Source organism: Halorubrum sp. F4 (assembly GCF_027257195.1).
Classification (GTDB): domain Archaea; phylum Halobacteriota; class Halobacteria; order Halobacteriales; family Haloferacaceae; genus Halorubrum.
Genome location: NZ_JAPDFS010000003.1, coordinates 1 through 57,671, shown reverse-complemented (window position 1 = coordinate 57,671; position 57,671 = coordinate 1). Strand labels below are relative to the sequence as shown.

General features: G+C 67.7%; 47 protein-coding genes, 1 tRNA gene and 1 pseudogene (1 of these 49 running past the window's edge). 22 read left to right on the top strand and 27 right to left on the bottom strand.

The annotated features are described in order from the left end of the window. A protein-coding gene (locus OKW78_RS08600) for a S9 family peptidase (RefSeq protein WP_281194785.1) crosses the window boundary here: on the bottom strand, positions 1 to 1,266 show its 5' portion. Its footprint begins 579 nt before the window's first position; the window shows 1,266 of its 1,845 coding nt (coding positions 1-1,266); it begins with the start codon at positions 1,264 to 1,266; the stop codon falls past the left edge of the window. A gap of 120 nt (positions 1,267 to 1,386) precedes the next feature. Here OKW78_RS08600 and OKW78_RS08595 point away from each other — a divergent pair, with 120 nt between their 5' ends. Then, complete coding sequence (locus tag OKW78_RS08595; protein ID WP_281194784.1) at positions 1,387 to 2,433, top strand: glycosyltransferase family 4 protein; 1,047 nt, start codon at positions 1,387 to 1,389, stop codon at positions 2,431 to 2,433. A 59-nt stretch (positions 2,434 to 2,492) separates the two neighbouring features. On the opposite strand, the gene OKW78_RS08590 is transcribed toward OKW78_RS08595, so the two are convergent. From OKW78_RS08590 to OKW78_RS08560, 7 genes are all read right to left on the bottom strand, one after another. Next, complete coding sequence (locus OKW78_RS08590; protein WP_281194783.1) at positions 2,493 to 3,140, bottom strand: halocyanin domain-containing protein; 648 nt, start codon at positions 3,138 to 3,140, stop codon at positions 2,493 to 2,495. Positions 3,141 to 3,245: 105 nt separating this feature from the next. After that, the gene (gene ppsA, locus OKW78_RS08585) at positions 3,246 to 5,591 is read right to left on the bottom strand and encodes a phosphoenolpyruvate synthase (RefSeq protein ID WP_281194782.1); all 2,346 of its coding nucleotides are present in this window, start codon (positions 5,589 to 5,591) and stop codon (positions 3,246 to 3,248) included. Positions 5,592 to 5,863: 272 nt separating this feature from the next. Beyond that, positions 5,864 to 6,493, bottom strand: a complete 630-nt coding sequence (locus OKW78_RS08580; protein ID WP_281194781.1) for a hypothetical protein — start codon at positions 6,491 to 6,493, stop codon at positions 5,864 to 5,866. A gap of 118 nt (positions 6,494 to 6,611) precedes the next feature. Then, entirely contained in the window at positions 6,612 to 7,259 is a 648-nt protein-coding gene (locus OKW78_RS08575) for a hypothetical protein (protein ID WP_281194780.1), read from the bottom strand. Continuing rightward, positions 7,256 to 8,023 carry a P-loop NTPase gene (locus OKW78_RS08570; protein WP_281194779.1) on the bottom strand — a complete coding sequence of 256 codons (768 nt, stop codon included), beginning with the start codon at positions 8,021 to 8,023 and terminating at the stop codon, positions 7,256 to 7,258. The genes OKW78_RS08575 and OKW78_RS08570 overlap by 4 nt, the downstream gene beginning before the upstream one ends. Before the next feature lie 74 nt (positions 8,024 to 8,097). Next, complete coding sequence (locus tag OKW78_RS08565) at positions 8,098 to 8,514, bottom strand: transcriptional regulator (RefSeq protein WP_122105254.1); 417 nt, start codon at positions 8,512 to 8,514, stop codon at positions 8,098 to 8,100. A 34-nt stretch (positions 8,515 to 8,548) separates the two neighbouring features. Then, positions 8,549 to 8,866, bottom strand: coding sequence for a DUF6516 family protein (locus OKW78_RS08560; protein ID WP_122105253.1), 318 nt, complete (start codon positions 8,864 to 8,866; stop codon positions 8,549 to 8,551). A gap of 191 nt (positions 8,867 to 9,057) precedes the next feature. Here OKW78_RS08560 and OKW78_RS08555 point away from each other — a divergent pair, with 191 nt between their 5' ends. Continuing rightward, positions 9,058 to 10,359: a rhodanese-like domain-containing protein gene (locus tag OKW78_RS08555; protein ID WP_281194778.1), complete on the top strand. Its 1,302-nt coding sequence runs from the start codon at positions 9,058 to 9,060 to the stop codon at positions 10,357 to 10,359. 28 nt (positions 10,360 to 10,387) lie between these two features. Here OKW78_RS08555 and OKW78_RS08550 read toward each other — a convergent pair whose 3' ends face one another. Continuing rightward, entirely contained in the window at positions 10,388 to 11,125 is a 738-nt protein-coding gene (locus OKW78_RS08550; protein WP_281194777.1) for a DUF2103 domain-containing protein, read from the bottom strand. A gap of 123 nt (positions 11,126 to 11,248) precedes the next feature. On the opposite strand from OKW78_RS08550, the gene OKW78_RS08545 reads away from it, so the two are divergent. Continuing rightward, positions 11,249 to 11,977 (top strand): hypothetical protein, encoded by a 729-nt coding sequence (locus OKW78_RS08545; protein ID WP_281194776.1) that lies wholly within the window; start codon positions 11,249 to 11,251, stop codon positions 11,975 to 11,977. After that, the gene (locus OKW78_RS08540) at positions 11,974 to 12,618 is read left to right on the top strand and encodes a hypothetical protein (RefSeq protein WP_281194775.1); all 645 of its coding nucleotides are present in this window, start codon (positions 11,974 to 11,976) and stop codon (positions 12,616 to 12,618) included. The genes OKW78_RS08545 and OKW78_RS08540 overlap by 4 nt, the downstream gene beginning before the upstream one ends. 30 nt (positions 12,619 to 12,648) lie before the next feature. Here OKW78_RS08540 and OKW78_RS08535 read toward each other — a convergent pair whose 3' ends face one another. Beyond that, the gene (locus OKW78_RS08535) at positions 12,649 to 13,743 is read right to left on the bottom strand and encodes a TRC40/GET3/ArsA family transport-energizing ATPase (protein ID WP_281194774.1); all 1,095 of its coding nucleotides are present in this window, start codon (positions 13,741 to 13,743) and stop codon (positions 12,649 to 12,651) included. A 78-nt stretch (positions 13,744 to 13,821) separates the two neighbouring features. Then, positions 13,822 to 14,118, bottom strand: coding sequence for a hypothetical protein (locus OKW78_RS08530; RefSeq protein ID WP_281194773.1), 297 nt, complete (start codon positions 14,116 to 14,118; stop codon positions 13,822 to 13,824). A gap of 143 nt (positions 14,119 to 14,261) precedes the next feature. Here OKW78_RS08530 and OKW78_RS08525 point away from each other — a divergent pair, with 143 nt between their 5' ends. Next, the gene (locus OKW78_RS08525) at positions 14,262 to 15,026 is read left to right on the top strand and encodes a PHP-associated domain-containing protein (protein ID WP_369335035.1); all 765 of its coding nucleotides are present in this window, start codon (positions 14,262 to 14,264) and stop codon (positions 15,024 to 15,026) included. Between the two features lie 25 nt (positions 15,027 to 15,051). Here the strand turns inward: OKW78_RS08525 and OKW78_RS08520 are convergent, their stop codons facing one another. After that, a complete protein-coding gene (locus OKW78_RS08520; RefSeq protein WP_281194772.1) occupies positions 15,052 to 15,543 on the bottom strand; it encodes a metal-dependent hydrolase in 492 nt (163 codons plus the stop codon). A gap of 238 nt (positions 15,544 to 15,781) precedes the next feature. Here OKW78_RS08520 and OKW78_RS08515 point away from each other — a divergent pair, with 238 nt between their 5' ends. Continuing rightward, positions 15,782 to 16,888 (top strand): pyridoxal phosphate-dependent aminotransferase, encoded by a 1,107-nt coding sequence (locus OKW78_RS08515; RefSeq protein WP_281194771.1) that lies wholly within the window; start codon positions 15,782 to 15,784, stop codon positions 16,886 to 16,888. 34 nt (positions 16,889 to 16,922) lie between these two features. Here OKW78_RS08515 and OKW78_RS08510 read toward each other — a convergent pair whose 3' ends face one another. The 3 genes from OKW78_RS08510 to OKW78_RS08500 form a co-directional block, all read right to left on the bottom strand. Continuing rightward, positions 16,923 to 18,002: a HAMP domain-containing sensor histidine kinase gene (locus OKW78_RS08510; protein WP_281194770.1), complete on the bottom strand. Its 1,080-nt coding sequence runs from the start codon at positions 18,000 to 18,002 to the stop codon at positions 16,923 to 16,925. Positions 18,003 to 18,078: 76 nt separating this feature from the next. Further along, positions 18,079 to 19,632, bottom strand: coding sequence for a lipopolysaccharide biosynthesis protein (locus OKW78_RS08505; protein WP_281194769.1), 1,554 nt, complete (start codon positions 19,630 to 19,632; stop codon positions 18,079 to 18,081). An 84-nt stretch (positions 19,633 to 19,716) separates the two neighbouring features. Beyond that, the gene (locus OKW78_RS08500; RefSeq protein ID WP_281194768.1) at positions 19,717 to 20,361 is read right to left on the bottom strand and encodes an FAD-dependent oxidoreductase; all 645 of its coding nucleotides are present in this window, start codon (positions 20,359 to 20,361) and stop codon (positions 19,717 to 19,719) included. A 282-nt stretch (positions 20,362 to 20,643) separates the two neighbouring features. Here OKW78_RS08500 and OKW78_RS08495 point away from each other — a divergent pair, with 282 nt between their 5' ends. The 3 genes from OKW78_RS08495 (at position 20,644) to OKW78_RS08485 (ending at position 24,679) form a co-directional block, all read left to right on the top strand. Beyond that, positions 20,644 to 22,407 (top strand): 2-oxoacid:acceptor oxidoreductase subunit alpha, encoded by a 1,764-nt coding sequence (locus tag OKW78_RS08495; RefSeq protein ID WP_281194767.1) that lies wholly within the window; start codon positions 20,644 to 20,646, stop codon positions 22,405 to 22,407. Continuing rightward, positions 22,404 to 23,267, top strand: a complete 864-nt coding sequence (locus OKW78_RS08490; RefSeq protein WP_281194766.1) for a 2-oxoacid:ferredoxin oxidoreductase subunit beta — start codon at positions 22,404 to 22,406, stop codon at positions 23,265 to 23,267. The genes OKW78_RS08495 and OKW78_RS08490 overlap by 4 nt, the downstream gene beginning before the upstream one ends. Positions 23,268 to 23,422: 155 nt before the next feature. Beyond that, positions 23,423 to 24,679 (top strand): digeranylgeranylglycerophospholipid reductase, encoded by a 1,257-nt coding sequence (locus tag OKW78_RS08485; protein WP_281194765.1) that lies wholly within the window; start codon positions 23,423 to 23,425, stop codon positions 24,677 to 24,679. 108 nt (positions 24,680 to 24,787) lie between these two features. Here OKW78_RS08485 and citZ read toward each other — a convergent pair whose 3' ends face one another. From citZ to OKW78_RS08440, 9 genes are all read right to left on the bottom strand, one after another. Further along, complete coding sequence (citZ, locus tag OKW78_RS08480; RefSeq protein WP_281194764.1) at positions 24,788 to 25,921, bottom strand: citrate synthase; 1,134 nt, start codon at positions 25,919 to 25,921, stop codon at positions 24,788 to 24,790. Positions 25,922 to 26,020: 99 nt separating this feature from the next. Next, positions 26,021 to 27,934 carry a PINc/VapC family ATPase gene (locus OKW78_RS08475; RefSeq protein ID WP_281194763.1) on the bottom strand — a complete coding sequence of 638 codons (1,914 nt, stop codon included), beginning with the start codon at positions 27,932 to 27,934 and terminating at the stop codon, positions 26,021 to 26,023. Between the two features lie 177 nt (positions 27,935 to 28,111). Then, positions 28,112 to 28,630, bottom strand: coding sequence for a DUF2062 domain-containing protein (locus OKW78_RS08470; protein WP_281194762.1), 519 nt, complete (start codon positions 28,628 to 28,630; stop codon positions 28,112 to 28,114). Positions 28,631 to 28,733: 103 nt separating this feature from the next. Beyond that, positions 28,734 to 29,447: a type 1 glutamine amidotransferase gene (locus tag OKW78_RS08465; protein ID WP_281194761.1), complete on the bottom strand. Its 714-nt coding sequence runs from the start codon at positions 29,445 to 29,447 to the stop codon at positions 28,734 to 28,736. Between the two features lie 100 nt (positions 29,448 to 29,547). Next, positions 29,548 to 30,348: an alpha/beta fold hydrolase gene (locus OKW78_RS08460; protein WP_281194760.1), complete on the bottom strand. Its 801-nt coding sequence runs from the start codon at positions 30,346 to 30,348 to the stop codon at positions 29,548 to 29,550. A gap of 9 nt (positions 30,349 to 30,357) precedes the next feature. Further along, positions 30,358 to 33,135, bottom strand: a complete 2,778-nt coding sequence (alaS, locus tag OKW78_RS08455) for an alanine--tRNA ligase (protein ID WP_281194759.1) — start codon at positions 33,133 to 33,135, stop codon at positions 30,358 to 30,360. 112 nt (positions 33,136 to 33,247) lie between these two features. Beyond that, positions 33,248 to 35,776 (bottom strand): cation-translocating P-type ATPase, encoded by a 2,529-nt coding sequence (locus OKW78_RS08450; protein WP_281194758.1) that lies wholly within the window; start codon positions 35,774 to 35,776, stop codon positions 33,248 to 33,250. 1 nt (position 35,777) lies between these two features. Continuing rightward, positions 35,778 to 36,725, bottom strand: a complete 948-nt coding sequence (locus OKW78_RS08445) for a sulfite exporter TauE/SafE family protein (RefSeq protein ID WP_281194757.1) — start codon at positions 36,723 to 36,725, stop codon at positions 35,778 to 35,780. A gap of 117 nt (positions 36,726 to 36,842) precedes the next feature. Continuing rightward, positions 36,843 to 37,256 carry a plastocyanin/azurin family copper-binding protein gene (locus OKW78_RS08440; RefSeq protein WP_281194756.1) on the bottom strand — a complete coding sequence of 138 codons (414 nt, stop codon included), beginning with the start codon at positions 37,254 to 37,256 and terminating at the stop codon, positions 36,843 to 36,845. A gap of 268 nt (positions 37,257 to 37,524) precedes the next feature. On the opposite strand from OKW78_RS08440, the gene OKW78_RS08435 reads away from it, so the two are divergent. Then, the gene (locus OKW78_RS08435) at positions 37,525 to 38,322 is read left to right on the top strand and encodes a bacteriorhodopsin (RefSeq protein ID WP_281195203.1); all 798 of its coding nucleotides are present in this window, start codon (positions 37,525 to 37,527) and stop codon (positions 38,320 to 38,322) included. Positions 38,323 to 38,478: 156 nt separating this feature from the next. On the opposite strand, the gene aglF is transcribed toward OKW78_RS08435, so the two are convergent. Further along, a complete protein-coding gene (gene aglF, locus OKW78_RS08430) occupies positions 38,479 to 39,264 on the bottom strand; it encodes a UTP--glucose-1-phosphate uridylyltransferase AglF (protein WP_281194755.1) in 786 nt (261 codons plus the stop codon). 290 nt (positions 39,265 to 39,554) lie between these two features. Here aglF and OKW78_RS08425 point away from each other — a divergent pair, with 290 nt between their 5' ends. The 12 genes from OKW78_RS08425 to OKW78_RS08370 all read left to right on the top strand — a co-directional run bounded on the left by OKW78_RS08425 (position 39,555) and on the right by OKW78_RS08370 (position 55,094). Continuing rightward, positions 39,555 to 40,655: a DUF4330 family protein gene (locus OKW78_RS08425; protein WP_281194754.1), complete on the top strand. Its 1,101-nt coding sequence runs from the start codon at positions 39,555 to 39,557 to the stop codon at positions 40,653 to 40,655. Between the two features lie 70 nt (positions 40,656 to 40,725). Beyond that, on the top strand, positions 40,726 to 41,487 hold the full coding sequence (locus OKW78_RS08420) for a hypothetical protein (RefSeq protein ID WP_281194753.1): 762 nt from the start codon (positions 40,726 to 40,728) through the stop codon (positions 41,485 to 41,487). Between the two features lie 74 nt (positions 41,488 to 41,561). Continuing rightward, positions 41,562 to 42,389, top strand: coding sequence for an undecaprenyl-diphosphate phosphatase (locus tag OKW78_RS08415; protein WP_281194752.1), 828 nt, complete (start codon positions 41,562 to 41,564; stop codon positions 42,387 to 42,389). A gap of 237 nt (positions 42,390 to 42,626) precedes the next feature. After that, the gene (locus OKW78_RS08410; protein WP_281194751.1) at positions 42,627 to 46,316 is read left to right on the top strand and encodes a hypothetical protein; all 3,690 of its coding nucleotides are present in this window, start codon (positions 42,627 to 42,629) and stop codon (positions 46,314 to 46,316) included. Positions 46,317 to 46,422: 106 nt separating this feature from the next. After that, positions 46,423 to 46,590 carry an HEWD family protein gene (locus OKW78_RS08405; protein ID WP_281194750.1) on the top strand — a complete coding sequence of 56 codons (168 nt, stop codon included), beginning with the start codon at positions 46,423 to 46,425 and terminating at the stop codon, positions 46,588 to 46,590. Positions 46,591 to 46,815: 225 nt separating this feature from the next. Further along, the gene (gltB, locus tag OKW78_RS08400; RefSeq protein WP_281194749.1) at positions 46,816 to 51,456 is read left to right on the top strand and encodes a glutamate synthase large subunit; all 4,641 of its coding nucleotides are present in this window, start codon (positions 46,816 to 46,818) and stop codon (positions 51,454 to 51,456) included. A gap of 71 nt (positions 51,457 to 51,527) precedes the next feature. Then, a complete protein-coding gene (locus tag OKW78_RS08395) occupies positions 51,528 to 52,055 on the top strand; it encodes an SRPBCC family protein (protein ID WP_281194748.1) in 528 nt (175 codons plus the stop codon). 65 nt (positions 52,056 to 52,120) lie between these two features. Continuing rightward, positions 52,121 to 52,192: transfer RNA gene (locus tag OKW78_RS08390), tRNA-Ala, on the top strand. 401 nt (positions 52,193 to 52,593) lie between these two features. Then, positions 52,594 to 52,725 carry a hypothetical protein gene (locus tag OKW78_RS08385; RefSeq protein ID WP_281194747.1) on the top strand — a complete coding sequence of 44 codons (132 nt, stop codon included), beginning with the start codon at positions 52,594 to 52,596 and terminating at the stop codon, positions 52,723 to 52,725. Next, entirely contained in the window at positions 52,718 to 52,945 is a 228-nt protein-coding gene (locus OKW78_RS08380) for a hypothetical protein (protein WP_281194746.1), read from the top strand. Before OKW78_RS08385 ends, OKW78_RS08380 begins: the two co-directional genes overlap by 8 nt. After that, positions 52,942 to 53,427 carry a hypothetical protein gene (locus OKW78_RS08375; protein ID WP_281194745.1) on the top strand — a complete coding sequence of 162 codons (486 nt, stop codon included), beginning with the start codon at positions 52,942 to 52,944 and terminating at the stop codon, positions 53,425 to 53,427. Before OKW78_RS08380 ends, OKW78_RS08375 begins: the two co-directional genes overlap by 4 nt. Then, positions 53,424 to 55,094 (top strand): winged helix-turn-helix domain-containing protein, encoded by a 1,671-nt coding sequence (locus OKW78_RS08370; RefSeq protein WP_281194744.1) that lies wholly within the window; start codon positions 53,424 to 53,426, stop codon positions 55,092 to 55,094. Before OKW78_RS08375 ends, OKW78_RS08370 begins: the two co-directional genes overlap by 4 nt. A 461-nt stretch (positions 55,095 to 55,555) precedes the next feature. Here the strand turns inward: OKW78_RS08370 and OKW78_RS08365 are convergent, their stop codons facing one another. Then, a complete protein-coding gene (locus tag OKW78_RS08365) occupies positions 55,556 to 55,876 on the bottom strand; it encodes a hypothetical protein (RefSeq protein WP_281194743.1) in 321 nt (106 codons plus the stop codon). Positions 55,877 to 55,880: 4 nt separating this feature from the next. Beyond that, positions 55,881 to 57,671, bottom strand: a pseudogene (locus OKW78_RS08360) (hypothetical protein); the annotation flags it as partial.

The window sequence follows — 57,671 nt, the reverse complement described above, 5'->3', positions numbered from 1 at the left end:
GACCGTGTACCCGCCGTTCAGGAGGTACTGCTTGACCGCCTCGAAGGATGGCCGACGCTGTGACTCCGGTCCGCCGTGAATGTCGACCACGACGGGATACCCCGACTCGGGCGCGTCCGTCTCGGGCACCGAGAAGAACGCGGGGATCTCCCGCTCATCGAAGGTCGGATAGTGGACGAGTTCGGGCTCGACGAACGTGTCTCGAGGGATCCCGGCGGTGGAGGCGTTCGTCCAGCGTTCGGTCTCGCCGGTGGTCGTCTCGACGACGTGGACGTTCGCGTTGTCGGTGCTGCCCGTGGCGGTGATCGCGAACCGGTCGCCGTCGGGACCGAAGCTCACGCCGCCGGCGACGCCCCTCGGCAGATCGGGCTCGGGGAACTCGTCGATCCGGTCGGGCGCGACCAGTTCGCCGACGGTTATCTCCGTGTAACCGTCGACGTTCCGCGAGTACACGATCCGACGGGACTCCTCGTGGATCGCGACGCCGTCGACGTTCCAGCCACCCTCGTCGGGGTCGGCGTCCGGTGCCGTCCTCCCGCGTTCCTCGCCGTCGACGACGCCGAAATCGCCGGTCTCGAGGTCGAGCCGCTCGAGACGAAGCGTGTCGGTCTCGCGGTCGGTGACGAGGTAGATCGCCTCGCCGTCCGGTCCCCATTCGGGGCTTCCGTACCGAACGTCCCCCTCGTGGGGCGTGTGGTGTGTCAACTCGCCCGACTCGACGTGGAGGGTGTACAGGTCGTGGTCGAACGAGGAGTGCGCCTCGTGGACGATCAGCCGGTCGTCGGCGGGCGACCAGCCGGCCACGGAGAGCCAGCCGTCGCCCTCGTGGACGAGCTCCGCGTCGTCGCCGACGCCGTCGCGGTTCTGAACGTAGACATCGAAGACCGCCTCCTCGCGGCGGTTCGACGCGAACGCGAACCGCTCGCCGTCGCTCGTCCAGCCGCCCCACCGGTGTTTCGCTCCCGGACGCTCCGTGAGATCAGTTATCTCTCCGGACCCGAAGTCGAGCCGGTACAGCTGTGCGCGCTCGTTTCCGCCCTCGTCCATGCCGAAGACGGCCTCCGACCGCTCCGGCGACCCGTCGACGAACGTGACGCGCTCCTCGAAGAACGTGCGTTGCTCGGGCCACGAGAGCGGGGCGTCGACCGACCACACCTGCGAGGTTCCGGTGGTGTCGAGCAGAAACGAGAGTCGGCCGTCGGGACCCAGGTCCGCGCCGCCCGCCCCCCGCACGTTGAGGTAGCGCTCGACGTCGTATCGGTGCATACGTCCCGTTCCGTCGCGGGGGAGAAACCGTTTCGGGTGGATGCGACGTCTCCCGGACGCGCCGCGTCCCGCCGGGCGGATCGCGGGTCTTTTTGTTCGCCCCCGTCCTCCGGTCGTCGTATGCGCGTCGCGTTCGTCTCGCTTTTCAGCCCCGAACACGGCGACACGCCGGCGCGTTCCCGGACGCACCGGACCGCCGCGGGGCTCGCCGACCGCGGCCACGACGTGACGTGGCTGTGTGCCCGCTGGTGGGGCGGCGAGGCGTCGACGTTCGAGACCAACGACGTCACGTACCGGTCCGTCGTCGTCGACCCCTCACCGACGGCGTTCGCGGCGCGGGTTCCGGCGGCCGTCCGCCGGCTCGACCCGGACGTCGTCCACGCGGTCAACAGTCCGCCGACGCCGGCGCTCGCGGCGACCCTCGCCGGTCGGATCGGCGGTCCGCCCGTGCTCGTCGACTGGTGGCGCGATCACCCGGCTGACTCGCGGCGAGCCTACCGGCTGCTCGCGCGCGACGCGGACGCCGTCTCGACGCCCTCGCGCACGACGAAGACGCGGATCCGCGAACACGGCGCGGACGGCTCGGCGGTTCGAGTGATCCCCGAGAGCGTCGATCTCGACCTCGTCCACGAGACGGAGTCGGACGACCGCTTCGACGCGGTCTACTCGCGGCGGCTCGACCGCCACGCCAACGTCGAGACGTTCCTGTTGGCGTTGGCCGAGCTCCGCGGGCGCGACTGGAACGCGGCCGTGATCGGCGACGGTCCCGAGCGCGCCCGGATCGAATCAACCGCCGAGGACCTCCGGATCGACGACCGGGTAACGTTTCTCGGGGACCTACCGCTCGACGAGCGCGTCTCGGTGTTCAAAGGCACTCACGTCTTCGCGCAGACGGCGAGCTGGGAGACGTTCGCGACGGAGCTGCTGTGGGCGTTGGCCTGTGGCTGCGTCGGGCTCGTCGAGTACCAGGCCGACTCGAGCGCCCACGAACTGGTCGAGGGTCGCGAGCGCGGACGACTCGTCACGAGCCCCGCGGAGCTGGCCGACGCGATGGCCGCCGTCGGCGATCTCGAGCGGCGAACGAGCGATCCCGCGTTCGAGACGTACGGCCGCGACGCGATCCTCGACCGATACGTCGACGTCTACCGCGAGCTCGGCGCGACTTGAGGTTGCACCTACACGGCCGAAGACCGGTGACGGGAGAAGGGAGCGCGCGGAGTCGCGGTTCAGGCCTCGTCGGGGGCGATCGTTCCGCCGTACTTCATGAAGACGAACGCGAGCCCCAGGGTGCTCACCATGGCGATGAACGTGGCGATGGTGAGCGCACGGGCGCTTTCGGGGACGAACACTGCGCTACTCTCTCCCCCGCCGGTGTCCACCGTCGGAACGTCCTCGCCGACGGCGAGTCCGGCGTGCATGCCGACCGACGTGTGGGGGACGCAGTGGTAGTGGGTGATGCCGGCGTCCTCCTCGCTCGTTTCGTACTCGTAGGTGTAGCCCTCCTCGTCGACCGGGTCGCCGCTATCGAGGCTGGCCGGGCCGCCGTCATCGACGGTCTGGACGTTGTGTGCGCCGCCGTTGCCGGTCCACTCCCAGGTGATGGTCGTTCCCGGGTCGACCCACAGTTGCGTCGGGTCGAACGCGAGTCCCTGGTCACCGGCACCCACGGAGACCGTCACCTCGCTCTCGCCGCGGGCGTCCTGGTAGGACCCCACGTTCCCGTTCGTGGCGCTCGGCCAGTCCGGCTCCTCGCTCCCGCCTCCGTCCTCCTGTCCCGCGGCGGTGCCCGTCGCGGCCGTGGCCCCGCCGACGGCGGCGGCCGTGCCGCCGGCGGTCCGCATGAACGTGCGCCGAGAGACGTCGTCCGTGCTCATGGATCCGGGTTCGTCGCCGCCGATAGTGAATATGTTGGTTCCGCTCGCTCGGAACCGGTGACCGCCGCCGCTTCCGGTCGGTCCGCCAGTCGCTTCCGGCCGACCTCAGCGAACCGAATCGAGCAGCAACCGCTGTTCGACCCGTTTGACCTCGTGTTGGACGTCTCGGACCGCGTCGATGTTCGCGGAGATGGAGGAGACGCCCTCCTCGACGAGGAAATCGACCATCTCGGACTTCGAACCGGCCTGTCCGCAGATGCTGGTGTCGACGCCGAGTTCGCGACACCGCTCGATCGTATCGCCGATGAGCCGGAGAACGGCGGGGTGGAGCTCGTCGAAGCGGTCGGCGACGTGCTCGTTGTTGCGGTCGACCGCGAGCGTGTACTGGGTCAGGTCGTTGGTGCCGAAGGAGGCGAAATCGATCCCCGCCTCGGCGAGCTCGTCGATCTGGAGCGCGCTCGCCGGCGTCTCGATCATCACGCCCCACCGGTGTGTCTCCGGATCGATCCCCGCATCGCGCATGTGGCGTTTCACGCCCTCGAGGTCGGCGGCGTCGTTGACGAGGGGGAACATCACCTCGAGGTTGTCGTATCCCATGTCGATGAGCCGCGCGAACGCGGCGAGCTCCTGGCGGAACGGCTCGGGCTTGTCGAGGCTCCGACGGACGCCCCGCCAGCCCAACATCGGGTTGTGCTCGTTCGGCTCGCCGTCGCCACCCTCGAGATCGCGGAACTCGTCGGTCGGCGCGTCGATCGTTCGAACCCGAACCGGTCGCGGATAGAACTCGTCCGCGACCCGCCGGACGCCCTCGATGAGCTCGTCCTGATACGCTCGCTTGCCGTGGTCGGCGATGTACTTCTCCGGCGTCTTCCCGAGCGACAGCACCATGTGCTCGATCCGGAGCAGGCCGACGCCGTCCGCGCCGGTCGCGGCCGCCCGCTCGCCGGCCTCCGGGATCGAGACGTTCACCTTCACCTCCGTCGCGGTCATCGGCTTGACGGGCGTTTCCGGCCGTGCGGCCTCGACCGGCTCGAACTCCTCGCCGGACTCGGCCGCCTCGTCGGCTCCGGCGCGGACGGTTCCCTTGTCGCCGTCGAGGGTCACGCCCCCGCCCTCTTCCAGCACGCGAGTCCCGTTACCCGTGCCGACGACCGCCGGAACGCCGAGCTCCCGGGAGATGATCGCGGCGTGGCTCGTCATCCCTCCCTCGTCGGTCACGATCCCCGCGGCACGTTTCATCGCGGGCACCATGTCCGGCATCGTCATCTCGGTCACGAGCACGTCGCCCTCCTGGACCTGGTCGAGGTGGTCGAGCTTCGTCACGATCCGGACGGTACCCGACACGACGCCGGGGCTCGCGCCGAGCCCGTCGACGAGGACGTCGGCGTCGTCGTTCGCGCCGTCCTCCGCTCCGGAGCCGCTCGCGTCGCCGTTCCCGTCGGCCGCGGCCCCGCCGGTCGAGTCACCGACGCTGCCCGCGGCCGCGTCGTCACCGGCGTCCTCGCGGATCGTGGTGATCGGCCGCGACTGGAGCATGTACACCTCGCCCTCGTAGATCGCCCACTCGACGTCCTGGGGGGTGCCGTAGTGGTCCTCGACGAGTTCGCCGAGCCCGACCAGCTCCTCGATCTCCGCGTCCGAGAGGACGCGCTCGTTCCGTCGGTCCTCCCCGACCTCGAGCTGGACCGTCTCGCCCGATTCGGGGTCCTTCACCATCTCGACCTTCTTGTCGGCGATCGTGACGTTCTCCACGGTCCCGCGGCCGCGGTCGTACACGTAGTTGTCCGGAGAGACGGTGCCCGAGACGACCGCCTCGCCGAGTCCCCAGGCGGCCTCGATCGTCATCTGTGGGTCGCCGGTCGAGGGATGGCTCGTGAACAGCACGCCCGACTTCTCGGCGTCGACCATCCGCTGGACGACGACCGCGATGTCGACGTCCTCGTGGGGAAAGCCGCGCTGTTGGCGGTAGTAGATCGCCCGCTGGGTGAAAAGCGACGCCCAGCACTCCTTCACGCGCCGGAGGAGGTCGGCCTCTCGGACGTTGAGGAACGTCTCCTGCTGGCCGGCGAACGACGAGTCGGGCAGGTCCTCGGCGGTCGCCGAGGAGCGGACGGCGACGAACGCCTCCTCGCCGTCCTCGCCCATCTCGCGGTAGCTCTCCAAGATCCCCTCGCGGACCGGTTCGGGGAACGGGGTCTCCGTGATCAGCTCGCGGGCGGTCGCCTCCGCCTCCCGGAGCGCCGCGGAGTCCTCGGGGTCAACGTCGACGGCGGAGAACAGCTCCTCGTCGATCTCCGCCTCCTCGATGAACTCGCGGTAGGTCCCCGCCGTGACGACGAATCCCGGCGGGACGGGCAGCCCCGCGCCGATGAGTTCGCCCAGCGACGCTCCCTTGCCGCCGACGGTCCCGATGTCGTCGGCGTCGACGTCGTCCAGCCAGAGTACTGCCATTCGTATGTTCGGTGGATATACTACCCACCGTATGAATCTTCCGAACAAAACATCGGCGAATAAAAGATTACTCGAGACCGAGTTGTCGGCGTCGATCGACGGTGCGCTCTACCGGCAGCTCGAAGGCGAAAGAGGGCCGAGTTCGTCGCGGGATTGACGAACCGACGAACGGTCCGTACTTCCCTTCATGAGTTCGCCCGACCTATACTTACTTGCTGCTCGAACGTCGGATCCGATCACATGTTACAGATGTTGTAACACCCCGGCCGTCGTCACGTCGCCGTGAGCCGCCGTCGTTCGTCCCGAAGGATCCGCTCCCAGAGGCCGAACAGCCGACTGTCGAGCCCGTAGGCCGCGTCCACTCGAGCGACCCAGTCGTCGTCGGCGAAGAGCAGCTCCTGGAACCGCCGGATATCCGGAGAGAGGCGGTCACGGTCGCCGGCGTAGTACGACAGCGACTCCTCGCGTGCCCGTTCGACGAGGCCGTTCGGGACGTCGATCCCGTCGGCGTGCGCGGCGTGGACGAACCACTCCAAATGGAGGAGCGCGGCCGCCGCGAGGAACCGTTCGCGGAACCCGGAGACGCCGTCGAGCGCGGGGCGCCCGTCGACGACGACGTCTCGTGGCCGTGAGAACCGCGGGGCGGTCGCGGTCACGGCCGCGGCGGCGGCCACCTCGCGGGCCACTCGCCGAAGCCGCCACTCCCCGTACCTGACCGGCGCGAGGAGGCCCAGTTCGTACCAGAGCGGCATCCACTCGCAGTAGGGCTCCGAGAAGACTCCGTCCGCGAGCAGCGTCGTCGCCACCGACCGTGCCGCCGCCGGCGAGAGGTCGGTCGGGTCGGTCGCCAGCGCGGTCGCCACGCGGTCGCCGTCGATCGCGTCGGCCCCCGGAAAGCCCATTCCGTCGGCGACGTGGTACGTGTACGCGCGGCTCGCGGCGTACCAGTCGGCGAAGTCCGACGGCGTGGTCAGTCGAAGGAGACGGAATACGGTGATGGCGGACGTAGGTTCGGCGAGGTCAAAACCGCTCCGGCGTGTCGGGGTCGTCGTCGGCGAGCGTGTCGGGGTCGTCGTCGGCGAGCGTGTCGGGTTCGTCGTCAGCGAGCGCGTCGTCCAGTCCCCACTCGCTCGCGCGTTCCCTCGCCTCGCTGCGCGCCTGCTCCCGGATCGCCGCGATCCGGTCGTCGTCCGCGAGGAACGCCGCGACCGCGTCCGCCTCCTCGTCCTCCTCGTCCGCCAGACGGTCGGCCGGCGCGGCCTCGCGCGTTCGCTCGGCGAGGTCGGGGTCGTCGGCGAGCTCCGTCGCCGCCGCCGCGGGCGGGACTCGGAGCGCCTCCTCGTCGTGGGCGGCCCGGAGCGCCTCGGGTGCGACCGCGTACAGCTCCACCCGATACGGACCGGGTACGGCAAGCTCGGCGAGCGCGTCGGCACCGCCGCTGTCGGTCACGGTGTTGTACGCCAACACGGGAACGCCCGCCTCGAAGGTGAGCACGCCGCGCGCGTCGCCCGAGAGCAGCAGCGTCTCCTGGGGAACGACCGTCGCGTACCCCGTCAACGACCGCTCGAGCGCGGCGGACAGGGTGGTGCCGACGTCGGAGACGACCCGCGAGCGGAGGAGGTCACCGCGCGGGATCTCGAGGACCGGCGCGTCCGTCGATCCGCTCATGGGGTGTCGGGGACGACCGCGCTCTTGAACCGCGCCGCCACCGCGTCCTCGTCGCCGTCGCGCACTTCGAGCCGGGCGGCCGCCTCGCGGTACCGCTCCGCGGGCTCGCTGTCGGGCGCGTGTGCTAAGAGCGGCTTGCCCGCCCGCCGCGCCGCGCGGACCACGTCGCTGTCGGGCACCTCCGCGAGTACCGGCCCGCCGAAGTGTCGACCCGCCTGCTCGGCGATCGCCGCGGCGGGCTCTCTGACCTTGTTGAGCAGCACGCCGGCCGTCTCGGTGCCGTACGAGCGGGCGTACTCCTGGACCTTCAGTCCGTCCGAGAGCGCGGGAATCGTCGGCTCGACGACGACCACGACTCGGTCGGCGAGGACGACCGGCAACACCGCGGACTTCGAGCCCAGCGCGGCCGGCGAGTCCAGAAGGAGGACGTCGGTGTCGCGGGCGAGTTCCGCGACGACCTCGCGGAGCCGCGCGGGGTCGGCCGCCGAAAAGCCCTCGAGCGAGGTGCCACAGGGGACGACGGAGAGCCCGAACCGCTCGTAGGTCGCCTCCGAGACGTCGGTCGCGGTCCCCTCGACGAGCAGGTCGTGGAGGGTGACCGTCGCGTCGTCGAGCCCGGTGTGAAACAGCAGGTTCGCCATTCCGGTGTCGGCGTCGACGACGGTCACGTCGTGCTCCTCGGCGAGCGCCATCCCGAGCGCGAGCGTGCTCGTCGTCTTGCCGGTGCCGCCCTTGCCGCTGGCGACCGCGAACGCCTCGACCATGCCTCCTCCACCGTGTCGACCCGCTAAAAACTGTCTATCGGTCGGACGTGCGCGCGGGTGACGACGGACTCGGACTAGGCACTTGCGCGTGCGTCGTCGGCATCGTCCCCATCAACGAGCGGGTAGTCGACGTGTACCTCGATCCGATCGAACGGAACGAGAGGTCGTATCGCGCCGCCCGGGCCGCCCTCCTCCAGCGTGAGGATACCCAGCACTTCCAGCTGCTTGAGGTCCGAGTGGACGTCGGACACGTCGCGATCGACGAGGCGGGCCGCCTCGCGCATGCTCTCGGGACCGTTCTCCGCGATCGCCCGGACGAGTTCGAGGCGAAGCGGCGTGAGGCTGTCGATGAGGTCGTCGTACGTCCCGAATTGGAGCGTCGCCGTTCCTTCCTGGTCGTCGAGACCGTCGGCCTCGACGTCCCTGACGAACTGGAGTGCGTCCCCGCGGAGCTGTTCTCGGTCGCCGACGGTGATGTGAAGCGTGGTCATGGGTGGGTGAATCAGTGGATCGGGTGGTGGTCGGTCAGTACGGCCGGGGTGGATCGCCGCCGACGGCGTCCCAGTACTCGTCCGTACTCGCCCAGAACTCGACGAGCCGGTCCTCCATTCCCGGGAACTCGACGTCGTCGACGTCGCCGGCTGCGGTGTGATGTTCGTGGCCCTTCGTGTCCTCGTGGGAGTTGTCGTACCGGACGAGCGTGAGATCGTCGAGGGTGCCCAGGTGGAGCGTGTACTTCCAGCCCGAGGGGTACGTCTCGGTGGCGTCGGTCGGCCGAAGCACGACGTTCTCGACGAGGCCGGATTCGACGTGCGTGTACTGAAAGAACGGTTCCTGGGCCATCCCTCTCGGCGTTGGGACGGCAGCCAACACCATAAGCGTTGGGTGTGTGACCAACATCGGGACCATGGCGAAGACGTCGGGGAGTTCCGTCACGGGACCTCGGGGCATAGCACGCCTCGGGGTTTCACGACGCATCCGTTTCGCTCATCACCGGGAACAGCGCTTTTGTCCGTCCGTATCAATACTCCGTCATGGTCGAGACGATCACCGCAGACGAGTTCCGCGATATGCTCGACGCGGCACGACGCGGCGAGCGTGACTTCGTCGTCGTCGACACCAGGCCCGAGGAGAGCTACGCGGGCTGGCGGATCGCCGACTCGATCAACTACGTCTACAAGCCGTTCCACACGTTCGACCGCGACGAGTTCGAGAGGGCGACCGGGATCGGACCCACGGAGACGGTCGTGACCGTCTGCGCGAAGGGGAAGTCCTCGCACGCGCTCGCGGACGACCTCGCGGCCGCCGGCTACGACGACGTCTACGCCATCGACGACGGCATGCGCGGCTGGTCGGCCGTCTACGACCGCGTCGAGGTTCCCCTCCCCGACGCCGGCGACGACTCCCTCGACGTCGTCCAGATCCAGCGCCGCGCGAAGGGCTGTCTGGGGTACCTCGTCGTGGGCGGATACGGGGACGAGAACGAGGACGGCCCCAGAGTCGCCGTCGGTGGTTCCGATGGCTCCCGCGTCGCCATCGCCGTCGACGTCTCCCGTCACGGCGAGGAGTGGCTCGCCGCGGCCGCCGAGCACGACGCGTCCATCGCGGCCGTGCTCGACACCCACGTCCACGCCGACCACCTCTCCGGCGGCCGTGCCCTCGCGGACGAGTTGGAGGTCCCCTATCTCCTCCCGGCGACGGCCGAGGCGCGCGACGTGGCCTACGACTTCGAGCCGATCGAACGCAACGCGACCCTCGAGGTCGGCGGGATCGACGTGAAGGCGCTCGCGACGCCCGGCCACACCGACGACATGGCGAGCTACCTCGTCGGCCGGTCGGCCGTCCTCACCGGCGACACCCTCTTCACGGACAGCGTCGGGCGCACGGAGCTCCAGTTCGCGGCCGGCAGCGAGACGGAACGGGAACCCGGCGACGAGGCAACGGAACGGGAGTCCGCCGGCGCACGAACCGGCGCGGAGCGGCTCTACGACTCGCTCCACGGCACCCTGCTCGCGGAGCCCGACGACGTCGTCGTGTTGCCCGGACACTTCTCCGTCGCCGCCGACGGGACCACGGGTGGGGCGGTCCCCGGCGAGGCCGTGGCGACGACGGTCGGGGAGGCGCGAACCGGGATCGATCTGCTCGGACGGGATCGGGAGGCGTTCGTCGAGGAGATCACGGCGACGCTGCCGGAGAAGCCCCCGAACTACGAGTCGGTGATCGCGGCCAACCGCGGGGTCGAGGTGCCGGACGACGAGGTCGATGCGACCGACCTCGAACTCGGGCCGAACCGCTGTGCGGCCGAGCCCGCGCCGGAGCCCGAGGCGGACGACTGAGAGCGGGACCGACGACGGACCTGGAAGCTCACTCGTCCTGTAGATCGGCCTCCCGCAACGCCTCGTTCAGATCCTTTCGAACGCGCTCGCCGGTCTCGCGGTCCATCGCGGTCGTGACGATCCGGTTCTCCTGGACGCTGGAGCCGTCGCGGAGGAGGAGCCGGACGTTGCCGTTCGTGCCCGCGCGCGTCGCCTTCGCACGTAATCCCGTCCGCGATCCGGTGCCGCCGGCGTCGATCGGGCCGGGGACGATCTTCTTCACGTGGGGATGTTCGGCCACCGTTCGGACCGCCCGTCGACCCTTCCGGTCGCCGATGAGCGTCGAGTGGGAGCCGCCGACCTTCTCGCGCGGCGGCGTCTCGACCACCTCCAGCGCGCGGTCGCCGCGGCGGTCGAGAACCCACTCGACGACGTCGCCGTCGGCGTCCCCGTCCGGCACGCGGTAGAACTCGTGGTGGAGCTGTGCGCGCGTCTCCCGGAGGGGCTCGCGAGCGCCGGCGGCGTACACGGTCTCGGGACGCTTCCGGCGGATCTCGTCGGCGACGCGGCCGGCGAAGTTGCGGAGCTGGACGTGGCTCAGCTCCTCGTCGTCCTCCGGACGGGTCGTGATCGCCGTTCGTCCGACGACCTCGTCCTCCTCGAGCATCGCCAGCTCCGCGCGCGCGTCCGAGAACGCCACGACGACCGCGTCGCTGTTGGCGGTGTTACAGGTCAGACAGTAGTCCCCGGGCTTCTCGAGGGACGTCCCGCACCGCCGGCAGTTCATACCGACCGGTGGCGCGTGCCGGATAAAAGACCGTCCGTTCGGATACCCGTCGGGTCACGAACCGTACCGCCGTCGGCCCGAGTGGAGCAACCGATATTAGTCGATGCCGCACACAGGGGACGTATGGATGCCGACCGATCCGGATCCGACGGGACGAAGGAGGAACCGGACCAGGCGGACGTTGGACTGGACGAGACGGAGGGCGATCCGGACGACGGGTCGCCCGGCCCTATCGAGTCGCTCATCGAGGACGCGGTCGACGGGGAGTGGGCCGACCAGCTGTTCCGAAGCGGGCGAACGAACGCGCTGATCGCCTGGGCGATGGTCGCGGTGCTCGTCGGGACGTTCCTCGAGAGCCTGCTCGAGTTCGACCTCCTCTCGATGGCCCTCACGACGGCCGTCGTCGCGGTCGTCGTCGCCCCCGCGGTCGCGGCGCGCGACCCGCGGGCGATGCTCCCGTGGGAGCTGCTCGCGCTCGCGCTGTTGCCCGTGTTGGTCGGGGCGCTCCTGGGTGGTGATCTGGGCGTCTTCGCCGTCTACCTCGCGATCGCGGCGCTCGCGCTCGTCATCACTGTCGACCTCCACATGTTCACCTCGCTGCGGGTGACTCACTGGTTCGCCGTCGTCCTCGTCGTGATGACGACGCTGGCCACGGCCGCCGCCTGGTCGATCCTCCGGTGGAACCTCGACCGTCGTTACGGCACGTCGTACCTGACGACCAACGAGGCGTTGATGGTCGAGTGGATCTACGTGACGCTCGCCGGGCTCGCCGCCGGGATCCTCTTCGACGTCTACTTCCGGCGGCGCGGACGGCGACTCCGCCGCGCGCTCCGGCGGGTGGTGCGCCGATGACGCTGCTCCCTCGACCGTCGGCCCGGAACCAGAAGCGACTCTCCCGGACGATGCAGGCGGTCCTCGCCGCCATCGTCGTCTACGGGATCGTCGCCGGCGCGCCGAAGGCCATCTCCAACGGCGGGATCGCGCTGCTCATCACGTTCGTTCCGGCGGCGCTCGAACGCAACTACGAGGTCCCGCTCGACCCCTGGCTGGCGCTGTGGATCACGAGCGCCGTCTTCTTCCACGCCATCGGGTCGGCCTGGTTCTACACGCAGATCCCGTGGTGGGACCACCTCACTCACTCGCTTTCGGCGTCACTCGTCGCCGGCGTCGGCTACACGGTGTTGCGCGCCGTCGACCTCCACAGCGACGGGATCCGGATCCCCAGCCGCTTCGCGTTCGTCTTCATCCTCCTCGTCGTCCTCGCGTTCGGCGTCGTCTGGGAGCTGTTCGAGTTCGGGCTCGACGTGATCGCCGGCGCGACCGGCGTCACCATGCCGCTCGCACAACACGGTCTCGACGACACCGTCCTCGACCTGATGTACAACTCCATCGGCGCGCTGGTCGTGGCGACGTTCGGACAGGCACACCTCACCGGCGTCGCGGAGCGGATCCGCGACGGACTCCTCGCGCGGTCGGGCGGCTCCGGGGAATGAGGCGTTTCGGGGCGCCTCCACCGTCGTCGATCAGGCGAGACACGCCGCGACCACCCGCAGCGCGGCCTCGCCGCGCACCTCCTTCGCCAGAAGCGGCACCCGTTTCACGTCGCGTCCACGGAAGAGGTCGGTCGCGTCCCGGAGTGCCGCCTGCTGGACGTCCCAGCGTCGCGCACAGAACTCGCAGTGCTCGGGGTCGGGCTCGACGATCCACTCGGGGTCGACGTCGGCCACGTCGCTCACCCGCTCCATCACGCGGTTGACCACGAGCGTGTTCACCGGGATCTCGAACTCGTCGAGCCGGGCGACGAGCCGTTCGGACTCCACGACGCTCATCTCCTCGGGGATGGTGACGACGCGGAAGTCGGTCCGGTCCGGATCGCGTAACACGTTCCGGAGCCGTTCGATCCGGGCTTGAAGCTCCTCGAGGTCGGCGCTCGGATCACCTTCCTCCTCGCCCCCGCCGAACATCCCCTTTATGCCGTCCATCATGCCGGAGAACCGCTGGCGGAGCGTCATCACGCGGCCGATCATCGAGTTCATGATCTCGGGGAGCTGGAGGAGTCGGAGGGTGTGGCCGGTCGGCGCGGTGTCGACGACGACCCGGTCGAACCGCGGGTCGTCGAGGTACTCCAGTAGCTGCCGCATCGCCGCGGCCTCGTCGGCACCGGGCATCGTCCCGCCGAGCAGGGAGCCGGGCGCGTCGTCCATCCCCTCGGCAGCGTCGTCGGCCATCCCGCCCATTCCCGGCATGCCGCCCATCGCCTCGCCCATCTCGCCGAGTCCGCCGAGCGGATCGCCGTCAGCGCCGAACATCCCCTCTTCCATCGCGGCATCGGGATCGATCTCGACGGCGTAAAGCGGCACGTCCTCGTGGACCACCGCGGGTTCCGCGGGGACGTCGATCCCGAAGGTGTCCGAGAGCGAGTGGGCGGGATCCGTCGAAACGACGAGCGTCGGAACGCCGCTCGACGCCGAGGAGAGCCCGGTCGCGGCCGCCATCGTCGTCTTCCCCACGCCACCCTTCCCGCCGTACAGCACGTACTCCGGCGCGTCCACGTCCCGCGGAAGTCCGTCGTCCTCATCGCCGACGCGGTCGACGGGTTCGACGTCGATGTCGTCCATGCTCGCCACTGGCGGCGGCGGGCTTGTGTACCCGTCGGTCCGGGCCGAAAACGACGACTGTGGGGCGCGGGAAACCGTCTACACCGACCCGTCGAGTCGCTCCACGACCGTCTGGAGGTTCGCTTCGGTCTCGATCTCGCGTTTCACCTGTTCGCGCCGACGAACCGCCGCGGAGTCGGCGTCGTACGCGCGAACGTACTCCGCGCGGGTGTGCTCGTCGAACGCGTGCCGGATCGCGAAGTAGCCGTCCGGGACGATCGTGCCACACACCTTACACTCGTGGCGCTGGTGTTCTCGCGTCTGGTGGAGGACGACCGACTCCACGTCCTCGAAGACGGCGTCACACCCGTCGAAGCCGCACGCCCAGGGAACCATGTTCCACGGTTCCCGCCGAGGGGATTAACGGTTTCCCCCGAGGTCGTCGTCGGTCGTTCGTCCGTGACCGTCCACCGATCGTCCGGGACCGTCCGGCGACCGCGAACGATACCCCTTTGGGCGGCTTTCGCGTACCGCCGATCGTGAGCCGATCTCGAACGCGCGTCGACGCCCACGTCAAGGTCCTCGACGATCGCGTCGTTGCCCGTGCGAAGGAGCGTGGGATCGACGCGCTCGTGTACGCGCCTCACTTCACCCGGCTGTCGAGGGTTCGCGAGCGTGCGACCCGTTTCTCCGACGACGAACTGACCGTGATCCCCGGACGCGAGGTGTTCACCGGCGACTGGGGGAACCGTCGACATCTCCTCGTGATCGGGCTCTCCGAGCCCGTTCCCGACTACATCACGTTCGAGGGGGCGATGGCGGAGTTCGAACGCCAGGACGCCGCGGTGCTCGTTCCCCACCCCTCCTTCGCGACCATCTCGCTCACCCGACCCGAACTCGCGGCCCACGACTCCCGGATCCACGCCGTCGAGACGTACAACACGAAGCTGCTGTCCCACCAGAACGACCGCGCACACGACATCGCGAACGATCTCGACCTCCACGGGTTCGGCTCCTCGTACGCACACCTCCGACCGACGGTGGGGGAGGCGTGGACCGCGTTCGAGGGGGACCTCCCCGACGCCGAAGCGATCGTCGACGCGTTCCGCGAGGGACGCCCGCGTACGGTCGTTCACCGTGGCGGCCTCGGCCACCGGCTCCGCGGCCTCGTCGAGTTCGGCCATCTCGCCTACGAGAACACCTGGGCGAAAGCGGACCGACTCTTCCTTTCGGGGGAGGAGCCGACGCTGCCCTCCAACGTCGCCTACGAGGGCCGCTTCGACGACGTGGCGGTCTACGAGTAGCGAACCGTGAGAGGTATGGGCGGCGTCAGATCCCGATCCCGGCGGTCGCCGACGAGAGGTCCACGTCGAGCGAGACGACGTAGGTGGTGACCGCCCAGAAGGCCGCGATCTCGAGGGCGGTGATGATCACGGTCACCAGGTCGGCGTACTTGCTGCTCGTGGTGACGCCGAACGGTAACGAGAACTCCTCGTCCGAGAGCGGATGGAAGAGCGCGATCCCGCGGCGACTCCCGACCAGGTCGAGGACGTAGTGGGTCAACACGCCGACCCAGACGAAGTGGAGGTTGTCGAAGACGATCGGGTACGCGAGAACGACCGCGAGCACCGGGAGGCTGTGAAGCGTCTTCCGGTGTTTGCCGAAGGCCGTGTCGACGTCGGGGAACAGTGCCCCCAACACGATCGGAACCGTGATCTGGGCGACCTTCCGGGCGGTGTCGACGTCGACTCCCGGCTCCAGCACGAAGCCGAGTCCGACGGCGAGAAGCAGCGCGTTCAACACGTGGCCGCGTTTGTTCATGCCCCGGTCTCTTGCGGCATCGATTGAAAAGGCACGGATCGCGGGACGGGATCGTCGCCGGTCGCAGCGTTTCCGGTCGCAGTATCTCCGGTCGCGGCTGCAGTATCTCCGGTCGCGGCCGCAGTATCTCCGGTCGTGGTCGCAGTGTCTCCGGTCGCGGTCGCCGTCGTCGCCGACCGCCCGCGTCCGCGTCTGCCACCGTCGAAAGAGCCACGGGGCGGGCACTCCAGGGACCGATATGGAGTACGAGGAGCCGAAGTTCTTTCACGTGATGAAGTACGGCATCGAGGCCGACCGCGACGTCATCGACATGGTGAGCGGCAACCCCGACTGGGAGCCGCCGACGGCGCTCCGCGAGGCGCTGGGGGCGTACGCGGAGCTGCCGCCCGCCGAGTTCCAGTACCCGCCGAGCGAGGGGATCCGGGACCTCCGCGAGGCGATCGCCGCCCGACGGGGCGTCGACGTCGATCGAATAGTTCTCACGAACGGGACGGGCGAGGCCAACTACCTCGGGATGGCGCGGGCGCTCGAGCGCGACGCGGGATCGGAGGCGCTGTTGATGGACCCCGTCTACCCGTATTACCCCGGAAAGACGGAGCTTCTCGGCGGCGATCCGACGCTCGTCCCGACCGAGCGCGACGGCGGGCTCGACGTCGACGCGATCCGCGAGGCGGCGAACGAGGAGACCGCGCTCGTCGTCCTCAACACGCCGAACAACCCCACCGGGGCGGTGTACGACATCGGGAAGGTTCGGGAGGTCGTCGGGATCGCCGCCGAGGTCGACGCGCTCGTCCTTGTCGACGAGGTGTACGACCGCTTCGACCACACCGGGAGCTTCGAGTCGGCGCTCTCGCTCGAGTCCGACCGCGTGATCGTCACGAGCGGCTTCTCGAAGTCGATGGCGATCACGGGCTTTCGCGTCGGCTACGCGATCCTCCCCGACGAGCACGTCGACGCGGCGAAGACGCGACACATGCTCGTGAACGTCGCGGGCTCGCGACCCGCCCAGTACGCGGTCTCACACGCGTTGGAGGCGACGGAGCCGGCGTACTACGCGGAGGCCCGCGAGCGGCTCGCAGACCGGATCGACGCGTTCACCGAGGCGCTCGACGCGGCCGGCGCGGAGTACGCACGCCCCGACGGCGGCTTCTACGTGCTGGCGCGGTTCGACGGGTTCCCCGGCACGATGGAGAACGTGAAACGGCTGATAGACGAGGCGGGCGTCGCGGGGATGCCCGGCGACACGTTCGGGACCGCCCGCGACGACTGGATCCGGTTCGCCATGGTGACCCCGCGATCGCTGGAGGCCGCCGAACGGCTCGTCGATTACTTCTCGACGGAGTGAACCGGCGGCCGTCCCGGCGGAACGCGACCGATACTCAACCGACGACGTCGACGCCGGTGACCTCGAAGCGGGCCCCGCCCTCGCGGCTCGCCGTCGCCCGTATCTCCCAGCCGTGCACCTCCGCGATCTCCTTCGCGATGTTGAGCCCGAACCCGGTGCCGTCCGTGGCGGTGGTGTAGCCGGTCTGGAACACCCGATCACGGTCGGTCTTCGGGATCCCGGGACCGTCGTCGGCGACGTAGAACCCGGCTCCGCCGCCGCCCGCGGCTCGCGTTGCGGTGTACATCGGCTCGACGGTCCCGACGCGGACCGTCACGCCGTCCCCGCCGTGACGGACGGCGTTCGATAGCAGGTTCTCGAGGAGCTGTTTCGTCCGTCCCGGGTGTCCCCGGATCTCTCGGTCGGCGTCGAGGTCGACGACGAGCGTCGCGTCGGCCGTCTCGACGTTCGCCCAGGACTCCTCGATCGCGTCCGCGAGAGTGACCCGTTCGACCCTCGAGACGGTCCGGCCCTCGCGGGCGAGCGTCAGGAGGTCGGCGACGAGCGCCAGACTTCGATCGACCGCGTCGGCCGCCGGCTCGAGGTGCTCGCTGTCGCACTCGCCCCGGGCGAGGTCCAGTCGACCCTGCGCGACGTTTAGCGGGTTGCGGAGGTCGTGTGAGACGACCTCGACGAACCGCTCGAGCCGGTCTCGGCGACGCTCCGCCTCGCGTATCGCGCGAACGGACTCGACCGCGCTCGTGACCCGGCGCGCGAGGAGGGCGTACCCCTCGATCGAGGGGCTCGTTCGGACGTAGTCGGTCGCGCCCGCCGCGAGGGCCTCGGCGGCGGCGTCCTCGTTGCCTCCGTCGGCGTAGAGGACGAGCGGAAGCTCCGGATCGCGGGCTCGAATCCGCTCGACGAGCCGGAGACCGTCCCGTTCCGGTCGATCGAGCACGGCGACGACGCAGTCGTCGCTCCCGCTCGCGACTCGCTCGATCGCGCCGTCGACGTCCGCGATCGGATCGACCCGGAGTCGGTCGTCCTCGCGCTCGAGCGCGGCCGCGACGCTCCCGGCCGCGTCGGCGTCGGATCCGACGAGGAGGACCGACATCGGGGTCACGGTAGCTGACATGGCTCTCGCTCTCGACCGGACGTCTCGGGCGAGCGGTGTATATCTATCCCCCCGATCCGGCGGGTTCGAACCCGGCTCACCGCCGCGTCGGAAGCCCCCGATCGCGGACCGCCTCCCGGTACCGCGCGGCGAGCTCGCGGACGACGAGTCGGTCTCGGGGGTCGACGCCGATCGCGCGGAGGGCGAGGAGGTAGGCGACGATCCCGACGACCGCCCCGACCGCGACGCCGGACGCTCCGCCGACCGCGGATCGAACGGTCAACATGACGGCCGCCATGACGACCCCGGCCGAGAGCGGGACGAGGAACGTCCGGTCGAACGGCCACAACCCCTCGAACCGACGGAGCAGCAGGACTTGGAGCCCGTTCTGGACGGTGATGGCTATCGAGGTGCCGAGCGCGGCTCCCACGAGCCCGTACCGGAGCACGAACGCGTACGTCAGCCCGACGTTGAGCGCGGCGAGCAGCCAGTCGAGCGCCATCCGCGCGTACTGGTGGTCCGTCATCATGAGGAGCCATCCCGTCGCGCCGACGGCGCTGCCGACGAACACCCCGCCGAGGTAGACCACGAGCGGGAGGTAGCCACGGACGTACGTCTCCCCGAACAGCGCCAACAGGGCCTGACCGTAGACGGCGAGCGTCACGATCACCGGGAGGACGGTGGTGACGATGAGCCGGGTCACGGAGGCGTACACCGCGTTGAGCGTCCCCATCCGGTCGTCCGCGTACAGTCCGGAAGCCACCGGCGGGAGTAGTTGGTTGAAGGACAGAAGCGGGATCCACGCGATCGATATGAACACGAGGACGACGTTGTACACCCCGGCGGCGACCGCGGTGAGGAGCGCCCCGACGAGCAGCACGTCGATCCGGTTCTGGAACACCTTGCCGAGGCTGCTCATCGCGACCGGCGCGGCGTGGTTGTAGAACCGCCCGGCCTCGCGGCGCGCGCCACGGAGGGTCGGGGTAATGCCCGTCGCACGGACCGAGACGGGGACGCCGAGGGCGACGAGGAGCGCGGTACACGCCACGATCGCGCCGGCGACGCCGACGACGTCGTAGCCGAGCGCCACCGCGCCGGCGCCGCCGACGAGCCGGACCGCCGGGCGGAGCAGCTTGTTGAACAGGACCTCGCCGCGCGCCGAGCCGATCGCCCGGAAGACCGCCCCGGTGACGGTGACGAGCCCGATCAGGCCGACGAGGACGCCGAAGAGCCGCATGGTCGGCGGGAACGCCGGATCCGTCACCGTGAGGTCGTTCACCCACGGGGCGGCGACCCAGACGCCGAGCGCCGTCACCGTCCCCGCGGCCGCGGTCGTCGCGTACGCCAGCCCGACCACCCGCGACCGGTAGGCCGGGTCGTCGGCGTCCGGAACGAACCGCTGGAGCGCCGGCACGCTTCCGAAGGGAACGAGCCGCACGAGCACCTGGGCGATCCGCCACGCGAGCGCGTACACGCCGTAGGTCGCCGGCCCCAGCCCGCGGGCCAGGACGAACTCCGTCGCGGCCATCAGCCCGCGCTGCGTCGAGAAGGCTCCCGAGGTTACGACGGCTCCGCCGGCGATCGTCACCAGCGCGTCGCGTTCGTCCTCCGGGATCTCCTCGACCGCCTCGGTCGTCGTGTCGGTTCCCACGGTGGTTCGTCCGACCGAAGCACCGTCCGCGGATTAAGCGGTTCGCTCCGCGTCTCCGGCGAGACGTGCCGGTTCCTGCCGCTCCTATCCGAAGTTCTCGACCTTCGCAGCGTCGGCGTCGCCGCCGACGGCCTCGATCGCCTCTCGGGCGTCGTCGACGAAGCCGGCGAAGCCGTAGACGAAGACGGCCTCGTCGTCCGCGCTGGCCAGCGCGTCGTCGACCGTCCCCGTCAGGTCCGCGTCGCCGTCGAGCACCTCGATCGACGCCCCCCGCTCGCGGAGGTCGTCGAGGCGGGCCCCGTGGGCGGGGTCGTCGTCGCGGTAGACGACCGCCGCCTCCCCGCCGTCGTCGAGCGCGCGCCGGGCGATGGCGACGGCCGGCCCGACGCCGGGGCCGCCGGCGAGGACCACGACGCGTCCCTCGCCGTCGTAGTGTTGGTCGCCGAAGGGCCCCGAGAGCGACATCTCGACGCCGGGCTCGATGTCGGCGAGGAACCGCGAGAAGTCGCCGCCCTCCTCGACGTCGATCCCGATCGTGACCTCGAAGGTCCCCTCGGTCGTCGGCGAGGAGAGGGTGTAGAAGCGCGAGACCGGCTCCCCGTCGATCTCGGTTCCCAGCTTCACGAACTGGCCGGGCTCGGCGGCGAATCCGGCCGGTGTGCCGAACCGGATCGCGTACGTGTCCGACCCGACCTCCTCGACCGACGTCACCGTGACTGTCGCGTCCATACGCCCCGTCGGTCCCTGACGCACAAACGTGTTCTCGTCTCGTCGGAGGGACCGGTTCGCCCGAGTCGGGTCGATGGGTTCGACGAACGTCGAAATAGACTCCGACGGTCGGTGTCGATAGCGACGGATCCGGTTGACGATCGACCACTATCTGCGCGTTCGTACGGCGTCCGAGGTCGATAAAGCGACAATATTCGCGAAAAACAGGACATACGTTGAATAACCGCCGGATGCCGCCATCCAGAAGCCTTTTGATGAGTCCGAGTGAACCGTCGACATAGAATGGCTGCGGACTTCAACTGGGCCGTCGGCGGAGAGGCCGGCGACGGCATCGACTCGACGGGCAAGATCTTCGCGCAGGCCCTGTCTCGATCGGGTCGACACGTGTTCACGTCGAAGGACTTCGCTTCGCGGATCCGCGGCGGATACACCGCGTACAAGGTGCGAACCTCCGTCGACAAGGTACAGAGCGTCGTGGACAGACTCGACGTGCTCATCGCGTTGACTCCACGGACCATCGAGGAGAACCTCGAGGAGCTCCACGAGGGGTCCGTGATCATCTACGACGGCGAGCGAACCACGATGCAGAACGTCGAGATCCCCGAGGGCATGGTCGGCATCGACGTGCCGCTCAAGCGGCTCGCCGAGGAGGCCGGCGGGGCGATCATGCGGAACGTCGTCGCGCTCGGCGCGGCGTGTGAGGTCGCGGAGTTCCCCATCGAGAACCTCGATTCCGCCCTCGAGAAGCGCTTCGGCGACAAGGGCCAGAAGCTCGTCGACAACAACAAGGAGGCCGCCCGCGCCGGGCAGTCGTACGTCGCCGAGGAGTACGACGCCGACTTCGAGTACGACCTCGAGACCACGGACGAGGACTACGTCCTGCTCAACGGCGACGAGGCGATCGGCATGGGCGCCATCGCGGCCGGCTGCCGGTTCTACTCCGGGTACCCGATCACGCCCGCGACCGACGTGATGACGTACCTCACCGGTCGACTCGAGCGGTACGGCGGCCACGTCGTCCAGGCGGAAGACGAGCTTTCCGCGATCAACATGGCGCTCGGTGCCGCCCGCGGCGGTGCCCGCGCGATGACCGCGACCTCCGGGCCGGGGATCGACCTGATGACGGAGACGTTCGGGCTCGTCGCCACCTCGGAGACACCCCTCGTCATCTGTAACGTGATGCGCTCGGGGCCCTCCACCGGGATGCCGACGAAACAGGAGCAGGGCGACCTGAACCACATGCTGTACGGCGGCCACGGCGAGGTGCCGCGGTTCGTGCTCGCGCCCACCACCGTCGCGGAGTGCTTCTGGAAGACGGTCGAGGCGTTCAACCTCGCCGAGAAGTACCAGCTCCCCGTCTACCTCACGGCGGACCTCTCGATGGCGGTCACCGAACAGACGTTCACGCCGGACACCTTCGACATGGACGAGGTGGAGGTCGACCGCGGCTTCGTCGTCGACGACGCGTCGGTCGAGGAGCACCTCTCGGAGAGCGGCGGCTTCAAACCGCACGAGCTGACCGACGACGGCGTCTCCCCGCGGGCGTTCCCCGGGACCGTCGACGGCGCGCACATGTCGACCGGCCTCGAGCACGACGAGCAGGGCCGGCGAACCGAGGACACGGAGATGCGCGTCGAGCAGGTCGACAAGCGCAACCGCAAGGTGGAGACGGCGAGGGAACGCGAGGACTGGAGCCCGCGGGAGTTCGGCGACGCCGACGCCGAGAACCTCGTGATCACGTGGGGGTCGAACGAGGGCGCGCTCGCGGAGGCGCTCGACCTGCTCGAGGCGGAAGACGTCGACATCCGCGTGCTCTCGGTCCCGTACGTCTTCCCGCGGCCGGACCTCTCGGAGGCCGTCGACGCCGCCGAGACGGTAATAGTCGTGGAGTGTAACGAGACCGGACAGTTCGCGAACCTCGTCGAACACGACGTGCTCGAGCGCGTCGACCGGATCAACAAGTACGACGGCGTGCGGTTCAAGGCCGACGAGCTCGCACGAGAGATCGGAGAGACCCTGGAGACGGGGACGGAGGCCACCCAATGAGTTCAGACGTTCGATTCACCGACTTCAAATCCGACAAGCAGCCGACGTGGTGCCCGGGATGCGGCGACTTCGGGACGATGAACGGGATGATGAAGGCCCTCGCGGAGACGGGCAACGATCCCGACAACACCTTCGTCGTCGCCGGGATCGGCTGTTCGGGCAAGATCGGCACGTACATGCACAGCTACGCGCTCCACGGGGTTCACGGCCGGGCGCTTCCCGTCGGAACCGGCGTCAAGATGGCGCGTCCCGACATCGAAGTGATGGTCGCCGGCGGCGACGGCGACGGCTACTCCATCGGCGCGGGCCACTTCGTCCACGCCGTCCGCCGGAACGTCGACATGACCTACGTCGTGATGGACAACCGCATCTACGGGCTCACCAAGGGCCAGGCGTCGCCGACCTCCCGCGAGGACTTCGAGACGTCGACGACGCCGGAGGGCCCCAAACAGCCCCCGGTCAACCCGCACGCGCTCGCGCTCGCGTCGGGCGCGACGTTCATCGCGCAGTCGTTCTCCTCGGACGCCCTGCGTCACCAGGAGATCATTCAGGAGGCCGTCGAACACGACGGCTTCGGCTTCGTGAACGTCTACTCGCCGTGCGTGACGTTCAACGACGTGGACACCTACGACTACTTCCGCGACTCGCTCGTCGACCTCGCGGAGGCGGACCACGACCCGACCGACTACGACGCCGCCAAGGACGTCATCCTCGACTCCGACAAGGAGTACCAGGGAGTCATCTATCAGAACGAGGAGTCGGTGCCGTACCACGAGCAGCACGGCGTCGACGAGGACATGTCCGACATTCCCGACGGCGCGCCGGAGAACGCGACCGACCTGGTCCGCGAGTTCTACTGAGCGTCGTCGCGTCCTCGGACGCGCTCGCTCACACCTCTCTTTCGGTTCGAATCCCGTCCTTAGGGATCGGTCAAAAACGGCCGATGACGGCGGGTTCAACCGGAGTATCGTCCCGTTTCGGCAAACCTAATTACACGGGTGGGTATGTACGCGGTATGTCCGACCGTTACGACGTCGCGATCGCGGGTGCCGGGCCGGCGGGGGCGCAGTGTGCCCGCGATCTGGCCGCCCGCGGCTACGACGTCGTCGTTCTCGAGACGGAGGCCGAAGCCGAATTTCCGCGGCAGAGCAACAAGTCGACCGCGGGAACGTTCCCCTCGATGATGTCCGCGTTCGGGATCCCGGACGACGTCGTGATGTCCTACACCGACGACGTGGTGTTGGAGTCGCCGAACGACTACTACGAGTCCTACCAGCCGGGCGCGGTGTTGGAGTTCGCCGACTTCAAGCGGTATCTCGTCGCCGACGGCCGCGAGAAGGGTGCGGAGTATCGCTTCGATTCGCGCGTCTCGCGGCCGATACTCGACGACGACGGCGTCATCGAGGGCGTCAGGTACGCCGGGGACGAGGAGGTGTACGCCGACGTCGTCGTCGACGCCACCGGACCGGCCGCGCCGATCGCGAGCGCGCTCGGCGTGGTCGACCTCGAACGCGAGAACCAGGCGATCGGCATCGAGTACGAGATGGAGAACGTCGATCTGGACCATCCCGAGTACGCCGACCTCCGGCGGGCGATGATGCTCCGGCTCGACCACGACATCGCGCCCGGCGGCTACTCGTGGATCTTCGCCACCGGCGAGGACACCGCGAAGGTGGGGCTGTGTTACATCCAGAACGACCGCCACCGCGAGGCCGGCGAGGAGGGCAAGACGATCGACGGCTACCTCGAGGGGTGGCTCGAGTCCGACCCGCGCTTCGCCGACGCCGAGCGTCTGGAGGGGAAGGTCCACCGCGGGTCGGCACACATCCAGCGACCCGGACGAATGCACACGGACGGCTTCCTCGCCATCGGCGACACGGTTCCCACCATCGACCCGCTGTGGGGCGAGGGGATCCACAAGGGCATGAAGTCCGCGCGCGCCGCGGCGATGTCGATAGACCGGTGTTTCACCGACGCCGGCCGCCCGACCGACGCCGAGAGTCTCGCGATCTACGAACAGCTCTGGCACCGCGACGTCGCCCCGCGGATGAACTCGCGGCTGGTGCTCACCGAACTCCTGTACCTCGCGCCGAACGAGCGGTACGACCGACTCATGCGCGACCTCCGGCGGACCGACGAGGACACGCTCGCGGCGGTCAATCGCGGGGACAAACGGGCGATGCGAAAGCTGATCCACCTCGACGACCTCCCGATACTGACGAAGTACCTCCGCCAGCGGTTCGGGTCGTCGCAGGCGGCCCGATCGTCGTGATACACTGATTCTCCGTCGTCGATTCGTCGTTTCCGACTCGCCGCATCCGACTCGCCGCAGTAGATCGGTTCGCCGCGGTCGGTCCGGCCGTTTCGACCGTCGGCCGACCTAGCGCTCGTCGATCGGCACGAACTCGGCCGCCTCGGGGCCGGTGTACCGCGCCCGCGGCCGGATGAGTCGGTTGTCCGCCTGATACTCGTGGACGTGAGCGATCCAGCCGCCGACGCGGCTCATCGCGAAGATGGGCGTGTAGAGGTCCATCGGGATCCCCATCGCGTCGTAGACGGAACCGGAGTAGAAGTCGACGTTCGGCGCGATCCCCTTCTCGACGAGCCCCTCGTCGGCGAGGTGCGACTCGATGGCGGTGGTGTACTCCAGCCACTTCCGGTCGCCCGAGGAGTCCGCGAGGTCACGAAGCTTCCCCTCGAGGATGCGCGCGCGCGGGTCCTTCACCTTGTACACGCGGTGGCCGAATCCGGGGATCCGGCGGTCGTTCTCTCGCGCGTCCCTCACCCATTCGACGGGATCCTTTCCGGACGCGTCGACCTCGTGGAGCATCTCCATGACGTCCTGGTTCGCGCCGCCGTGAAGCGACCCCGAGAGCGCGCCGATCCCGCCGGTGACGCTGGAGTAGACGTCGGCCATCGTCGAGCCGATCACCAACGCCGTGAACGTCGAGGCGTTGAGGCCGTGGTCGGCGTGGAGCGTCAACGCCATGTCGAACGTCTCCTCGCTCACCGCGTCGGGCTCGGTCCCGGTGAGCATGTACAGGAAGTTCCCCGCGTGCGAGAGGTCGGGGTCTGGATCGACGGGCGGTTCCCCCTGGCGGGCGCGCTCGAAGGCCGCCAGGACGGTGGGTATCTTCGCCGTGATCCGTGCGCCCTCCGCGAGGACGCCCTCCTCCTCGGCGTCGCCGTCGTACGCCGAGAGCATCGAGACCGCGGTGCGAAGCGCGGCCATCGGCCGGTCGCCGGCGTCCGCGAGCGTGCGGACGGTCGAGAGCACCTCGTCGTCGACGGTTCGTTCGGCGGCGAGCTCCGCTCGGAAGTCCTCGAGCTCCGCGCGCGTCGGAAGCGAGCCGTGCCAGAGCAGGTGGAGCACCTCCTCGTAGCTCGCCCCGCGTGCCAACTCCTCGATGTCGTACCCGCGATAGACGAGCTTCCCGACCTCCCCATCGACGTGACTGAGTTCCGACTCCGCGACGAGGACGCCTTCCAACCCGCGTTTCAGCTCGTTCGACATGCCATGACCTTCCGACCACCGCCAAAAAAGCGTTATCTTTCGGGAAGGACCGAATACGACGATCGTGGTACGCCGCCGCGGCGACCGACGACGATCGCGTCAGCGGGCGGGAACGACGGTGATCGTCCGCTTCCGATCGATCGCGTCCTCCAGTTCCTCGGCGATGGCCGAGCCGCGTGACACCTGCACCTCGCCGCCCTGTCCCACCGTCGCGGTGAAGAGGTACTCGCCGTTCGCGCGGACCTCGACCGTCTCGCCGACCCCGGCGTCGACGTCGAGGACGACGTGTCTCGAGGTGATCTCCGGCTGGACGACGGAGCCGCGCTCCTCGCCGACCTGTCCGTCGCGTCCCCCGCTCGCGCCGCCGCGGCCGTTTCCGCCGGGGTCGCCCCCGGCCGAGCCCGCGCCGCGGCCGCCCGGCTTCTCCGAGTGGGTCCGCACGTCGATCTCGATGCCGAGGCGTCCCTCGATGTCGCTTATGCGGCCGCCGCCCTTGCCGATCACGGTACCGATGTCGCCCTCGTCGACGTACACGATCGCCTCGTCGTCGCCCTTGAGCTCCACGTCGACGTGGCCGTGGGCGACGGAGCGGATCTCGCGTTCGATCTCCTGTTTGGCGATGCGCCCGACGCCGGTCTCCGTCCCGGCGTCGTCGCCCTTCTCGTCGTCGAGCGGGACCGTGACGACCTGGCGGTTGAAGGTGTATATCTCGAACTCGGGCCGGCCGGTCTCGAAGTTCGACACCTGGATCACCGGTCGCGCGAGGTCCTCGGCCGTGAGCCCCGCGGGCACCTTCACCTCCGTCGTCACGTCGTAGACGGTGTGGACCTCGCCGGCCTCGATGTAGACGACCGTGTCGACGATCTGCGGGATCATCCCGAGTTCGACGCGGCCGACGAGCCGCTGGAGCGCGTCGATCGCGCGGGAGGCGTGGACGACGCCGACCATTCCGACGCCGGCCATCCGCATGTCCGAGAACACCTCGAAGTCGTTCGTCTTCCGGACCTCGTCGTAGACGGTGTAGTCGGGGCGGACCAGGAGGAGCGAGTCGGCCGTGTTCTCCATCTTCCCGCCGAGTGCACCGTACTGGGTTATCTCCGGGCCGACCTGGAGGTCCCGGGGTTTCTCCATCGTCTTGACCGCGTAGTCGTTGTCGTTTAAGAACTCCGCGACCGCCTGCGCGAACGTCGACTTGCCGGCCCCGGGCGAGCCCGAGATGAGCACGCCGCGTTTGCGCTCGAGGAACCGCTCGCGGAGCTCGTCCGCGAACTCGTAGTCGTCGAGCGTCGTCTTCGCGATGGGGCGAACCGCCGTGATCTCGATCCCGTCCGCGAAGGGCGGCCGCGCCACCGCGATCCGGTAGTTGCGGTACTGGACGATGTCCATGCCGTCGTCGGACAGCTCGATGAACCCGTCCGAGGACTGCCGTGCGAGGTCGACGATCGAGTTCGCGAGCTCGGCCATCCGCTCCTCGCTCGTCTCCGTCTCGTCGATGACGACGTAGCGCATCTCGCCGAGCGAGCCGCGTTTGGCCTTCGGCTTCGTCCCCGTCTTCAGGTGGACGGACATCGTCTCGTCGGTGAAGTACTCCTCGATGGGCAGCTCGTCGACGACGCCGCGGGCGACCGGCTCGACGTACTCGACCTCGATCCCCTTCGCGCGGGCGACCTCCGCTTGGACGACGTCGCTGGAGAGGAGCGTGGCGTCGTTGTCGGCGGCGACGTCGCGGATGAGCGCGTCGACGTCGCCCTCGGCGGCGTTCGAACGCTGGTCGCCGCTCGGCCGCTCGCCGACGTATCGCAGGTCGATCGTCCCCTCGTCACGGAACGCCGCGAGGCGTTTGAGCTCCTCGAGTCCGTCCCAGCCCGACTCGAGCCCGTCGTTGGCCTGCGACTCCAGCTCGCCGACGACGGCCTCGGGGACGACGACCGTCACCCCCTCGTAGCTGCCGTCCTCGACGCGTTCGGACACGCGGCCGTCGACGACCGCACTGGTGTCCGGTACTACGTTCATGGCCGAGTTCCGGGCGGGAACCGTATAAGGGTGTTCGACCGGCGCGGTGGAACGGTACGGAGCGATGGGGCGTCCCGGCTCGGCGTCGGTCCCGCGTCGGTCCCGGCGCGCGTCGGTCCCGGCGCGCGTCGGTTCCGCATCGGTCCACGTCGCTCCCGGCTGCGCGTCGGTTCCGCGTCAGTCGTCCGGGTCGACGTCGTCGTCGAGGTCGACGACCTCGGTGACCGTCTCGACGACGTCGATGTCCCGGGCGCGGTACGCCTCCACGAGCCGGTAACAGACGACGTAGCTCGGCACCGCCGCGACGGCCGCCAGGATGGTGTTCCCGACGAGGAGCCGCACTACGATCTCCGGCCCGGCCGAAAAGGAGAGCTCCGCGACCTCCGTGGGCGTCACGCCCGGAACGGGACCGAGGATCGCCACGCCGAGCGTGAAGCTGGCGGCGTACACCCCCCACTTCACCGCGGGGTTGAAGACGACGACGGACGCCAGGAGCGCCGCACGGTTGATCCGGTCGAACGCCCACGCGAGCACGACGAAGACGAGCAGGCCCGTCCCGAGCGTGGGCAGCATCGTGATGAACACGCCCACGGAGAAGCTTCCGGCAGTCTCCCTCACCGTGTACTCCTCGCCGAACGAGTGCTGGATCTCGGTTTTGACCCGAGCGATCCACTCGTTCGTCCGGCGGAGTATCATCGTTTTCCCCTACACCGTCACGGTGAATGTAGTTACCGGCCCCGGCACCTCCTGGGACTCTCCCGGAATTCCGGAACCATCCACGACTCGTCGACGACGCGGATCAGTCGTCCGCGGCCGCGGTCACCTTCCGGTCGCGTTTCACGTCCTGGGCGTACGCGACGAAGTTGTCGAAGATCGACTTCGCCTCGCAGGCGGCCTCGAACGCGTCCGGCGTGATCCCGGCGAGGACGTCGTCGACGCGCGCGTCGCCGAGCGAGTCGCGCTTCCCGTCGGCCACGTCGCGGGCGGTCTCGACGTCGTACTCCGGATGGAACTGGACGCCCCAGCAGTGCCCCTCGCGGAACGCGTGGACGCCGTGTTCGTTCTCGGCGAGCAGCGTCGCGCCCGGCGGGAGGTCGACGACCGCGTCGCCGTGGGTCGTGAAGACGGTGAACGACTCCGGAACGTCCTCGAACAGGTCGTCGCCGCGGTGCCGGACCGTGTTGTACCCGATCTCGAACCCGTCCATGCCGGCGACGCGGCCGCCGAGCGCCTCCGCGAGCACCTGATGGCCGTAACAGACGCCCAGTATCGGCACGCCGTCGTCGGCCGCCTCGGCGACGTAGTCGACGAGTTTCGGTATCCACGGCTCGTCCCAGTAGACCGACGAGCGGGAGCCCGTGATGACGACCCCGTCGAAGTCGGTGTGGTCGGGGAGGTGTGCGTCCGTCGCGTCGAACTCGACGAGGTCGGCGTCGAGCTCTCGCCGGAAGTTCCTGCGGGTGTGCTCGCCGTCGTGGGCGGCGTTCAGCAGGGCGAATCGGAGACGACTCATGCCCGATCCGACGGGCGAGGGGCTCAAAACCGTTGTGGCGGCGTCGGAACCGTCCGGTGTCGCCGACGACGTCGGCCGTGAACCGCCGATGTCCGAGCCGTCACGCGTCCGGGTCGGCCGTGTGCTCGGCGAGCCAGCCGGCGACGACGTCGTTGACCGCGGCGGACGCCTCGACGCCCACGAGGTGGCGCGCGCCCTCGACCGCGTGGAGCTCCCCCCGGGGAAGCCCCTCGGCGAGCGTCTCGGCCGCGGGGAGCGGACAGACCGCGTCCTCGTTTCCGTGAACGACGAGTGCCGGCACGGTCGCCTCGTAGAGCCGATCGGCGACGTCGAACCCCTCGACGGCCGCACGATGTGCCTCGAAGGTCTCGCGGTCCGCGTCCTCGGCGAGCCGCCACTCGACGATCCGGGAGAGCGCGTCCGCGTGCGTCCGCCGGAACTCCTCGGAGAGCAGCCCCGTCAACGACCCCCGGACGGCGGCCGGGTCCGACGGGTCCGCCCACACCCCGGCCGGGTTGTAGGCGTCGCCGGCCGGCGGCGTCCCGACGAGCGTCAGGCTCGCGGGCCGCGAGGAGCCAAGCCCGTACGCCAGCGCCACCATCCCGCCGAGCCCGTACCCGACGAGGTGGGCGTTCCGCACGCCCTCGGCGGCACACACCGCGTCGAGGTCGCCCGCGAGCGCTTCGACCGAGTAGGGCCCCGGCGGCGCGTCCGAGCGCCCCACGCCCCGCGTTTCCGGCGTGACGACCGTGTGCGGTCCCGCGAGCGCGGCGTGTTGCCAGCCGAACTGCCACGCGCCGAGCCCCACGTCGCCACAGAACACGACCGCCTCGCCGTCGGCCGACCGCCCCTCGTCGACCTCGTATCGGATCGAGACGCCGCCGTTGTTCGCGTGCGGCATGGTTGGCGACTACGCCTCTTGGAGCGTCCGCAACACGTCCGGGGCGGCCTCGAGCGCGTCGTCCAGAGCGCCGACGTCGGGACCGCCACCCTGTGCGAAGTCCGGGGGGCCGCCGCCGCCGCCGCCGACGCGTCCGGCGAGTTCGGCGACCACCTGGCCCGCGTCCACGTCGATCCCGTCGGGCACGCCGACGACGAAGCTCGCTGAGCCGTCCGCGCCGCTGCCGACCACCGCGACCTTCCCGTCGTCGACGTGGGCGTTCGCGGTCGCGCGAAGCTCGTCCGTGTCGCCGTCGAGCCGCTGGATCACGGCGGTGATGCCGTCTATCTCGACCTCCTCGGCGTCGGCGCCGCCGGAGGCCCGTGCGGCCGCCAGCTCCTCCTTGAGCGCCTCGATCTCCTTGCCCCGGGCCTTCCACTCCTCGAAGAACCGCTCCGCGGTCTCCGGCACGTCGAGCGGGTCGACGTCGAGGGCGTTCGCGGCGTCGTACAGCGCGTCCTCCGTGCGCTGGGTCGCCTCGACGGCCGCCCCGCCCGCGGCGAAGACGATCCGCTCGACGCCGTCCTGGACCGGCTCGGTCTTGAGCACCTTGACCGCGCCGACGTCTCCCGTGCGGTCGACGTGGGTGCCCGCACACGCCTGGACGTCCGCGTCGCCGACGTGGATCAGTCGAACGTTCGTTCCCGGCGGCACGCCGCCCTGATAGAGGTCGAAGCCGTGTTCGGCCTCCGCCTCGTTGCGGTCGGGCCACTCCTGTTTCACGGGGAGGTTCTCGCGAACCAACTCGTTGGCGACGCGCTCGATCTCCCTGGTCTGCTCGCGGGAGATCCGGTCGTAGTGGCGCACGTCGAGCCGCGAGGAGTCGAGCCCCTTCTGTGCGCCCGCCTGTCGGACGTGGTCTCCGAGCACCTCGCGGGCCGCGTGGCCGATCAGGTGCGTCGCGGTGTGGTGTGCCCGCAGTCGCTCGCGGCGGTCGCCGTCGACCTGTCCGCGGACGAACTCGCCCTTCCCGGGGTCGGCGTCGACGCGATGGAGGACGACGCCGTCGACCTCCTGGACGTCCGTGACCTCGGCGGTGGTCTCCCCGTCGACGAGCTGGCCGCGGTCGGCCGGCTGGCCGCCGCCCTCCGGGTAGAACATCGTCTGGTCCAACACCACGTCGTAGCCGTCCTCGGCCTCGAACACGTCGAGGACGACCGCCTCGAACTCCGTCCGACCCTGGTCGTCGTAGAAGAGCTTCTCCGTCTCGGGGAGGTCACGGAAGCGATCGTCGCGGTCGTCCTCGGTCCCCTCGCCGTCGACCTCCTCGTGGCGGTCGGCGACGAGCGCGTAGAAGTCGTCGGGGACGTCGACGCTCGCACCTCGGTCCGCCGCGATCTCCGCGACCATGTCCGGCTGGATCCCGTGGGAGTCGTACAGCTCCAGCAGCTCCGCCGTCGGGATCGGCTCGCCGGTGCCGGCGTACTCGTCGGCGAGCTGTTCGACCTTTCGCGAGCCGCGTTCGAGCGTCTTCCGGTACTTGCGCTCCTCGGTACGGACGATCTCGCGGATCGTGTCGCGGTTCTCGTACCCCAGCCGGTCGGCCTGCATGTCGACGAGCTCGTCGAGCGGGGCGTCGACGCCCACCTCGTCGACGAGCCGCTTCGTCCGGCGGAGCACCATCCGCGCGAGGTAGCCCGTCCCGACGTTCGAGGGGACGATGCCGTCGCCGAACATGTACGCGAGCGTCCGCGAGTGGTCGGCGACGGCGTAGATCGACTCCAGCGGCTCGACCAGTTCGCGCAGGCGGTCGACGTCGACGTCGAGCCGCTCGGCGATCTCGCCGCGGGCGTCCTCCACGTCGTCGACGTCGTCGATGTCGAGCCGGCCGGAGAGCTTGGCGGCCCGGGAGACGAGTTTCTCCTCCTCGGCGGTGTACGCGAGCCCCGCGTTCTCCTTCAGGAAGTCGATGGCGTCGGGATAGATCGCCTCGTAGACGGTCGGAGTCCCCTGGCTCATCCACGTCCATCGCTCGAGCCCGTAGCCCGTGTCGACGATGTACGTGTCCATGAAGGAGTAGGTGTGCCCGTCCTTCATCTCGTAGTCGCCGTCGGGGTCCCGCTCCATGCACATGAAGACGAGCGTGGCCAGCTCCGCGCCCTTGTAGATGACCTCGATGGCGGGGCCGGCGTTGCCGCCGCCGACCCACGGGTCCTCGATGTAGGTGATCTCGGAGAGGTCCGCGCCGAGCTCCTCGAAGAGCCCGTCACAGTACTCGACGGTCTCGTCCTTCCAGTACACCTCCCCCTCGTAGGCGTACTCCGCCTCGGCGTCCTCGCGGGTGTTGAACGCGTGGTGGGCCATCATCTCGAACGCCATCGTGTGTCGGCCCGTCTTCCCGACGTTGTCGATGTCCTGCATCCGGATACACGGCTGGGAGATCGTGAGGGGATTCGCCGGCGGCGGGGTCTTCCCCGACGTCACGAGCGGCTGGAAGTCGTAGATCGACGCCTGCGTCAGCAGGACGTCGTCGCGCCAGCGGTTCGCGGCGACCGGGTACGGGTCGATCCGCTCGTGGCCGTGGTCCTCGAAGTACGAGAGGAACGCCTCGCGCATCTCCGAGAGCGTGTACGACTCGGGAAAGCCGGGGTCGTCGATGAAGCTGTAGTCCTCACAGGGCGGTTCGCCGCACAGTTCGCGGTCGGGATCGCGCGTCCAGAAGTGCGCCCCACAGGAGGGGCACTCCTTCCTGTCGAACCCCTCCTCCTCGAAGTAATCGAGGCGGTACTCCGCTTCGAGATCGCTCATTACCATGTCCTGACCCGTGTTCGTGCAAAAGGGTTCCGGGGTGCGGTCATCGGCGATAGACGGTCCATTCACCCGATCCGCGTCCCGGCCACTCCGCCGATCCGCCTCCGAGTCACTCGGCCAGCAGCGGCCGCGAGGAGTTCGTCACCACCAGCAGGCTCGAGAGCCCCATCGCCACCGCGGCGAAGAGCGGGTTGAGGAGTCCGGTCACCGCGAGCGGAATGGCGATCGCGTTGTAACAGAGCGCCCAGCCGACGTTCCCCTTCACGCGACGTCCCGCGGCCCGCGAGAGCTCGAAGATCGTCTCGATGGAGGAGAGGTCGTCGTCGACGACGGCCACGTCGGCCGCGTCGGCCGCCATGGCGGTGCCGCCGCCGAGCGCGATGCCCAGATCCGCGGCCGCGAGCGCCGGCGCGTCGTTGGTGCCGTCGCCGACCATCACGGTCCGCCCGCGGCCCTTCAGCCGCTCGACGGTCTCGGCTTTTCCCTCCGGCGGCACCCCGGCGAACACCTCCGAGATCGCGTCGTGCTCGCGGAAGACGGTCGCCGCGCGCGCGTCGTCGCCGGTGAGGACGACGACCTCGACGCCGGAGTCGGCGAGCGCGCCGACCGTCTCCTCCCATCCCTCGCGGAGCTCGTCGCCGACGACGACGAGCCCCGCCGCCGCGCCGTCGCGACCGATCGCGACCGGGACGCGCCCCACGTCGCGGGCGGCGGCGACCGCATCGCGGATCGCGTCCGGCACCGTCCAGCCGCGCTCGTCGAACAGGTCCGGGTGGCCGACGACGACCTCGCTCCCGTCGACGACGCCGGAGACGCCGCGTGCGTGGCTCTCGAAGGCGTCGACGGCGGGGTCGTCGGGGACGGTGTCGTCGGGGGATCCGGCCGTCTCCGCGGTCGCCGTCCCGCCGTCGGTGGCGGGTCCCCCGGAGGAGTCCGCCCGCGCCGCCGCGATAGCCCGGCCGACCGGGTGTGCCGAGCGCGACTCCAACGCCGAGGCGAGCGCGAGCAGGTCGTCGTCGACGTCGCGATCGAGAACGCGCATCTCGCCCGTCGTCAGCGTCCCGGTCTTGTCGAAGACGACGGCGTCGGCCCCGCGGATCCGCTCGAAGACGGTGTCGTCGAAGACCACGATGGAGCGTTCGAGCGCGTCGCGGAGGCCGGCGGCGACCGCGAGCGGGGTCGCGAGCCCGAGCGCGCACGGGCACGAGACGATGAGCACCGTGAGCCCGACGAGCATCGCGGTCGCGACCCCGTTGCCCAAGACGAGGTTGGCCGCGGCGGCGACGACCGCGACCGCGAGCACGACGGGGACGAAGACGGTCGCGAGCCGGTCCGCGAGCTTCTGGACGCCGTGGTTCCCGCTCTGGAGGTCCCAGACGAGTTCCGCGACCCGGTCGAGACTGGAGCTGGCGTCGTCGCCCACGGCCACCGTCAGCGAGCCGTCGGCGACGACGGAGCCGCCGACCACCGCGTCGCCCGGCTCCTTGCGGACCGGCATCGACTCCCCGGTGACGACCGACTCGTCGACGGCGGCGTCGCCGTCGACCGCCTCGCCGTCCACCGGAATCCGCTCGCCGGCGCGAACGAGCACGCGGTCGCCCGGCTCCAGCGCGTCGATCGCGACCTCGGTCGGCTCTCCCCGTTCCTCGCCGCCCTCGTCGTCCCCTTCGCGACCGACCCGTCGGGCGGTATCGACCTGGACCGCGGTGAGATCGGAGAGCAGCTCGGTCGCCCGCCGCTTGACCGACGACTCGTAGTGGTTGCCGACGGTGACGATCACGATTATCGCGACGGTCACGTCGTAGTAGATCGAGGGGTCGGGAAGCAGCGCGACCGCCAGCGTGCTGTAGAGGTACGCGCTGACGGCGGCGATGGCGACGAGCAGGTCCATGTTCGGCGAGCGCGTCCGCGCGCTCACGTACGCCCCCCGGAGGATCGGCTTGCCGGTGACGAGGAGGACGATCGTCGTCAACACGCCGAGCACGATGAAGAAGTACGTCCCAGAAGTCGAGGACATCGCCTCGTTGAGGTACGAGAGCGTCCGCTCGTCGTAGAAGGGGAACGCGAAGTACGTCGGGTAGATCAACACGATGTACTGTAACATCACCGCCATCCCGACGAGCACGCCGATCGCGAGCCGCGCGGTCGCCATGTTGTCCGCCTGCCGGCGCGAGAAGGCGTCGTCGCGCGAGTACGCGCTGTAGCCGAGCCCGCTCACGGCGTCCGCGAGGTCGTCCGCGGAGACGTCGGCGGGGTCGTGGTCGACTCGCACGGTGTCGGTGACGTAGCTGGCGCTCGCGGCGCTGACGCCCGCCGTGTCGGTCGCGACCGTCTCGATGAACGCCTCGCAGGTCGCACAGTGCATCCCGTCGACCTCGAGGAAGGTCGCCTCGTGGCCGGCGGGGACCGTTGTATCCGCGTCCGCATCGGCGTCCGTCGCCTCGCTCTCGCGATCCCGACGGGCCGCGACCTCGTCGGCGTCCACGTCGACGTCGCCGAGCGCGTCGTACACGTCCCGACAGCCGACACAGCAGAAGCGGTTGCCGTCGTCGTCGACGACGTCGACCCCCTCGGTCGGGAGGTCACACAGCGTACAGTCGGGGTCGGACCCGGGGGAGCGATCGGCGTTTTCGGGCACGCTAGCCACCCCCGTGGCTGGCCATCCCGCTCATCCCGCCCATCCTCGCGTCGAGCGGGTTCCAGAACGGCAGCCGCGGGTGCGGGACGTGGATCCCGATCGACATCAGCCCGTGTGCGAACAGGACGTACCCGAGCGCGAGGAACGCGACCCCGAGCAGGCGGTGGACCCGCCGCCGGTGGACCGCGTCGACGCTCCCGATCAGGGTGCCGTACAGGAACACCGCGGGCATCGTTCCGACGCCGAGCGCGGCCAGCGCGAGACCCCCCGAGAGCGCCGACCCGCTGGCGAACGCGTACAGGTACGCCGGGTAGAGGATCGGACAGGGGAGGAGTCCGTGGACCGCGCCGAGCGCGACGATCCCCGGGCCGTTCGCGAGCCGGTCGACGTGGCCGGTCAGCCAGCCCGTGACCCGCTGGAGCCCCGGAAGATGGACGCCGCCGGTCGTGCCGCCGAGGACGTACCGGACCCCGACCGCCATCACGACGAGACCGACGCCGAGTCCGACGATCCCGCGGACCGTCCCCGCCGCGCCCGTCAGCGTCGCGGTCGTCACGAGCACCGCTCCGCCGAGCGCGCCGAGCGCCGTACCGATGGCGGCGTAACTCACCGTCCGCCCGAGGTTGAAGAGCGCGTGCTGGCGCACCTCATAGGTGGTGAGGTGGCCGCCACGGGCGTCGCGGTCGGCGCGGCCGGTTCGGCCTGTTTGGTCTGTTCGGGACGTCCCGTCGGCCGTCTCCCCGGCCGTTCCGTGCGTCCCGCCGGCCGTCCCACGTGTGCCGCCGGTCGTTCCGTGTGTTCCGCCGTCCGTCCGTCCCGCGTCGGGGTCCATCCGTGCCGCGTACGTCGTGACGAGGGGCCCGCACATCCCGATACAGTGGGCCCCGCCGAGCAGGCCGATGGCGAGGAACAACAGAACGTCGGTACCGAGCATGCTGGATGGGTCCATCGCGTGGTTCAACGCGAGTTGGGGGCGCGTGCGGTAATGGGTTTCGTCGGTTCCGAGCGACGGGGAACTGCCGAGCCGCCGAACCGTCGAACCGCACGCGGGAGGTCGACGGTCATCTCACTCCTCGACGACCACGGCCCCGACCATCCCGCCGGTCTCGTGAGGGATACAGACGTAGTCGTATCGCCCCGGAACCGAGAAGGTGTGCGAAAAGCGGTCGCCGTTCTCGAGGCGGCCGCCGAAGTCGGACCAGGCCTCGCGGGCGGCGGCCTCGCTCTCGAAGCCCCCGGAGGCGAAGTACTCGGCCTCCTCGGGGATCGCGTCCTCGTAGGCGGTGACGGTGTGCCCGCGGACGCTCGTGTTCTCCCAGACGACGGTGTCGCCGACCTCGACGGTCACCTCCTCGGGGACGAACCCGGTCGCGGTCATCCCCACGTCGTACGGATCGGCGAGACATCCGGAAAGCGCGAGAGCGGACCCGACCGCGACGCCGGCCGCGCCGGCCCGCCCGAGGAACCGTCTCCGGTACATGTTCGTCCTCAGGGTTTCGACCGTTTCAATACCGCGGTTGGTCTCGGAGATCGGGAGGCCGTCGGGTGGTTCCGGCGTTCGTGATCTCGTCGGATCGTCCCGTCGTTCGCGATCCTGTCGGATCACCTCACAGTCTGCGTATTCCGGCGTGAGATACCACACTGGTTGGGTATTGCCGTTATGTGATTACTTCTCGAAATTAGAGTGTTACATGATCGAAACAGCCGTAGCCGACCTCGCGCTCGCGTCACAGGGCGTTCCGATGGAGTTGACCCAGACGGAGGTGTATCGGGAGATACGGGCGGACCAGTTGTTGAATCTCTCGTTCTGGGCGAACATCGCGCTCGCGGGACTGTCGATCCTGCTTTTCGTCTACATGGGTCGAAACGTCGAGGATCCGCGCTCACAGCTCATCTTCGTCGCGACGCTCATGGTTCCGCTCGTCTCCATCTCGAGCTATCTGGGACTGGCCTCCGGGCTCACGGTGAGCTTCCTCGAGATGCCGGCCGGTCACCCGCTGGCGGGCGAGGAGGTGCTCACGATGTGGGGGCGGTACCTCACGTGGGCGTTGTCGACGCCGATGATCCTGCTCGCGCTCGGACTACTCGCCGGGTCGAACCTCACCAAACTGTTCACCGTGATCGTGATGGACATCGGGATGTGCGTCACTGGCCTCGCGGCCGCGCTCACCACGTCCTCCTACGCGCTTCGTTGGTTCTGGTACGCGATCAGCTGTGCGTTCTTCGCCGTCGTGCTGTACGTCCTCCTCGTCGAGTGGACCCGGGACGCCGAGATCGCGGGAACCACGGAGATATTCGACACGCTGAAGATCCTCACCGTCGTCCTCTGGCTCGGCTACCCGATCTTCTGGGCGCTCGGTGCCGAGGGGTTCGCGGTACTCGACGTCGCATACACCTCGTGGGCGTACAGCGCCATGGATATCGTCGCGAAGTACGTCTTCGCGTTCCTGCTGCTCCGGTGGGTCGCCAGTAACGAACGTACCGTCTCCGATGTGGCCTCCGGACTCGGTTCGGTAGGCGGTACTACGGCTCCTGCCGACGACTGACGCCGATCTCGAACGCCCGTGCGCGCTTTCGGAGAACGGGGGCTGATCCTACGGAAACGGGAGCCGATCCTACGGAAACCCAACCGATCCAACTCGTGACTCACTCGCCCGACCGGGAACGTCGGGTGGTCCGTTCGAACACGTCGGCCGTCCTCCTCACGACTCCTCGGAGGCCGCGGTCTCGGCGTCCTCGCCTCCCGTCTCGTCGGCCCCGTTGACCACCTCGCCGCGCTCCTCGATCAGCCGTTCCTCGGCGTTCTCCCGGTCTTCGGGGTAGCCGATGTCGGTTCGCCATCCGTCCATGCGGATCGCGTCGATGGTCCGGCCGGACGCGAGAAGGAGGTCGACCGCGTCGGAGATCTCGAACTCGCCGCGGTTGGAGGGCTGAACGAGGTGACACGCGTGGAAGATCGCGGGCGTGAACGTGTAGAAGCCGGTCATCACGAGGTTGCTCGGCGGGTCCTCGGGCTTCTCGACGACCTCGACGATCTCGCCGTACTGGTTCGTGTCACACACGCCGTACCGGCTCGCCTCCTCGTAGGGGACCTCCTCGACGAGGAACGCGGCGTCGGCGCGCGTCTCCCGCTGGCGGTTGACGACGTCCTCGAGGTTCGCGCGGAACACGTTGTCGCCGAGCATCAACATGAAGTCGTCGTCGATGTGCTCCTCGACGGTGAGCAGCGCGTGGGCGAGTCCGAGCTGTTCGCGCTGGTGGGAGTACGTGATCGGGACGCCCTCGAACTCGTCGCCGTAGTACTCGATGATCGCCTCCTTGCGGTACCCCACGACGACGTACAGCTCGTCGGCCCCGAGCTCGGCCAGCTGTTCGAAACAGTGCGTCAGTATGGGCTTGCCCGCGACCTCGACCATCCCCTTGGGTTTCTCCTCCGTGAGGGGTCGAAGCCGCGTCCCTTCGCCGGCGGCGAGCACGACTGCTTGCATATGTCACATACACACCAGTAGCGCGATAAATACGTTTTCACTCCCCGATCGTCGAGCCGAACGCGTAGATCGAACCACGAATGGAGTCGGACGAAACGTGCTCTCTCACCCTCGATGGCGATGGCGATCGTCCGTGACCGCCGGGGTGGAGCTCGCCGGAGTGGAGATCCAGATTCCCTCCCCGGTCATCGACTGGCCCGCTCCCGTCGAGTTCGTCCGCCTCCGAAAGGGGAACCGTTTTACTCCCCGCCTAACACCCATGGGTTAATGCGATTCACGGGTGGTCCCTCATGGAACTGATCGACGACGACGGCGACCTCCTCGGCGTCGTCAACGTCGTCGACGCGCTCGTCGTGCTGTTGGTCCTTGCGGTCGGCGTCGCCGGCGTCGCGCTCGTGTTCTCCGACGACCCCGAACCCGAACCGAATCTCGACTCCACCTACGCGACCCTCGATATGGGAACCCAGCCGGCGTACATCGTCGACGCGATAAACGAGGGCGACACCTACAGCCCGAACGACGTCTCCACGATGACCGTCACCGACGTCCACCTTACCCCACGCGGGAACGACATCGGGGTCACCCTCCGCGTCGCGCTCGAGGGCGAACTCGAGAACGACGGCTCAATCGCGTACGGGGACGCCCCGCTGCGGCTCGGTCGCAGCCTCTCGCTCAACACCGACCGCTACACGCTGGACGGACGGATCCGAGCGGTGGGCGACGGCGACGCGCTCGACCGCGAGGAGACGACGGTCGTCCTCCGGGACACGCTCGCGACCGCGGACGCCGAGGACGTCTCTCCCGGAGACGAGGTCCGCCTCGCGGGCCGGACGGTCGCGACGATCAGGAACGTGACGCAGTTCGCGACCAACGACCCCGACCGCCGCCGAGTGTTCGTCGCCGCGACGCTTCGGACACACCGGCAGAGCGGGGATCAACGCTTCGGCGGGAACCCGGTACGACGTGGCCAGAACGTTCGATTGTCGACCGCCGATTATACGATCAACGGACGGATCGAGCGTGTCGGCGGCGAGCTCCAGCTGGGCTCGGCATCCACCCGCACGGTTACCCTCCGAATGGACGACGTCCGGGAGGACATGGCAGACGCGCTCGAGCCGGGAATGGTCGAGGAGGCGGGCGGCGACACCGTCGCACGCGTCACCGCCGTCGACACCCGCCCCTCGCTCATCATCGCCACCGGCGACAACGGGTCGGTGAACGTGGTCGACCACCCGATCGACCGCGAGGTGACGCTCACGACCGAACTCCAGGTTCGCGAGACCGTCTCCGGCCCGCGATTCAAGGGCGAACCGCTCCGGCAGGGCGAGACCGTGACGATCGATCTCGGCACCGTCACCGTCCGCGCGACGGTCGTCAACGTGAGCGGATGAGTCCGAGGACCGTCGGCGGCTGCCCACGCGACCACAACCGGTTTGACGCTCCACCCGATCAGTTCACCCGATGACGACTCGTGACGCGGACGGGGGACTCCTCTCGCGTGTCGGTTCGGGCTCGGTCGTCCTCGAACGGGCCCGAGCCGCGGGCGACCGCGTCGCGAGCGCGGTCCGCGCCTCGTGGTTGTACCGATGGCTCACCGCCGAGCCCGACCCGGACGTGATCGTGATCGACCTCCGCGAGACGTGGACGGTCGGGCCCTTCCTCGGGATCCTCGACTGGATCATAGACTTCCTCGTCGGTGCCATGGCGGGATCGATCCTCGCTAGGGCGGTCAAAGTCGCGATAACGCAGGTTCGTGAGTCACCTCTGCGCGTCGCCGGCGGTCTCGCCGTGGGTGTAGGATCGGTCGCCTTCCTCGCCGCGGTCGCCGACGACGCCGTCTCGCGGACCCTTCTCGCGGGTGCGCTCGTGCTCTACGTGGTCGGTGCTGCAGGACTGCGCGACCGACGGAGTTGGGCCGAGGTCCGCGACACCCGTCCCGTCGAACTCCTGGTTCGTGCACTGGAGCCGCCGGCCCCGCCGGAGGCGATCGACGAGCCGACTGGCTCGGACGAAACCGACGTTTCGACCGAAGATGACGAGATGCCGGACGGTACCCAGTCGGACCTGCTCACCGATGACGGGGAAACGTCATCGACCGATCCGGAGCCGACGCTCTTCCCGGACGACGCTAGTGACTCGTCGGAGGATCCAGAGCCGACGCTCTTCCCGGAGGATTCGGACGCGGTGGAGTCGAACCAGGAGTCGAATGACGACCGGCGGTAGTCAGGATTCGTCGTCGAGGTTCGCTTCGCAGGGATCGGTGCTGCTTAAGTACCCGGATCGCGCCAGTGTGAGACGTGACGGACACGGACCTCCTCATCGCGGTCCTCGCCGGGGTCGTTCAGGGCGTCGTCGAGTGGCTTCCGGTCTCGAGCCAGGGGAACCTCGCGCTGTTCCTCACGTTCGTCGGTACGGAGCCCGATGCCGCCCTACAGCTCGCGCTCTTCCTGCAGGTCGGGACGACGCTCTCGGCGGCGACGTACTACCGCGAGGAGATCCTGACCGCGTTGCGGGCGACTCCCGGCTGGCGACCGACCGGCGCATACGACGGCGACAACGCGCTCGTCTCGTACGTCGTCCTCGCCAGCGCCATGACCGGCATCGTCGGGATCCCGCTGTACGTCTTCGCCGTGGATCTGGCCGGTCGGCTCACCGGGGGCGTGTTCATCGCCGTCATCGGATTCCTTCTCATCGCGACCGGCGTCCTGACGTACGCCTCGGAGTCGGTGTCGATGGGCGGGAGCACCGACCCGACGCTCGTCGATTCCCTGCTCGTGGGTGCCGCACAGGGGTTCGCGATCCTTCCGGGGATCTCACGGTCGGGCGTGACGACGAGCACGCTGTTGTTTCGGAGCTACGATCCGCCGGCGGCGTTCCGTCTGTCGTTTCTGATCTCGATTCCCGCGAGTCTCGGCGCGGCGGTTCTGACGCTCCTCGATGCGGGAGGACTTCCCGGGATCGCTCCCGGTCCGGCTGCTGCCGCGCTCGGAGTCAGCGCGGTCGTCGGCTACGTCACGATCGACGCGCTGATGCGGATCGTCGAGCGCGTTCCGTTCTGGGCCGTCTGTTTCGGACTCGGCGGACTCGCGATCGTCGGCGGCGGCGTCGTCTCCCTCGTGGTGTGAGTCGAGAACGAGACTCGCCTCGCCGACAGTTCAATTCGTTGATGTATTTATATATGCATCCTCTCTGTTATTTTAACCCACGACCGAAGCGTATCAGTCATCAGTATTCGAAGTTTCTCTGGTCGGAAACTTTCAGTGTCGTAACCGATATATAATCCACCGGATTGAGTACGATTATCCCGCAGCGCGTGACCGGCTGGCGGTCGCGCGGAAATCAAGCGTCGGCTTGATCGACGCGTGAGCATCCGCGCTAGCGACAGTATCGGCACTGCGGGCACACCCATGACACGTGAGAACTCGCTTCGGATCGCCGTGATCGTTGCCGTTCTAACTACCACCGTCGGCGTGGCCGCGATCAGTTTAGGTACTTCTTCGGTAAGTGCAGAAACTTTTGATGAAGTATATATTAATCAGACTGGGACTCCGACAGATATTATCCCAGGCGACACATCTCATACCATTCATGATCTTCAAATTGATCAAAATAATAGCGATTTTAGAACAGATGAAATCCAACTAAGCATAAATATTTCCACACTTTCTACATATAGTGTGAACACATCTGAAGTCTATATTAAAAATACAACCATACAAAACGGCCGTCTCCACAGCCAAGAGACATCTGTTTTTGAAAATAGTACTGAAAGCCTTCACTTGATTATCGAATATACTGGAGATGGAGATCCAATTCAGATTGATGAAATTGAAATTGGTGGTATTAGAACAATAGATTCTGAACAAAAATCAAATATACGGTATAATTTCGAAGTGAATGATAGTACTCAATCTTTCAATAACTCATTTACTAATCCAGACGAATCTACATTTTCTAAAGAGTTCAATATTGCCGGAGGATCATTTCAATTCAGAGATCAAGCGACCGGATCTACCGATGGAGATCAATTCACTATCCCTTCTGCCACGATCGAAGATGTTGAGGCAAACGTGAATAGTACACTTATTGTCGCTTTCGGAGATGATGATCCTCATATCGCGGGTATAAAATCTGTTTCACGTGATACGCTTGATCGAAACAATAATATATCTATCCGATATCTTGAAGCAGATGGATTTCCGGGACCACATACGATATATCTTGTTCCTGAAAGTAAATTGAGTAGTGAAAATTACAGTACTGGTGACAAACTTCCGGCAGCAGCTTCGAAATTTTCGCTCGCTTCTCACGTGGGTGATTCCTTGTTTGCGTCTATTAAATTCGAAAATATCTCTACTAATGCGACAATTAAAGATAATATTACTATATCGAGTACTCAATTAGATGATGAACATGGTGGTGAGACTCCGTATATCGTCACGATCCATCCCATCTTGAGTGATGGATCAGTTCTATCTCATGAATACCTCGGAACATCTCAAATAATTACTGGAAATAATCAGGATGTTGAAATTGACTTGAGGAATAAAGATGGCGATCCTGTTCATCTCTCTCAAAGTAATCAGTATATGGCCGTCATGCGTCTTGTTGATGATGGTTCAGAAGTTGGTGATCCTGTTACTCTTGGATCGTTTCCGATGTTACAGAATTCGGATTACAATCAGCAATTTGTACAAAACGGTGTCTCAAACACAGCACTAATTTCAATTAGCAAATCTGAAAAGAGAAAATCTGCTACTAATCAAATATTTAATAAAACTTCATTAAATTATAGTAAACAAATATACGCTGGGGGAATTATAGCTTTCGAGGAACCAACTGGTGGGGAAAACCGCGTCGAATTATATCGTGAATCGACTCACACAAAACCTGTTCTTGAGGGAATAGAGCCAACAACTGGTAACTCTACGCAGGTCTATTTCAATACATCTCAGCTTTCAACCGGTAATTACTCTCTCATTGGTGGTGGGTTTGATAATGAATCCTTGTTCAAAATCATCGGAAAAAATGATCAATTCTCCAATATCACCAGTATCTCAAAATCACCCATCGTCGGAGATCTACTTAAAATTAAATTGGTGGCTGATACCAACTCAACCAAAATTACGATCACTGAATCGACTACGAACGATCCGATCGCTACGGCGACCGTCACGACACCTCGTGGGGAATTGACGACACTCCGATTCAATACCTATGCGGCTGGCGATCCCGATCTCGAATCCGATCTCTTCACGCTCGACGGACCGGGAACGATCGAGTCGGTTACGACGTCGACGGCGGACGGGACGATCCCGGCTGGCGAGTACGCGATCACGGCGACCGCGGACCCGGGCGGATCGACCGATACCGCGACCGCAACGCTACGAGATCGATCGATGAACGATCTCTCGGTGTATTCGACCGCAGAGAGCGGCGTCGACGCCTTCTCCACACCGGAGACGGTCACGGACGCGATCGCGAACGGGACGCTCACGCCCGCGGGGAACGTCACCGACGACGAGACGCTCGTCTACGCGGTCAACGCCACCGGTCTGTCCGGATACACCGCGGTCCGCGATCCGGACCTCGCGACGGGTTCCGACCTCGATCGACTCGACGGTCTCGAGTTCACGGTGTCGAACGAGTCGGCCACCGGAACCGACACGGCCCCCGCGGCGACCGCGAACGGCACGACGGTTCTCTCCCACGAGACGGGGCTCTACCTCGTCGGCAACGCCACCGAGACGCTCGACGAAACGGTCGGTACGAGCGCCGAAACCGACCTCGACGCCACGTTCGACGTGGTCGACGAACGCCTCCGCGCCGCCGCCGGAACGAACGCGTCTCACACCGGTTCTACACCGTTCACGTACGTCCGAAACACGACCGACACCGAGGGAACTACCGACGACTCCGACGGAACCAGCGATTCAGGGGGAACTACCGACTCCGACGACACTGTCGACAGTGACGACTCGACTGGATCCTCGAACGACTCGGTAACGGTCGGGAACGAAACGACGACGGTCGAAAACGAAACGACGGACGTCACCGACGGGAGCAGCCACGACGGCGGCAGCGCCAACGACGGTTCCATCGAGGACACGACGGACGACGGGAGCGAAAGTCTCGAAACGACCGGTGAGACGGCGATCGACGACGGGAGCGGCGGGAATTTCGATGGGACCACCGAGACCGACTCCGGTGATGAAGGCCTCGATTCCGACGGATCCGACGGAGCCAGCGGCACGGACACAGAGAGTACGGATGACGGCGGTAGCGGTGGCAGCGGTAGCAGCAGCGGAAGTAGTGGTAGCGGCGGTGGAAGTAGCGGTGGTAGCAGTAGTGGTGGTGGAGGGGGCGGTACGGGAGTCGGTGGCGGAGCGATCGGAAGCGATGGAGACGACGGTGGCAGTACGACCGGTGAAAACGGCGGAGACGCCGATCCATCGGGTGAAACCGATGGACGTGATTCCGACTCGAGAGGCGGCGAATCCCGCTCCGATTCCGACGAGGAACCGGGTTCGAGGTCGGACGTCGACGAGGGTAACGAGGCGGAAGCTTCGACCGATCGGGGTGAGAACGGGATCGGATCCGACGGCGACGCCGACGACCCGAACTCCGCGTCCGACCCCACGGCCAACGACGTGGGAGACTCCCGCGCCGCTTCGTCTCAAGCGTCCGCTGCTCGAGCGGCCGAGGAGCGCACGATCCGCGATCGCCGGGAGATCGGTCCCCGTCCGGTTGCCGATCCGAACGCCCCCGAGGAGGCCGAGTACGTTTCACGTTCCGAGACCCTTGAAAGGAGGTCCACGCCCGGCGCGTCCGCGGCAGCGAACGGTCACGTCGACACTTCGTCGAGCGGAGGGTCCGACGATCCCGGTGGCTCTCTCGCGTCCTCCGGTGACGATCGATCCGCACGGCCGCCGGCCTTCGAGGAGGCACCGCTGCGCTCGACTGCTTATGACGTTCCCGGATTCGGCGTCACCACTGCACTCCTGGCGATCGCGGCGGCGAGTGCCCTCGCCGGTCGTCGAGAAACGTCGTAGATCGAGCGACCGCTCGACCGGCAGTTCGAAACGCCGGCATCGTGGCGGGTCGGCGATCCGACGCTTCGACGATATCCTTTTGCTGACGCGACGCTTGCCTCCGGACATGAGCGTCATGATCTCCCCCCCGACCGAACGGACCTGCGAACTGTGCGGCCGCGCCGAGCGCTGGGACGCCGACGTGGAGGGCTGGCGGATCGACGGGAAACCCGGCGACGTCTACTGCATTCACGACTGGGACGTCAACGGCACGTACGCACCCTTCGAAGAGTAATCGACGAACGTCAGGTATCGGCGGTTTCGTATCCATATTCATCTCAATATTAATCCAGAAATATCTAATTAGATCTGCTTCTCGGACAAAGATCTGATCGAACGAGTATCGTGGTATCTCGTACCAATCCCTTATAGATAATTACCTTATATTCCCTAATGTGTGTACGATGGATCCTACCCATATCAGGGTTATTCCTTTAACTGATGATTCGAGAGGAGGTGTATGACCAAGTCACGTAGTACCATCCCCGACCCGGGGGCGAGCCGGCACGACTGGGACGACGGGCTCGCCTCCCCGACGGACGACCGCTCGAACTGCGGGATCGGCGGCGTCATCGACCTCGACGGCGCACCGGAACACGACACCGTACGCGACGCGGTTCAGCTCCTGGAGAACCTCGAACACCGGGGGACGACCGGCGCGGAGGAGAACACGGGCGACGGAGCCGGGATCATGGTCGCACGGCCCGACGAGTTCTTCGAGACGGTCGTCGACGCGGACCTCCCCGAGGAGTACGCCGTCGGCTCCGTCTTCATGCCTCCGGAGCCGGGCGTCCGCGCGGAGATCCACGACGTCATCGCCGAGGTGCTCTCCGTGTACGGCCTGGAAGTGCTCGCCTGGCGGGCCGTCCCGACCGACAACGCCGACCTCGGCGAGACCGCGCTCGATTCGGAACCACACGTCTCCCAGCTGTTCGTCGCCCCCGTCGAGGGGGCCGGTCTCGCCGAGCGGTTCACCGACCCGTCGGCCGATCCCGATGCCGACCCCGAGCTGCTCGGCTTCGACCGCGCGCTGTACGCGGCTCGCCGCGAGATCGAGAACGTCGTGAGCGACGTCGACGGCGCGGGGCGGTTCTACGTCTGCTCGTTCGACCGCCAGCGCGTCGTGTACAAGGGACTTCTCAAGGGCTCACAGCTCGCCGAGTACTACCCCGATCTGAAAGACGATCGGTTCGCGAGCCACGTCGCGTTGGTTCATGCCCGCTTCTCGACGAACACGCTCGGCGCGTGGCACCTCGCACACCCGTACCGCAACGTGGTCCACAACGGCGAGTTCAACACGATCCGCGGGAACGTCAACTGGATGCGCGCCCGCGAGAACGACCTGGATCACCCGGCGTTCGGCGCGGAACTCGAGACGATCCGGCCGGTGATCGACGACCCGAACCAGTCGGACACCGCCAGCCTCGACAACGCGGTCGAACTGCTCCTCCAGACCGGCCGCGACCTCCCGCACGTCCTGCGGATGCTCGTCCCCGAGGCGTTCCGCGACGACGACCTCATGGCCGACGAGCGCGCGGACTTCTACGACTACCACGCCTCGCTCGTCGAGCCGTGGGACGGCCCCGCACTCGTCATCGGCTTCGACGGCGACCGCGTCGCGGGCGTGCTCGACCGCAACGGGCTCCGGCCCTGCCGGTACGAGGTCACGACCGAGAACCGACTCGTCGTCGGCAGCGAGGTCGGCGCGCTGCCAACCGACGCCGCGGACGTGACGCGCCGCGGGCGGCTCCGTCCCGGCGAGATCTTCGTCGCCGATCCCGAACAGGGGCGGATCGTCCCGGACGACGAGGTGTTCGACGAACTCACCGACGAGAAGTACGGCGAGTGGGTCGGTGAGGAGCAGGTGGAACTCGACGGCCTCGTCGACGAAGCCACTTCGACACGGAGGGACGGCGAATCGACGACGGAGGCCCTCCCGATGAACGGGGATCGCACCGTCCGCGCCTATCAAGCCGCCTTCGGCTACACCACGGACTCGCTGAACCACCTCGTTGAACCGATGGCCGAGGCGGGCAAGGACCCCGTCGGATCGATGGGTGATGACACCCCGCTGTCGGTGCTCGCCGACGTCGACCGGCCGCTTTTCACCTACTTCAAACAGCTGTTCGCACAGGTGTCGAACCCGCCGATCGACTACATCCGCGAGGAGCTCGTCACTTCCCTCGAGTCGCGGATCGGCAACCAGCGCAACCTGCTCGCGGAGACGCCCGAACACGCGCGGCAGATCGTCGCGGACTCCCCGGTGCTCTCGGACGCCGAGACCGCCGGGCTGAAGCAACTCGACGGCGAATCGGGCTTCTCCGCGGAGACCGTCGACACGACCTACGGCCGTGACACCTCCCTCACCGACGCAGTCACCCGGATCCGCCGTGAGGCGTCCGACGCGATCGAGGCGGGCGCGGACGTGGTCGTGCTCTCGGACCGGGCGATCGGTCCGGACCGGCTCGCCGTCCCGAGCCTGCTCGTTACCGGCGCGGTTCACCACCACCTCGTGCGCAACGGGCTCCGCAACCGTGCGGGACTCGTCGTCGAGTCCGGCGAGCCCCACGAGGTCCACCACCTCGCAACGCTGGTCGGCTACGGCGCGGACGCGGTCGACCCGTACCTCGCGTACGCCTCCATCGCCGACGTGGTCGCCGGCCCGGACGGAGCCGACGAGGTCGAGGCGCTGGCCGCCTACCGGGGCGCGCTGGAGGACGGCCTCCTGAAGACGATGGCGAAGATGGGGATCTCGACGGTCGAGTCCTACCAGGGCGCACAGATATTCGAGGCGGTCGGGCTCGACTCCGAACTCGTCGGCGAGTTCTTCGAGGGCACCGAGATCCGCACCGAGGGGATCGGGGTCGAGGAGATCGAGGACGACATCCGGACGCGCCACGCCATGGCGTTCGGCGTCGACCCCGAACTCGAGACGGTCGGCGAGTACGAGAACCGTTCGTCGGGCGTCCACCACGGCTGGAACCCCCAGACGGTCGGAACGCTCCAGCAGGCGGTACGGGGCGGCGACTACGAGCAGTACGGCGAGTTCGCCGAGCTGGTCAACGACCAGTCCGAGACGCTCCAGACGCTGCGCGGTCTCCTGGAGTTCGACTCCGATCGCGACCCGATCCCGGTCGAGGATGTCGAGCCGGTCGAGTCGATCGTCGAGCGCTTCTCGACGGCCGCGATGAGTCTCGGAAGCCTCTCGCCTGAGGCCCACGAGAACAACGCGATCGCGATGAACCGCCTCGGCGCGAAGTCGAACACCGGCGAGGGCGGCGAGCCGCCCGAGCGGTTCGACACCGAGAAGGAGTGTAACGTGAAACAGGTCGCCTCCGGCCGCTTCGGCGTCACCGCCGAGTACCTCGCGAGCGCCGACGAGCTCCAGATCAAGATGGCACAGGGCTCGAAGCCCGGCGAGGGCGGCCACCTCCCCGGCGAGAAGGTCAACGAGATGATCGCCCACGTCCGGTGTTCCACCCCCGGGGTCGGGCTCATCTCCCCGCCCCCCCAACACGACATCTACTCGATCGAGGACCTGAAACAGCTCATCTTCGATCTGAAGGCTGCGAACCCCTCCGCCGACGTCAACGTGAAGCTCGTCTCGGAGGCCGGGATCGGGACCATCGCGGCGGGCGTCGCGAAGGCGAACGCCGACGTCGTCCACGTCTCCGGACACTCCGGCGGGACGGGCGCGTCACCGAAGACGTCGATCAAGAACGCGGGGCTTCCCTGGGAGCTCGGGCTCGCGGAGGCGAACCAGATGCTGCGCGCGACCGGTCTGCGCGATCGGATTCGAGTGACGGCCGACGGCGGCCTCAAGACCGGTCGCGACGTGGCCGTCGCCGCCGCGCTCGGTGCGGAGGAGTACGTCTTCGGGACCGCCTCGCTCGTCACCTCCGGCTGCGTGATGGCCCGGCAGTGTCACGAGAACACGTGTCCGGTCGGCGTCGCCACCCAGCGCGAGGACCTCCGCCAGCGCTTCCCCGGCCAGCCCGACCACGTGATCAACTACATGACGTTCATCGCCCAGGAGCTCCGCGAGCTCATGGCCGAACTGGGGTTCGCCGACCTCGAGGAGTTCATCGGCCGGCCCGACCTCCTCTCCCAGCGCGAGACCGACCACGAGAAGGCGAGCCACCTCGACCTCTCGGCCGTGATCGCCGACCCCGCCGGCGACTCCCGCACCAAGACCCGCGCACAGACCCACGCAGGTATCGACGAACTGCTCGACTGGGACCTCATCGAGGAGGCGTCGCCCGCCATCGAGGACGGCACGCCGGTCGCGCTCACCCGTGACATCGACAACGTCGACCGCGCGGTCGGCGCGACGCTCTCGAACCGGGTCGTCTCCGAACACGGCGGGGAGGGCCTCCCGGACGACACCGTTACCTGCCGGTTCGACGGCCACGCGGGCCAGAGCTTCGGCGCGTTCCTCGCACACGGAGTCACGATGGAGCTCTCGGGTGCGGCCAACGACTACGTCGGCAAGGGCCTCTCCGGCGGGCGGATCGTGATCTCGACGCCCGAGGACGCGGGCTACGATCCGGCCGAGAACGTCATCGCCGGCAACGTCTGTCTGTACGGCGCGACCGCAGGTGAGACGTACGTCAACGGCGTCGTCGGCGAGCGGTTCGGCGTCCGCAACTCGGGCGTCCGGGCGGTCGTCGAGGGCGTCGGCGACCACGGCTGTGAGTACATGACCGGCGGCGTCGTCGCCGTGCTCGGCGACACCGGCCGCAACTTCGCGGCCGGCATGTCCGGCGGCGTCGCGTACGTGTACGACCCCGACGACCGGCTCGCGGAGCGGCTCAACCGCGGGATGGTGTCGCTCTCACGGGAGCTCGACGCCAGCGACGAACGGATGCTCCGTCGGCTCGTCGAGAACCACCGCGCGTACACCGACAGCGACCGCGCCGCCGAGCTGCTCGACGACTGGGAGGCCACGCTCTCGGACTTCGTCCGCGTCTTCCCCGACGCGTACGCCGACGTGATCGCCGAGGGGACGGGCACCGACGTCCGCGAGGCTCCCCCCGCGCCCGCCGACGCCACGCCCGAGGCCGCCGGCGACACCGCCGAACAGGTCTCGAGCGACGACTGATCCGTCTCCCGCCCGTCCTCCTCGCGTTCGCCGGGCGGACCGTTTAATACGCGGGGGTCGAACCGTCCGTCGTGGACGAACTCGTCGTGCGCACCGAGGTGTACGCCGACCCGGAGACGGTGTACGAGTTCCTGTTGGACTTTCAGGGGTATGCGCACTACTCCGAGTACCTCCGGGAGGTCCGGACGCTCGCGGGCGACGGTGGGCCCGGAACCCGCTACGCGCTCACGTTCGCCTGGTGGAAGCTCACCTACACCGCCCGATCGGAGGTGACCGGCGTCGACCCGCCGGTACGTATCGACTGGGAGATCACGAAGGACATCGACGCGGGCGGCTGCTGGCGGGTGACGCCGATCGAGGACGGCGACGCGGAACCGACGAAGTGCGAGGTCGCGCTCGAAGTCGAGTTCGACCCCGGATCCGCCAGCTCCGACGCGCTCGACCTGCCGCGACTCGTCTCGTTCGACTGGGTGCTGAAGAAGGCGGTGCCGCTGATACGGGGGGAAGCCGAGCGCGTCGTCGAACGGGCAGTCAGGGACCTCGAAGGGTCGACGCGGGACGTCGACCTCGAGGTGTACGTCGACTCCGACCGGATCTGAGTGGGAGGCGGTCCGTGATTCGAAGCCCTTAAGATATTCACCGGGGAACGATTGGACGCGTACGAGGGCTCGTAGATCAGTGGTAGATCATCCCCCTGGCACGGGGAAGGCCCGGGGTTCAAATCCCCGCGAGTCCANTCCCCGCGAGTCCATTCCGAATTCTCCGTTGTAGCGAGTGTTGCTAACCTAGCAGTAGCATCCTTCGCTACGGCGATAACCGTAGAATCGTCATTCCAACCTAACCCCTCAGAGAACCGATTCCATTCTGGTTCCGAACGCGCATCGCCACGGTCAGGCGATCCTCAGAGGGGTGATCTCGCGTGAGCCTCAGCTACTCCGGCTCGTTCACCGCCGACGGACCCGGAGAGTTCTGGTGTGAGACCTGTGGGGCTCGCTGTACTCGAAGCTCGAGCGACGGGACCGAGTACGGTCACCTCGTCGGCTGTCCCGACCGTCCCGATAAGTTCACTCACTCCCACTCGGGAGGCGGTCACCGGTACACTCCCGAACAGGACGACACGGAAGGAGGTGCGTCAGCGTGACCGACGACGATCTCGGTCACGCGAACACGGTCGCGGAACAGCTCCGGCTCGCCGAGGAGAACGGTAACCTCCCCGACGAGCTCGAGAACCCGGACGACGACCAGGAGGAGGCGGAGTCCGATGAGTAGTCGTTCGACGAGCCCCGGAGCGGGACACGTCGGACCGCTCGTCTCCGCCCGCTGTACCTCCTGTGAGAAGATCTCGGAGAAGCGGACCGCTCGGATCGTCGGCGAGACCTCGAGCGGCTCCTTCCGACACGTCTGTCACACCTGTCGGACCGCGACCTGGTGGAACGTCCTCCGGATCATCGACGAGAACCACCCGGGTGCGGGTAGGGGGTCGACATGAGTTCCTACGGCCCGGTCTCCTCGAAGCGAGCGGGATCGAACGCCGAGGCGTCGGTCGTCGACGTCCATCCGGAATTTGAGCACGTCCCCGATACGGAGGTCACCCACGCGGACGTCCGCGTCGTCGAACTCGTCGAGCCGAGTCCGGAGATCCCGATCGTCGGGATGTGTCTCCTCGAGGTCGGGACGCTCGTGGAAGTCAAATCCGCCATGGTCCGGCTCAACGACGGCCGCCGTGGTCGGTTCTACCTCCGCGAGGAGCAACACCGAGCGCTCGTCGACGACGGCGGAGTGTATCTGTTCGCCGTGTGCGAGCCCCGTCCGGAGCGGCCGATCCTCGCGTTGAAGGCGGTCCCGGCGACCGCCGTCGAGGAGCTCGTCGAGACCTGGCGGGACGCCGGCGACGGCCGTCCGCGGTGTTCTCAGATCGCTTGGGGACGCGTGTTCTACGCCGACGAGATCAACGGAGGGTCGATCGCATGAGCGTCGACGCTCCCTCCACTCCCGACGCCACGATCGGGACGCTCCCCGACCCGCGCCTCGAGGACCGGATCGCGCCCGAACCCGTCGCCCACGGCGCCGCGGTTCAGTGCGTTCTCAACGACGTCGGTCGCGAGGTGTCGATCTACTCCGCCGTTCACCAGCTGTGGTACGAGGTCGTCGGCGACCGCGACGAGGAGCCGGGAGTCGTCGCGGAACTCGACTCGGCGGACGTCCCGTGGCTCGACGCGCCCACGCCCGGCCGCGAATGGGTCGTGAAGCTCTCCTCGAGCCGGTGGAAGGCCGGAACCGGGACCGGCGACGACTACTCCGCGTACTACAAGTACGACCTCACGCTCCGCGAGCGTGACGAGGACGGAGACCTGTATAAGACCGGGCGAGCGTGCTCGCTCCGGATTCTCCCACAGTTCGCGGACCTCAACTACCAGGACGGGAGCGACCTCACTCTCCAGTACGGAGAGGGCTCGCTGGTCCGCTGTTCCACGACGTGGGCGGACGACGCCGAGGAGGTGGAGGGCCGGATGTTCGACGTCCTCGAGGCCGCCCTCGACGTCGATCGTGGTCGGCTCCTCGCGGATCGCGACCAGGACTCCCGGCGGATCCAGAAGGCCGAGGCGCACCACCGGTTCGATATCGGATGGAAGCGCCAGGTCGTCGAGACGCTCGACCGGACTCGCGAGTTGATCGCGTTCGGCGGCATGTCGGAGATCGACGCTCACCAGAAGCGACAGCGCGAGGGATACCTGGAGGCGCTCGTCGACGCCGATCGATGGCACCTCCTCGGGTTCGATCGGACGTCGTACGACATCGAACTGAAATGCTATCAGGCCGCCGGCTGGGCCGATATCCCGCGCGAGGACCCGGCGCACCACCCGAAGCTCGAGGCGTCGTTCGCGGGTACGTCGGGCGACCACGCGCTCCCGCACGTTGACGAGTGGAAGGACGTCATGTCGACGCTCCGCTCGATCGTCTCCGCTCACCTCGAGTGGTCCGGCGTCGGTCGCGACCAGCTCGTCGCCGACGACTATCAGCCCGGTCCGGCGGTCCCGGAGTATCAGTACCGGCACCCGTCCGGGCGTCGCGAACAGCTCCGTGAGCGCTTCGAGGCCGTCTCGACCGAGGTCTACCGCGAGGCGTTGAAGGCCAACACGCAGGCCGTGTACGACATCCTCACCGTGATCGCGACCGAGGCCGGCGCGTCGTACGATACGCTCGAGGAGCGGACCGGTCTCGCTCGCTCGACGATACGCTACCACGTGAGCCGGCTCGCGGAGATCGGCGTCTGTGAAAAGATCTCGAATCCGGTGCTCGTCGTGTTCCCGTCGCCGGCAGCGCTCGAGTCCTCGAAGGAGATCCTCCGGCGGATCTACCCGGACGACCAGATCGAGGACATGATGGAACGCGCCGAAGCCCGTCGTGAGCGTCGCGAGGAGCGGGACGATCCGAGCTCCGTCGGTGACGGCGACCAGGAGGAGAGCGACGACGACGACCAGGACGACGAGGGAGATCGTGGTCGCGACCGATCCCGCTGGTCGTACTTCGAGGACCTCCCGCTCGAGGCTCACCAACTCGCGACCGCGCTCGAGAGCGAGTATCTCGACGGTGACGAGGTCCGCGTGAGAACGGATCGCCGAGACTGGCTCGGGTAGGACCCCCGAGTCGTCGTGTGTTCGCCGCGGTCGACAGCCGCGGCTCCGTCTCTTTTTCGTGTCTTAACCAACACTCCGCGCCGTCTCGCGTCCCATGTTGGTTAAGCCGGCGTGTCGGCGACCGGCCGATCCGGCGATCGATGGGTTCCGCTACCCTTCCGACTGAATTTTAAAACATAATGGTTCTTAACCTCGATCGGCGGATCGCGTCTCTCGGTGTGTCGAGTATCGCGAGATCGGCCGTTTCAGCGGTTGCGGTCCGTGGGTAGGTTAGCGGGTGTCCCTACGGGTGTAGCCCCTAAGGGGGGAGACAATAACGGCCGGAGCCAGAACGGCTCCGGCCTACCGCACCGCACACTCCGCACGTGGAACCTACAGAACGGTCGTAGGACGCCCTCTCCGTCGACTGAACGCGGTGTCGGGGAGGACGGTACCTCGAGAAGGAGCCTTGCCAGGTAGCCTTACGCCGCCACGTCGACGACCCACCGGAACAGCCGTCGCCCGGGTCCGGTCGCCACGTCGAACGCCTCGCGGGCGAACAGGTGGACGTGCTCGAGCGCGGTTCCCACGTTCGGGCTCGCCCACCCGAGACCGATCACGACCGCTCCGACGACGAGCAACACGAGCACCTCCCTCGTGAGCGTCCCCACGACGCCCGTGACGAGTCTCGCGACACCGACGGCCCGGTACACGTAGAACGCCACCGCGAGGAGCGTCGCGGCGAGCATGACCTGTGAGCCGAGTCCGAACGACGAGACGATCTCCCGGAGGACGCCGAACATGATCTTAGTTGCCTCCTCCCCCGTCGCCGCTGTCGAACCCGCTTAGGGTGACCTCCGTGTCCGGCGTCCGCGCCTCCGCACGTCGGGCCTGGAGCCACGACCGGAGGAAGAACGCAATTCCGATCGCGCCGCCCGCGACCAGGAGCGGAGCCATCGTTGAGATACCCTCACGGAGCCCGCCGAGGACGACGCCCGGTGAGAGCTTCTCGAGCGCCCACACCCCGGAGATCACGCCGACCACGATATAGATCGGCAGCGGGACGTCTCCGACCGTCCGCCGGTCGAGTTGCCACAGGCCGATCAAGAGGATCCCGACCCCGACGATCGGGAGGATGTCGGACTGATACCCGAGGTCGAGCGCACGGGTGAACGGCGACACACCCGGCGAGAGGACGTGGACCGCGATCGACGTGAGCGACGTCGCCGTCACCGGCAGGAGCCATCCGCCGATGTCGAACCGTCGACCGACGAGCATCGTCCCTACCAACACGACCCCGATACCTCCGAACGATAGGAGGATCGGGACCGTGTCCTGTGCGTCCGTCGGGCCGCCTCCGCCGCCACCCGGCGACGACGCATCCCGTTGGACGATCGTGTACGTCTCCGCCGACCCGTCCGTCCGGAGCGTCACCGGCGAGTTCGCGCGGGCCGCGTCGACCTCCACCTCGCGCGTCTCCGACCACAGCGCGTACCGCTCGCCGGAGAGCGCGTCGTAGTACGTCACGTCGAGCGTGTCCGTCCCGGTCGTGTTGCCCTTCCGGACCGAGAAGCGCGGCTCGCTCGCGTCCTCGAGGACGACCTCGGTCGCCCCGGTCCGCGGCGTTACGGTGAGCGCCGACGACTCGACGGTCATGGTCGATCCGGCGTTCGCGTCCGGAGCGCGGAGTATCTGCGTCCCCGACGCCGTGACCTCCGCGAATGCCGAGTCACCGGTCCACGACTCCTCGCTCGCGTAGTGGAGCCGGTCGCCGAGTACGGTCTCGTCGACGCGGAGTCCGAACCGACCGTCCGGGTCGACGTCGGTGATCTCCACCTCCGTCGCGAGCTCGTCGCCTTCGACGGTCGGCTCGGTCACGGTCACGTTCCCGTCGTACGCGCGCACCTTGTGGCCGGTCGCCCGGACGTCGATCTCCGTGTCCGCGGGGACGTCGCCGAACCCGACCTCGAGGTCGGTCCCGTTGAGCTCGTAGCTCGGCGGCTCCTGCCACTCCCCGCCGTTGGTTCGGTACTCTACCGTGTCGATCTCCGCGACGCTGTCGACGAACGTCAGCGTCGCGCTCGCGTCGATCGTCTCCGACGGGTAGGTGTGCGAGACGTTGAACGTCTCCGTCCACGACGTCGCCGAGACGTCGACCGAGCGGGTCGTCCCGGCCGCGTCGTGAGAGTACGTGAGGTCGGTGAGCGACTCCGGACCACGCTCCGGAGAGCTCGTCTGTACCGTGACGTTGTTCGTCCCGTTCTCGAGCCACGCCTGGTTAGTGGCGAGCGACTCCGTCTCACCCTCCGCGAGCACGCCGTCGTGGGTCGTCTCATAGCCGTTGACCGTGACCGTCGGATCCACCGTCTCGGTCACCTCGGTCCACGACGAGTTGACGTCGACGTCGCCGCTCGTCGAGACGTTGAGTGCGTTCGCTCCTGTCGAGAGGTCGACCGACTCCGTGACCGTCTCGCCGTCCGAGAGGATCCCCGTGTGAGACACGGTCGTCCCGCCGACGGAGACGCTCGGATCCTCCGTTTGGGTGACCTCCGTCCACGAGGCGTCGATCGTGGCGGTCGACCCGCCGTTCGTCGAGAG

Coding starts and splice junctions, on each gene's coding strand:
- OKW78_RS08595 (WP_281194784.1), top strand. CDS start 1,387: ATGCGCGTCGCGTTCGTCTCGCTTTTCAGCCCCGAACACGGCGACACG.
- OKW78_RS08590 (WP_281194783.1), bottom strand. CDS start 3,140: ATGAGCACGGACGACGTCTCTCGGCGCACGTTCATGCGGACCGCCGGC.
- ppsA (WP_281194782.1), bottom strand. CDS start 5,591: ATGGCAGTACTCTGGCTGGACGACGTCGACGCCGACGACATCGGGACC.
- OKW78_RS08580 (WP_281194781.1), bottom strand. CDS start 6,493: ATGGGCTTTCCGGGGGCCGACGCGATCGACGGCGACCGCGTGGCGACC.
- OKW78_RS08575 (WP_281194780.1), bottom strand. CDS start 7,259: ATGAGCGGATCGACGGACGCGCCGGTCCTCGAGATCCCGCGCGGTGAC.
- OKW78_RS08570 (WP_281194779.1), bottom strand. CDS start 8,023: ATGGTCGAGGCGTTCGCGGTCGCCAGCGGCAAGGGCGGCACCGGCAAG.
- OKW78_RS08565 (WP_122105254.1), bottom strand. CDS start 8,514: ATGACCACGCTTCACATCACCGTCGGCGACCGAGAACAGCTCCGCGGG.
- OKW78_RS08560 (WP_122105253.1), bottom strand. CDS start 8,866: ATGGCCCAGGAACCGTTCTTTCAGTACACGCACGTCGAATCCGGCCTC.
- OKW78_RS08555 (WP_281194778.1), top strand. CDS start 9,058: ATGGTCGAGACGATCACCGCAGACGAGTTCCGCGATATGCTCGACGCG.
- OKW78_RS08550 (WP_281194777.1), bottom strand. CDS start 11,125: ATGAACTGCCGGCGGTGCGGGACGTCCCTCGAGAAGCCCGGGGACTAC.
- OKW78_RS08545 (WP_281194776.1), top strand. CDS start 11,249: ATGGATGCCGACCGATCCGGATCCGACGGGACGAAGGAGGAACCGGAC.
- OKW78_RS08540 (WP_281194775.1), top strand. CDS start 11,974: ATGACGCTGCTCCCTCGACCGTCGGCCCGGAACCAGAAGCGACTCTCC.
- OKW78_RS08535 (WP_281194774.1), bottom strand. CDS start 13,743: ATGGACGACATCGACGTCGAACCCGTCGACCGCGTCGGCGATGAGGAC.
- OKW78_RS08530 (WP_281194773.1), bottom strand. CDS start 14,118: ATGGTTCCCTGGGCGTGCGGCTTCGACGGGTGTGACGCCGTCTTCGAG.
- OKW78_RS08520 (WP_281194772.1), bottom strand. CDS start 15,543: ATGAACAAACGCGGCCACGTGTTGAACGCGCTGCTTCTCGCCGTCGGA.
- OKW78_RS08515 (WP_281194771.1), top strand. CDS start 15,782: ATGGAGTACGAGGAGCCGAAGTTCTTTCACGTGATGAAGTACGGCATC.
- OKW78_RS08510 (WP_281194770.1), bottom strand. CDS start 18,002: ATGTCAGCTACCGTGACCCCGATGTCGGTCCTCCTCGTCGGATCCGAC.
- OKW78_RS08500 (WP_281194768.1), bottom strand. CDS start 20,361: ATGGACGCGACAGTCACGGTGACGTCGGTCGAGGAGGTCGGGTCGGAC.
- OKW78_RS08495 (WP_281194767.1), top strand. CDS start 20,644: ATGGCTGCGGACTTCAACTGGGCCGTCGGCGGAGAGGCCGGCGACGGC.
- OKW78_RS08490 (WP_281194766.1), top strand. CDS start 22,404: ATGAGTTCAGACGTTCGATTCACCGACTTCAAATCCGACAAGCAGCCG.
- OKW78_RS08485 (WP_281194765.1), top strand. CDS start 23,423: ATGTCCGACCGTTACGACGTCGCGATCGCGGGTGCCGGGCCGGCGGGG.
- citZ (WP_281194764.1), bottom strand. CDS start 25,921: ATGTCGAACGAGCTGAAACGCGGGTTGGAAGGCGTCCTCGTCGCGGAG.
- OKW78_RS08475 (WP_281194763.1), bottom strand. CDS start 27,934: ATGAACGTAGTACCGGACACCAGTGCGGTCGTCGACGGCCGCGTGTCC.
- OKW78_RS08470 (WP_281194762.1), bottom strand. CDS start 28,630: ATGATACTCCGCCGGACGAACGAGTGGATCGCTCGGGTCAAAACCGAG.
- OKW78_RS08465 (WP_281194761.1), bottom strand. CDS start 29,447: ATGAGTCGTCTCCGATTCGCCCTGCTGAACGCCGCCCACGACGGCGAG.
- OKW78_RS08460 (WP_281194760.1), bottom strand. CDS start 30,348: ATGCCGCACGCGAACAACGGCGGCGTCTCGATCCGATACGAGGTCGAC.
- alaS (WP_281194759.1), bottom strand. CDS start 33,135: ATGAGCGATCTCGAAGCGGAGTACCGCCTCGATTACTTCGAGGAGGAG.
- OKW78_RS08445 (WP_281194757.1), bottom strand. CDS start 36,725: ATGGACCCATCCAGCATGCTCGGTACCGACGTTCTGTTGTTCCTCGCC.
- OKW78_RS08440 (WP_281194756.1), bottom strand. CDS start 37,256: ATGTACCGGAGACGGTTCCTCGGGCGGGCCGGCGCGGCCGGCGTCGCG.
- aglF (WP_281194755.1), bottom strand. CDS start 39,264: ATGCAAGCAGTCGTGCTCGCCGCCGGCGAAGGGACGCGGCTTCGACCC.
- OKW78_RS08425 (WP_281194754.1), top strand. CDS start 39,555: ATGGAACTGATCGACGACGACGGCGACCTCCTCGGCGTCGTCAACGTC.
- OKW78_RS08420 (WP_281194753.1), top strand. CDS start 40,726: ATGACGACTCGTGACGCGGACGGGGGACTCCTCTCGCGTGTCGGTTCG.
- OKW78_RS08405 (WP_281194750.1), top strand. CDS start 46,423: ATGAGCGTCATGATCTCCCCCCCGACCGAACGGACCTGCGAACTGTGC.
- gltB (WP_281194749.1), top strand. CDS start 46,816: ATGACCAAGTCACGTAGTACCATCCCCGACCCGGGGGCGAGCCGGCAC.
- OKW78_RS08380 (WP_281194746.1), top strand. CDS start 52,718: ATGAGTAGTCGTTCGACGAGCCCCGGAGCGGGACACGTCGGACCGCTC.
- OKW78_RS08375 (WP_281194745.1), top strand. CDS start 52,942: ATGAGTTCCTACGGCCCGGTCTCCTCGAAGCGAGCGGGATCGAACGCC.
- OKW78_RS08370 (WP_281194744.1), top strand. CDS start 53,424: ATGAGCGTCGACGCTCCCTCCACTCCCGACGCCACGATCGGGACGCTC.
- OKW78_RS08365 (WP_281194743.1), bottom strand. CDS start 55,876: ATGTTCGGCGTCCTCCGGGAGATCGTCTCGTCGTTCGGACTCGGCTCA.